54 protein-coding genes (1 of these 54 only partly in view) are annotated in these 56613 nt (G+C 60.6%); 22 read left to right on the top strand and 32 right to left on the bottom strand.

Features of this window, described 5'->3' with window-relative positions; translation table 11 throughout:
* The 5 genes from RYH70_RS00275 to RYH70_RS00255 all read right to left on the bottom strand — a co-directional run.
* A protein-coding gene (locus tag RYH70_RS00275) for a DUF6691 family protein (RefSeq protein ID WP_022997447.1) crosses the window boundary here: on the bottom strand, positions 1–246 show its 5' portion. It extends 174 nt beyond the left edge of the window; the window shows 246 of its 420 coding nt (coding positions 1–246); the start codon lies at positions 244–246; its stop codon lies beyond the left edge, outside the window.
* Positions 243–707 (bottom strand): YeeE/YedE family protein, encoded by a 465-nt coding sequence (locus RYH70_RS00270; RefSeq protein ID WP_022997446.1) that lies wholly within the window; start codon positions 705–707, stop codon positions 243–245. The genes RYH70_RS00275 and RYH70_RS00270 overlap by 4 nt, the downstream gene beginning before the upstream one ends.
* Positions 704–1030 carry an ArsR/SmtB family transcription factor gene (locus tag RYH70_RS00265; RefSeq protein WP_022997445.1) on the bottom strand — a complete coding sequence of 109 codons (327 nt, stop codon included), beginning with the start codon at positions 1028–1030 and terminating at the stop codon, positions 704–706. Before RYH70_RS00265 ends, RYH70_RS00270 begins: the two co-directional genes overlap by 4 nt.
* Before the next feature lie 164 nt (positions 1031–1194).
* Positions 1195–2868 (bottom strand): amidase family protein, encoded by a 1674-nt coding sequence (locus RYH70_RS00260; RefSeq protein WP_317009609.1) that lies wholly within the window; start codon positions 2866–2868, stop codon positions 1195–1197.
* Positions 2869–3153: 285 nt separating this feature from the next.
* Complete coding sequence (locus RYH70_RS00255; RefSeq protein WP_022997443.1) at positions 3154–3879, bottom strand: 16S rRNA (uracil(1498)-N(3))-methyltransferase; 726 nt, start codon at positions 3877–3879, stop codon at positions 3154–3156.
* Positions 3880–3995: 116 nt separating this feature from the next.
* Between RYH70_RS00255 and RYH70_RS00250 the strand changes: the two genes are divergently transcribed.
* From RYH70_RS00250 to RYH70_RS00240, 3 genes are read left to right on the top strand one after another with little or no spacing between them, the layout of a single operon-like run.
* Positions 3996–4457, top strand: a complete 462-nt coding sequence (locus RYH70_RS00250) for an NfeD family protein (RefSeq protein WP_022997442.1) — start codon at positions 3996–3998, stop codon at positions 4455–4457.
* 10 nt (positions 4458–4467) lie between these two features.
* A complete protein-coding gene (locus tag RYH70_RS00245) occupies positions 4468–5427 on the top strand; it encodes an SPFH domain-containing protein (protein WP_022997441.1) in 960 nt (319 codons plus the stop codon).
* A 2-nt stretch (positions 5428–5429) separates the two neighbouring features.
* Entirely contained in the window at positions 5430–6440 is a 1011-nt protein-coding gene (locus RYH70_RS00240) for a YheT family hydrolase (protein ID WP_022997440.1), read from the top strand.
* Between the two features lie 26 nt (positions 6441–6466).
* Here the strand turns inward: RYH70_RS00240 and RYH70_RS00235 are convergent, their stop codons facing one another.
* The 7 genes from RYH70_RS00235 to RYH70_RS00205 all read right to left on the bottom strand — a co-directional run bounded on the left by RYH70_RS00235 (position 6467) and on the right by RYH70_RS00205 (position 14131).
* Positions 6467–7750, bottom strand: a complete 1284-nt coding sequence (locus RYH70_RS00235; RefSeq protein ID WP_317009608.1) for a hypothetical protein — start codon at positions 7748–7750, stop codon at positions 6467–6469.
* A gap of 37 nt (positions 7751–7787) precedes the next feature.
* On the bottom strand, positions 7788–8432 hold the full coding sequence (locus RYH70_RS00230) for a 3-oxoacid CoA-transferase subunit B (protein ID WP_022997438.1): 645 nt from the start codon (positions 8430–8432) through the stop codon (positions 7788–7790).
* On the bottom strand, positions 8419–9102 hold the full coding sequence (locus tag RYH70_RS00225) for a 3-oxoacid CoA-transferase subunit A (RefSeq protein WP_022997437.1): 684 nt from the start codon (positions 9100–9102) through the stop codon (positions 8419–8421). The genes RYH70_RS00230 and RYH70_RS00225 overlap by 14 nt, the downstream gene beginning before the upstream one ends.
* 12 nt (positions 9103–9114) lie before the next feature.
* Positions 9115–11064, bottom strand: coding sequence for a TRAP transporter permease (locus tag RYH70_RS00220; RefSeq protein ID WP_022997436.1), 1950 nt, complete (start codon positions 11062–11064; stop codon positions 9115–9117).
* Between the two features lie 71 nt (positions 11065–11135).
* Positions 11136–12275 (bottom strand): TAXI family TRAP transporter solute-binding subunit, encoded by a 1140-nt coding sequence (locus RYH70_RS00215; RefSeq protein WP_022997435.1) that lies wholly within the window; start codon positions 12273–12275, stop codon positions 11136–11138.
* Positions 12276–12551: 276 nt separating this feature from the next.
* Entirely contained in the window at positions 12552–13343 is a 792-nt protein-coding gene (locus tag RYH70_RS00210; RefSeq protein ID WP_026948818.1) for an IclR family transcriptional regulator, read from the bottom strand.
* Positions 13344–13426: 83 nt separating this feature from the next.
* The gene (locus tag RYH70_RS00205; RefSeq protein WP_022997433.1) at positions 13427–14131 is read right to left on the bottom strand and encodes a TetR/AcrR family transcriptional regulator; all 705 of its coding nucleotides are present in this window, start codon (positions 14129–14131) and stop codon (positions 13427–13429) included.
* Between the two features lie 98 nt (positions 14132–14229).
* On the opposite strand from RYH70_RS00205, the gene RYH70_RS00200 reads away from it, so the two are divergent.
* The 3 genes from RYH70_RS00200 to RYH70_RS00190 all read left to right on the top strand — a co-directional run bounded on the left by RYH70_RS00200 (position 14230) and on the right by RYH70_RS00190 (position 17939).
* Positions 14230–15672 carry a coniferyl aldehyde dehydrogenase gene (locus tag RYH70_RS00200; protein WP_022997432.1) on the top strand — a complete coding sequence of 481 codons (1443 nt, stop codon included), beginning with the start codon at positions 14230–14232 and terminating at the stop codon, positions 15670–15672.
* Between the two features lie 84 nt (positions 15673–15756).
* Positions 15757–16278: a twin-arginine translocation signal domain-containing protein gene (locus RYH70_RS00195; RefSeq protein WP_022997431.1), complete on the top strand. Its 522-nt coding sequence runs from the start codon at positions 15757–15759 to the stop codon at positions 16276–16278.
* A 44-nt stretch (positions 16279–16322) separates the two neighbouring features.
* Complete coding sequence (locus RYH70_RS00190; protein WP_317009607.1) at positions 16323–17939, top strand: GMC family oxidoreductase; 1617 nt, start codon at positions 16323–16325, stop codon at positions 17937–17939.
* A gap of 21 nt (positions 17940–17960) precedes the next feature.
* Here the strand turns inward: RYH70_RS00190 and RYH70_RS00185 are convergent, their stop codons facing one another.
* The gene (locus tag RYH70_RS00185; protein ID WP_022997429.1) at positions 17961–18329 is read right to left on the bottom strand and encodes a MerR family transcriptional regulator; all 369 of its coding nucleotides are present in this window, start codon (positions 18327–18329) and stop codon (positions 17961–17963) included.
* Between the two features lie 78 nt (positions 18330–18407).
* Here RYH70_RS00185 and RYH70_RS00180 point away from each other — a divergent pair, with 78 nt between their 5' ends.
* The 6 genes from RYH70_RS00180 to RYH70_RS00155 all read left to right on the top strand — a co-directional run bounded on the left by RYH70_RS00180 (position 18408) and on the right by RYH70_RS00155 (position 23915).
* On the top strand, positions 18408–19472 hold the full coding sequence (locus tag RYH70_RS00180; RefSeq protein WP_022997428.1) for an SDR family oxidoreductase: 1065 nt from the start codon (positions 18408–18410) through the stop codon (positions 19470–19472).
* A 64-nt stretch (positions 19473–19536) separates the two neighbouring features.
* Positions 19537–20031 (top strand): pantetheine-phosphate adenylyltransferase, encoded by a 495-nt coding sequence (gene coaD, locus RYH70_RS00175; RefSeq protein ID WP_026948814.1) that lies wholly within the window; start codon positions 19537–19539, stop codon positions 20029–20031.
* Between the two features lie 79 nt (positions 20032–20110).
* On the top strand, positions 20111–21802 hold the full coding sequence (ggt, locus tag RYH70_RS00170; protein ID WP_317009606.1) for a gamma-glutamyltransferase: 1692 nt from the start codon (positions 20111–20113) through the stop codon (positions 21800–21802).
* Between the two features lie 88 nt (positions 21803–21890).
* Positions 21891–22637: a helix-turn-helix domain-containing protein gene (locus tag RYH70_RS00165; RefSeq protein WP_317009605.1), complete on the top strand. Its 747-nt coding sequence runs from the start codon at positions 21891–21893 to the stop codon at positions 22635–22637.
* 52 nt (positions 22638–22689) lie between these two features.
* Positions 22690–23049, top strand: coding sequence for a VOC family protein (locus RYH70_RS00160; protein WP_022997424.1), 360 nt, complete (start codon positions 22690–22692; stop codon positions 23047–23049).
* A 59-nt stretch (positions 23050–23108) separates the two neighbouring features.
* A complete protein-coding gene (locus tag RYH70_RS00155; RefSeq protein WP_022997423.1) occupies positions 23109–23915 on the top strand; it encodes a hypothetical protein in 807 nt (268 codons plus the stop codon).
* Positions 23916–23935: 20 nt separating this feature from the next.
* On the opposite strand, the gene RYH70_RS00150 is transcribed toward RYH70_RS00155, so the two are convergent.
* The 6 genes from RYH70_RS00150 to serA are packed head-to-tail and all read right to left on the bottom strand — an operon-like array spanning position 23936 to position 30740.
* Positions 23936–25699 (bottom strand): monovalent cation:proton antiporter-2 (CPA2) family protein, encoded by a 1764-nt coding sequence (locus tag RYH70_RS00150; protein WP_022997422.1) that lies wholly within the window; start codon positions 25697–25699, stop codon positions 23936–23938.
* A gap of 33 nt (positions 25700–25732) precedes the next feature.
* Positions 25733–27031 (bottom strand): CsgG/HfaB family protein, encoded by a 1299-nt coding sequence (locus RYH70_RS00145; RefSeq protein WP_063141373.1) that lies wholly within the window; start codon positions 27029–27031, stop codon positions 25733–25735.
* Positions 27032–27061: 30 nt separating this feature from the next.
* On the bottom strand, positions 27062–27652 hold the full coding sequence (gene lpoB, locus RYH70_RS00140) for a penicillin-binding protein activator LpoB (RefSeq protein ID WP_022997420.1): 591 nt from the start codon (positions 27650–27652) through the stop codon (positions 27062–27064).
* Positions 27653–27691: 39 nt separating this feature from the next.
* The gene (locus RYH70_RS00135) at positions 27692–28090 is read right to left on the bottom strand and encodes a YcfL family protein (RefSeq protein WP_022997419.1); all 399 of its coding nucleotides are present in this window, start codon (positions 28088–28090) and stop codon (positions 27692–27694) included.
* Positions 28087–29457: a COG3014 family protein gene (locus tag RYH70_RS00130; protein WP_063141371.1), complete on the bottom strand. Its 1371-nt coding sequence runs from the start codon at positions 29455–29457 to the stop codon at positions 28087–28089. Before RYH70_RS00130 ends, RYH70_RS00135 begins: the two co-directional genes overlap by 4 nt.
* A 53-nt stretch (positions 29458–29510) precedes the next feature.
* On the bottom strand, positions 29511–30740 hold the full coding sequence (serA, locus tag RYH70_RS00125; RefSeq protein WP_022997417.1) for a phosphoglycerate dehydrogenase: 1230 nt from the start codon (positions 30738–30740) through the stop codon (positions 29511–29513).
* Between the two features lie 115 nt (positions 30741–30855).
* Here serA and RYH70_RS00120 point away from each other — a divergent pair, with 115 nt between their 5' ends.
* Positions 30856–32250 (top strand): FAD-binding oxidoreductase, encoded by a 1395-nt coding sequence (locus tag RYH70_RS00120; protein WP_022997416.1) that lies wholly within the window; start codon positions 30856–30858, stop codon positions 32248–32250.
* Between the two features lie 37 nt (positions 32251–32287).
* Positions 32288–32959, top strand: coding sequence for a fumarylacetoacetate hydrolase family protein (locus tag RYH70_RS00115; RefSeq protein ID WP_022997415.1), 672 nt, complete (start codon positions 32288–32290; stop codon positions 32957–32959).
* A 43-nt stretch (positions 32960–33002) separates the two neighbouring features.
* Here RYH70_RS00115 and rloA3 read toward each other — a convergent pair whose 3' ends face one another.
* The 6 genes from rloA3 to RYH70_RS00085 form a co-directional block, all read right to left on the bottom strand.
* Entirely contained in the window at positions 33003–33569 is a 567-nt protein-coding gene (rloA3, locus tag RYH70_RS00110) for a retropepsin-like aspartic peptidase RloA3 (RefSeq protein ID WP_316309170.1), read from the bottom strand.
* A 68-nt stretch (positions 33570–33637) separates the two neighbouring features.
* A complete protein-coding gene (locus tag RYH70_RS00105; protein ID WP_055100267.1) occupies positions 33638–35509 on the bottom strand; it encodes an MFS transporter in 1872 nt (623 codons plus the stop codon).
* Positions 35510–36118 carry a TetR/AcrR family transcriptional regulator gene (locus RYH70_RS00100; RefSeq protein WP_317009604.1) on the bottom strand — a complete coding sequence of 203 codons (609 nt, stop codon included), beginning with the start codon at positions 36116–36118 and terminating at the stop codon, positions 35510–35512.
* A gap of 78 nt (positions 36119–36196) precedes the next feature.
* A complete protein-coding gene (locus tag RYH70_RS00095) occupies positions 36197–36829 on the bottom strand; it encodes an acyltransferase (RefSeq protein ID WP_022997411.1) in 633 nt (210 codons plus the stop codon).
* A gap of 68 nt (positions 36830–36897) precedes the next feature.
* On the bottom strand, positions 36898–37623 hold the full coding sequence (locus RYH70_RS00090) for a glutamine amidotransferase (protein WP_233917170.1): 726 nt from the start codon (positions 37621–37623) through the stop codon (positions 36898–36900).
* Between the two features lie 165 nt (positions 37624–37788).
* Positions 37789–38355 (bottom strand): DNA-3-methyladenine glycosylase I, encoded by a 567-nt coding sequence (locus RYH70_RS00085; protein WP_022997409.1) that lies wholly within the window; start codon positions 38353–38355, stop codon positions 37789–37791.
* A gap of 204 nt (positions 38356–38559) precedes the next feature.
* Between RYH70_RS00085 and glyQ the strand changes: the two genes are divergently transcribed.
* Both glyQ and glyS read left to right on the top strand, forming a co-directional pair.
* A complete protein-coding gene (gene glyQ / locus RYH70_RS00080; RefSeq protein WP_022997408.1) occupies positions 38560–39567 on the top strand; it encodes a glycine--tRNA ligase subunit alpha in 1008 nt (335 codons plus the stop codon).
* Positions 39567–41639: a glycine--tRNA ligase subunit beta gene (gene glyS / locus RYH70_RS00075; RefSeq protein ID WP_063141350.1), complete on the top strand. Its 2073-nt coding sequence runs from the start codon at positions 39567–39569 to the stop codon at positions 41637–41639. The genes glyQ and glyS overlap by 1 nt, the downstream gene beginning before the upstream one ends.
* Here glyS and RYH70_RS20945 read toward each other — a convergent pair.
* From RYH70_RS20945 to RYH70_RS00055, 3 genes are read right to left on the bottom strand one after another with little or no spacing between them, the layout of a single operon-like run.
* The gene (locus RYH70_RS20945; protein ID WP_055100271.1) at positions 41620–44118 is read right to left on the bottom strand and encodes a branched-chain amino acid ABC transporter ATP-binding protein/permease; all 2499 of its coding nucleotides are present in this window, start codon (positions 44116–44118) and stop codon (positions 41620–41622) included. The genes glyS and RYH70_RS20945 overlap by 20 nt on opposite strands.
* Complete coding sequence (locus tag RYH70_RS00060) at positions 44115–44999, bottom strand: branched-chain amino acid ABC transporter permease (protein WP_317009603.1); 885 nt, start codon at positions 44997–44999, stop codon at positions 44115–44117. Before RYH70_RS00060 ends, RYH70_RS20945 begins: the two co-directional genes overlap by 4 nt.
* A 13-nt stretch (positions 45000–45012) precedes the next feature.
* Positions 45013–46182: an ABC transporter substrate-binding protein gene (locus tag RYH70_RS00055; RefSeq protein ID WP_022997404.1), complete on the bottom strand. Its 1170-nt coding sequence runs from the start codon at positions 46180–46182 to the stop codon at positions 45013–45015.
* A 258-nt stretch (positions 46183–46440) separates the two neighbouring features.
* On the opposite strand from RYH70_RS00055, the gene RYH70_RS00050 reads away from it, so the two are divergent.
* The 6 genes from RYH70_RS00050 to RYH70_RS00025 all read left to right on the top strand — a co-directional run bounded on the left by RYH70_RS00050 (position 46441) and on the right by RYH70_RS00025 (position 50399).
* Positions 46441–46884, top strand: a complete 444-nt coding sequence (locus RYH70_RS00050; RefSeq protein WP_022997403.1) for a nuclear transport factor 2-like protein — start codon at positions 46441–46443, stop codon at positions 46882–46884.
* 14 nt (positions 46885–46898) lie between these two features.
* Complete coding sequence (locus RYH70_RS00045; RefSeq protein ID WP_063141345.1) at positions 46899–47822, top strand: polysaccharide deacetylase family protein; 924 nt, start codon at positions 46899–46901, stop codon at positions 47820–47822.
* Positions 47819–48586, top strand: coding sequence for a GntR family transcriptional regulator (locus tag RYH70_RS00040; protein ID WP_022997401.1), 768 nt, complete (start codon positions 47819–47821; stop codon positions 48584–48586). The genes RYH70_RS00045 and RYH70_RS00040 overlap by 4 nt, the downstream gene beginning before the upstream one ends.
* A gap of 70 nt (positions 48587–48656) precedes the next feature.
* A complete protein-coding gene (gene gmhB, locus RYH70_RS00035) occupies positions 48657–49208 on the top strand; it encodes a D-glycero-beta-D-manno-heptose 1,7-bisphosphate 7-phosphatase (RefSeq protein ID WP_022997400.1) in 552 nt (183 codons plus the stop codon).
* Between the two features lie 50 nt (positions 49209–49258).
* On the top strand, positions 49259–49966 hold the full coding sequence (locus tag RYH70_RS00030; protein ID WP_258954058.1) for a lysophospholipid acyltransferase family protein: 708 nt from the start codon (positions 49259–49261) through the stop codon (positions 49964–49966).
* A 67-nt stretch (positions 49967–50033) separates the two neighbouring features.
* Positions 50034–50399: an H-NS histone family protein gene (locus tag RYH70_RS00025; RefSeq protein ID WP_022997398.1), complete on the top strand. Its 366-nt coding sequence runs from the start codon at positions 50034–50036 to the stop codon at positions 50397–50399.
* Positions 50400–50494: 95 nt separating this feature from the next.
* Here RYH70_RS00025 and gyrB read toward each other — a convergent pair whose 3' ends face one another.
* Genes gyrB through dnaA form a run of 4 tightly spaced genes read right to left on the bottom strand, consistent with a single transcriptional unit; the run spans position 50495 to position 56613 of the window.
* Entirely contained in the window at positions 50495–52909 is a 2415-nt protein-coding gene (gene gyrB, locus RYH70_RS00020; protein ID WP_026948803.1) for a DNA topoisomerase (ATP-hydrolyzing) subunit B, read from the bottom strand.
* A gap of 9 nt (positions 52910–52918) precedes the next feature.
* Positions 52919–54022, bottom strand: a complete 1104-nt coding sequence (recF, locus tag RYH70_RS00015) for a DNA replication/repair protein RecF (protein WP_055100276.1) — start codon at positions 54020–54022, stop codon at positions 52919–52921.
* Between the two features lie 51 nt (positions 54023–54073).
* Positions 54074–55174, bottom strand: a complete 1101-nt coding sequence (gene dnaN, locus RYH70_RS00010) for a DNA polymerase III subunit beta (protein WP_022997395.1) — start codon at positions 55172–55174, stop codon at positions 54074–54076.
* Between the two features lie 38 nt (positions 55175–55212).
* Positions 55213–56613, bottom strand: a complete 1401-nt coding sequence (gene dnaA / locus RYH70_RS00005; protein ID WP_026948801.1) for a chromosomal replication initiator protein DnaA — start codon at positions 56611–56613, stop codon at positions 55213–55215.

The following is a 56613-nucleotide window of genomic DNA, read 5'->3' as shown; positions in this document are numbered from 1 at the left end:
GCGGTCAAGGTCGCGCCGCGTGGGCAGCCGCATGGCACCGCCCAGCCAGGCCCGGGAGCGGCGGCGGGCCAGGGCCATCGGCGCCATGGCCGCGGCGATGGCACCTACCATCACCAGCGCCAGGGAAGGATCCCAGGCACCGGTCAGGTCAAGAAAGCCCAGCACCTTGGCCGGATCGGTCATACCGGACAGAATCAGCCCGACACCGAACAGCAGGCCCGCAAGTAGCGCCGTCAGCTTGTTCATACCGCGACTCCCAACAGATGGCGGACGACATAGACGGTGACGAAACCCGCCCCCATGAAGCACAACGTGGCCACCAGGGAACGCGGTGACAGCCGGGACAGGCCGCAGACACCATGACCGCTGGTACAACCGGAGCCGTAGCGGGTTCCCAGGCCCACCAGCAGCCCCGCCACGATCAGCATCGCCGGCGAGCCGCTGAAATGGCTTTCCGGTACCGCCGCGAACAGGCTCCAGAGCAGCGGCGCGGCCAGCAACCCGAGTAAAAACAGCGCCGCTTCACCACGCCCTTCCTGGCCGGACCGCGCCGACCCGCCAAACAATCCGTCCAGCAACCCACCGAGCAACCCGCTGATACCGGCAATGCGGCCGTTGGCCAGAATCAGCAAAGACGCGGCCAGACCGATCAACACACCTCCGGCCAGAGCACTCCAGGGGGTGAACAGGCTCCACTCCACGTTCATCGACGAGCCTCCTCGCAAAACAATCGATACAAGGTTTCGATCACCGCCAGCGCTTCGTCGCTGGCGATGCGGTAGTAAATCTGCTTGCCCTCACGCCGGGTCGCCACCAGCCCCTCCCGCCGTAACACGCCGAGCTGCTGGGACAGAGTGGGCTGCGGTACCCCCACGGCTCCTTCCAGCTCACCCACATTGCGCTCACCCTGGCAAAGCTGGCAAAGCAGCAACAAACGGTCCGGATTGGCCAGCGCCTTCAACAGGCGTCCCGCCGCGGCGGCATTGTCGCGCAACTGATCCATATCCAGGTCGGGAACGGGGTGCTTCATGGTGCCTCTCACTTTCATTTTGTTTAATTTATATTTTTATATATTGTATGGCAAGAAATCATCACAACACGAGCCTGCCGGCCGCCACGGGAAGCAACCGCGAGGATCATAAAAAAGGGCACCCGAAGGTGCCCCTGTCCCGGAAACCCCGGGAAAAGTCATCGTCAAAGCTCTGGCGTGAACGTCGGCGGTTGGCGGGGGTGTACCTGCTCCTGGTAACCGTAGGCGATTTTGATCAGGGTCGGCTCGGCGTATTCCCGCCCCAGCATCTCCATGCCAATGGGTTGTGCCGGATCCAGATTGGTGGCCATGCCGGCGGGCAGCGTCAGCGCCGGGAACTGGGAGAACGGGCTCAACCGGTTGTTGCTGCCAGCGCTGGGGCTGCCCCCGAGATCACCGGCCAGACCGGTCATGGTCGGGTATAACAGCACATCGTAAGGCTGGCCCAGGCTGTTGCCGGCGGCATCCACGTTATCCAGCGCCCGCATCAGCCGCTCGCGCACGAACACCGGGCGTTCCACTGTATTCTTGCTGTACACCTCCTGCTGTTCCGGTGTGAGGTTGTCCAGATCGATGGTGCCGCGATATTCCAGGCTGCTCTGGTAGTTGGGCAGGTAGCCGCCGCTGTCCAGGAGCCCCTGGTAGGTCTGGATGTGACCGTCCATGACGTTGACCCAGCTGTTCAGGTAAGCGACCAGATCATGCTGGAACTCATAGCTGGACATGGAAGAGTAGTCGCCAAGGATGGTGCTCAGATCATCGACGGTAACATCTTCCACCGTGGCGCCGGCGGCTTCCATGGCGGCCAGCGCGTCTTCCATTACCGCGTTGACGGTTTCATTGTCGCCGAACAGCTCGCGCACCACACCGATACGGGCGCCATTGAGACCATCGGCATCCAGATAATCCGTGTAGGTGTCCGGCACTCCGGTAAGGGTCTTGTACTCGGCCTCGCTGCTCATCGCCGGCGCGTCGATTTCAAAACTGGTGCGCTGGTTGGCATGGGGGGAATCATCGAAACCGACCATGGCATCCATCATCAGCGCACAGTCTTCCACGGTACGGCACATGGGACCGCCGGTATCCTGCCAGGACGCCAGCGGCATGATGCCGTCCTGGCTCACCAGCTTCAGCGAAGGCCGTATCCCGACCAAACCACCCAGACTGGAAGGCACCCGGATGGAACCACCGGTGTCGCTGCCGGTCCCCACCATGGCCAGGCTGGCGGCAATGGCGGTGCCGGTACCGCTGGAAGACCCCCCCGCGCCTTTGCTCTGGTCGTAGGCGTTCTTCACCAGACCACGCAGGGAACTGGCTCCAGTGAAGCCGAAGACGAATTCATCCATGTTGGCCTTGCCAATGATGATGGCGCCGGCTTCGCGCAGACGGCGGATGGTGTAGGCATCCTCCAGAGGCCGGTTGTACTGGAATGCAATCGCGCCACCGGTGGTCGGCATCTGTTTGGTGTTGAAGTTGTCCTTCGGCAGCACCGGCACACAATAGAGAGGGCCATCGATGCCGGTTACCTCGAAGTTCAGATCTTTTTCCCGGGCTTCGAACAACGCATCCGGGTTAATGTTGACGACACTGCGCAACTCGGTTTCGGTACCGTCGTCGTCATAAGCATGGATACGATCGATATAGCCCTGGATGACTTCTTCACAGGTAACACCGCCAGTCTCCAACGAGGTGTGCAGACTGCTTACCGTGGCTTCAACATAGGAAAACGGTACCGGCTCCACTACCGGCGGAGCGGAATCACTGCTGGAGGAGCCGCCACAGCCGGCGAGTACGGCAAGCGATAAGGCGGTAACCGCGAACAATCTGGTTTTGATCATGGCGTCCCCATTTCCCTCTGTACGGTTCAACACATATCCCTGAATAAAAAGGCCCGGGGCCTGCAACCGGCCCCGGGCAAACTCCTGTCGCGTTGCCTGTCCAGGAATCAAGAGCCGTGCCAGATTTTCCAATGTTCACGGAAATACCCGCGAGAATGCGGAAATAGTGGATGCTCACGTACTGCAAAGTACGAGCACACTGATCATGAGGTACACCACCTATGGAAGAGCGCACAAAAATGGGAGGGGCGGCGCACTAACTTCGAGCGGGGGGAGCCGGGGTGGTCAGGATAACCAGGCCCACAAGGCGGCCAACAGCGCCACCGGCGCGGTTTCCGCGCGTAATACCCGGCTGCCGAGGGCAAAGGCGGAAAAGCCGGCGTCGAAAGCACTTTCGAGTTCGTCGTCATCGAACCCGCCTTCCGGGCCGGTGAGCAAGGTCAGCTCGCTCTGCGCGGTCAGGCGGTGGCGGGAAAAAGGCTCACTGCCCGGATGAGCAATCAGTTTAAGCCCGGGCAGCGGTCCGGCCAGCCAGCTGTTCAAGGGCATCGCGGTGAGAATCTCGGGCGGCCGGTTAAGGCCGCACTGCTCGCAGGCGCTGATCGCCACCTGCCGCCAATGCTCACGCTTTTTCTCCTGACGTTCGCCTTTCAGGCGGACTTCGCAACGGGCGGTATCCAGAATCTGGATACGGGCAACGCCCAACTCGGTGGCTTTCTGGATGGCGTAATCCATGCGCTCGCCTTTGATCATCGGCAACCCCAGGGTCACCGCCAGCGGTGGCGTGCGTTCCACCGGATCGTGGGCCAGGGGCAACACCTCCACGGTTTTCTTGTCCACCGCGACGAGGCGGGCCCGCCATTCGCCTCCCCGACCGTTGAACAGCACCACCTCCTCTCCCTTGCTCATGCGCAACACCCGGGCGATATGCTGGCTGGGGCTGGCGCCCAGCTGGCAGGGCCGGTCGAGGTGAAAGTCCTGATCATCGAAGAATCGGCGCATTGAGGGCATCGGCGGATCCGTTAAAACGAGGGCGGTTTTTGCGGTGCGCCTAGGCTACCATAGGGCACTTGTCAGGGGCGTCATTTCGCCGCCAAAAGCACACCGATTACAAGGGATTGAAACCTATGCCGGAATACAGTTACTGGATCATTCTCGGGTTGATTCTGATCATCGCGGAGTTTTTGATCTCCGGGCTGCTGACCATTTTTCTCGGTCTGGCGGCGGTAATCGTCGGCATCCTGGTGTTTTTCGGTGTTCTCAATGACCTGACCTGGGAGATCACCACCTTCGCCGTCATCAGCCTGCTGTTGCTGGTGGGGGCGCGGCGCTATTTGCGCGCCTGGCTGTTCGGACGCGAGGCCCAGTCCAAATCCATCGAGGACAGCGCTGGCCTGATCGGCTCCCGCGCTACCGTGGAGCAGGATTTCGTGGACGGTATCGGCGCGGTACGGTACCGCGGTGCCCGCTGGCAAGCGCAATCGCCAGTGGCCTTGAAAGCCGGGGAAATGGTGCGAATCACCAAACATGATGGCCTCTGGCTCACGGTCGAGCCCTGGTCCAGCACTTCAACCGACAAGCAACCGTAAGGATTACATTATGCAAGGATTGATTATTTCCGCACTGATCGCCCTCGGCGTCATCGTGCTGCTGGGAATGACCATTCGTATCGTTCCGCAACGGAACGTCTACGTGGTGGAACGGCTCGGCAAGTACCGCACCTCTCTGGAAGCAGGCATGCATATTCTCATGCCGTTCATCGATAAAGTGGCCTACAAACATTCCCTGAAGGAAATCGTGCGCGACGTGCCACGCCAGAGCTGTATCACCAAGGACAACATCGAAGTCTCCATCGATGGCGTCATGTACCTGCAGGTGGTCGATCCCAAATCCGCCAGTTACGGCGTGGACGACTATGTCATGGCTGCCCAGCAGCTGGCGCAAACCACGCTGCGTTCGGTGATCGGTAAGATCGACCTGGACAAGACCTTCGAGGAACGCTCCGAAATCAATATGGAAGTGGTCCAGGCGGTGGACGAAGCGGCCCAGCCCTGGGGCGTGAAGGTTCTGCGTTACGAGGTGGCGGACATCAATCTGCCGGCCTCGATCAAGGACGCCATGGAGAAACAGGTCCGCGCCGAGCGGGAACGCCGTGCGGTGGTGGCGGAGTCCGAAGGGGATCGTCAGGCCGCGATCAACCGTTCCGAGGGTGACCGCCAGGCGGCGATCAACCGCTCCGAGGGTGAGAAGCAGGAGATGATCAACATCTCCGAAGGTGAAAAGATGAAGCAAATCAACGAGGCGGAAGGTCGCGCCCGGCAGATCGAACTGATCGCCCAGGCCACCGCCACCGGTTTGCGTGAGGTGGCCACGGCGGTGAAGGAAGACGGTGGCGAGGAAGCCGTCAGCCTGCGCATCGCCGAACAGTACGTGAGCGCCTTCGAGAAACTGGCGAAGGAGTCCACCACACTGCTGCTGCCGTCCAATCTGAGCGATGTCGGCGGCACCGTCGCCGGTCTGCAAAAAGTACTGAAGACCATCGACAGAACCCAGCCCTGAGCATGACTTCCGCCGCTTTTCGGGCCCCCTGGTGGGCCCGTTCCCCTCATCTGCAAACTCTGTGGGGGCCGCTGTTGCGCCGTACCGGAGCACCGGCACGGCGGCGGGAGACGCTGCCGCTGGCGGATGGCGATTATCTGCTGCTGGACTGGTGCGGACCGGCACCGGACGGCCAGCTTCCGGTCTTACTGCTCCAGCACGGCCTGTCCGGTTCCAGTGATTCGCACTACATCATCGGTATCCAACGGCGTCTGCTCGCTCTCGGCCTGCCTTCAGTGGCGGCCAATGGCCGTGGCGCCCTGGTTCCCAATGACACCGCCAGGTCTTACCACGCCGGGGAGATCGATGATCTCAACGCCGTGATCGAGCACGTCCATGCACGCGCCAAGGGGGCACCGGTACTGGCGCTCGGCGTTTCCCTGGGAGCCTCACGCCTGCTCAACTGGCTGGCCCTGGCGGATTCCGGCAAGCTGGCCGGCGCCCTGGCGATCTGCGCGCCGTTGCAACTGGCGAACAGTGCCGACCACATGGATCAGGGCTTCTCGCGCATCTATCGCAATCATCTGATCAAAGCCCTGCTCGCTACCCTGGATGCCCAGGAACGGCATCTGCACAAGGTAAACCCCGAGCAAGCGGCGATCCTGGCGGGCCTCGACCGCACCGGCATCCGCTCTTTCTGGGACTTTGACGGGCGGATCGTCGCGCCTTTGTACGGCTTTCGCGATGCCGCCGACTACTACGCTCAGTGCTCCGCCGGGACACGCCTCGGCGCCATTGACACTCCCACCTGGTTACTCCAGGCCCGGGACGATCCCTTCATGACCGAGGCCAGCCTGCCCCGGCAACAGGATCTCAGTGACGCGGTGACGTTGGAAGTGGCCGAACACGGCGGCCATGTGGGGTTTGTTCAAGGTTCGATCCGGCGCCCTCATTATTGGCTGGAGCAACGGGCCGAGGTGTTCGTCCGCGCGTTTTCATCTGATCATCAAAGCGTATCGGCCGCTGCCGGCTGAACGCCATTAACGGCGAAGAGATGACCTCACGGCATCAGCACCACGGTAAGCAAAGCGGCCAGCCCGCCGCTCAAGACCAGCCAGCAGGCGGACAACCCCAGGTTCCAGCGGAACGCGGCGACCCGGGCGTCGTAGCCGGTGAGCCGTTCCATCAATAGCGAATTGGCGGAATAGGGTGTCCCCGTGGCGCACTGGGCCCAGCCACTGACAATCGCCAGCCCCAGACCGACATACGCTTCCGGCGGCCATACCGGCCCCATCACGCCGCCGGCCAAAGTACCCATTATGATCGGGTTGAGTCCGAGCTGGCCGCCACCAAAGAACAGAAACGGCACCACGAAGGCCACCAGAGGGTAGCCCCAGTCCGGTAGCGAGAACGCCTCCCCCAGAGAATGCAGCACCAGCAAACTGATCAGCGCGCCCAGAAACGATGAGCCGCCCATGATCACCACTTCGTTGGCCAGCGGCGCCATGGTCGGCAGCGATACCCGTTCCCCGCGCCAGCGCTCGCGCACCATCAGCAGGATGACCGCGATCAGGCAGCTCAGAGTGACCGCTTTCGAGTAACGCAAATCCAGCAGACCGTTGAACAGCAGCGTCACCATCCAGATCGCGGTGACCACCGCGCCGAAGCGCAGCCAAGGCATCAGCATACTGTCTTTACGGTCGTCGCCGCCGACCGGTTTTTCCGCCTCCCGGAACAAAGCGCCGCTGGCCAGATAGACCATCGCCAGCGGCACGCTGATCGCCAGCAACTCCCAGGAATGCAGGCCCACGAGGTAGGTCAGGGTGGTGACCACGGAGATCGACAGCGGGGAGAACATTGGCGAGGCACCATAGCCACGCAGCACACCGCGGGCGGCGTTGCGCGCCATGGCCGAATCGCCATGGCTCCGCACCTGTTGGTCGACCATCGAGCCGATCAGCCCCACCGAACCGAAGTTGAGCGGCACGGAAAGGAAGGCCGTGCCAAAAGTGATGCTGTAATAGCGGGGCAGGGGCCGGCCGCTGAACAGGCCGGCGGAAATCCGCTTCAGATCCGGCGAGCGGCCCAGTACCGCCGCCAACAGCATCATGATAACGATCAGGGCGGTCAGGCGAATCATGGCGGTGGCGGCCAGCACCAAGGAGTGCGGCGCCACCAACAGCGCCGCCAGCAATGACAGCAGCACCAGCGTCAACAGACCCCGCGCCACCATCCGCAGCTCACCCCAGGCCAGGGTCACCGCCACCAGCGCGGCGGCGGTGCCCGCCAGATTCACAGCCGGCCAGGCCGGCAGCAAACCTGCGACCAGGGCCGCGTAGGTCAACCCCGACCGCCAGCGAAGCCGTGCCGCCGTCGACACGTCAGCTCAGCGCCGGCAACAGCGTCGCGCCGGTCAGCGCCTGCACCTCATCGAAGGTGTTATCACCGTGCAATTGACGTACCCGCAGCCCTTGGTCGGTCACGTCCAGCACCGCCAGATCGGTGTAGATGCGTTTCACCACGGCGGCGCCGGTCAGCGGATAGTTACAGCTTTCCAGGATCTTCGGCTCACCGCTCTTGGTGGTGTGGCTCATGATCACGAACACCTGCTTCGCGCCCACCGCAAGATCCATGGCACCACCCACCGCCGGCGGGTAGGTGTCGTTATTGGTGGCCCAATTGGCCAGATCGCCTTTTTCCGACACCTGGAACGCGCCCAGTACCGCCAGATCCAAGTGACCGCCACGCATCATGGCGAAGGATTCAGCATTGTCGAAATAGGCGCCGCCGGGCAGCAGCGTGACGAACTGTTTGCCGGCGTTGATCAAATCCGGATCTTCCTCGCCCGGGGCCGGAGCCGGGCCAACACCGAGGATGCCGTTCTCGCTCTGGTAGATCACCTGCCGGTCGTCGCTGACGTAGTTCGCCACCATGGTGGGCATGCCAATGCCCAGATTCACATAGGCGCCATCGGGAATATCCTGGGCCACCCGCTCGGCGATCTCCGCCGGTTTAAGCCGCATCATTCCGCCACTCCTTCTGTGCCACTACCCGATCCACGAAGATACCCGGGGTCACGATGCATTCCGGGTCGAGATCGCCCACTGCGTCCACCCGCTCCACTTCCGCCACGGTCAACGCGGCGGCGGTGGCCATGGGCGGATTGAAGTTGCGGCCGGCGGTGTTATAAATCAGGTTGCCCCAGGCATCCGCCCGTTGCGCCTTGATCAGGGCCACGTCAGCGGGCAGAGCGGTTTCCAACACATAACCGCGCCCGTTGATCACCTTGGTTTCCTTGCCTTCGGCCAGCCGGGTGCCATAACCGGTGGGCGTATAGAAACCGCCAATGCCGGCGCCGGCGGCGCGGATCCGTTCCGCCAGAGTGCCCTGGGGCACCAGCTCCAGCTCGATGGCGCCTTCTTCATAGAGACGCTCGAACCACACCGAACCGGCGGAGCGCGGAAACGAACAAACGATCTTGCGCACCAGACGATCTTTCAGCAGGGAAGCGATGCCCTCATCGCCCACCCCGGCGTTATTGGAAATCACGGTCAGGTCCCGGGCGCCGTGTTGGCGCAAGGCCTCGATCAGCTGCAGGGGAAAACCGGAGCTGCCGAAGCCGCCGATCATCACCGAATCACCGTCCTTGACGTCGGCCACCGCCGACTCGAAGGAATCCCAAACTTTATTGATCACGTTCTTTCACCTTTACGATTCACGCGAGGACACCGCCGCCACCGGTTTGAACAATCGACGGCTCAGGTACACCAGCGCCAGCAACCCGAACCCGACCACGTCGCTGATGGGTTCCGGGTAAATCAGCAGTGCACCGGCCACGATCAGCACCACTCGCTGAATCATCGACAACAGGCCGGCGCGATAGAGATACCCCTCCATGGCCGAGGCCAGCAGCCAGATCGCGGTGATGGCGGTGATGGTGGACAGCAGGATTTTGCTCCACTCGCCCTGCAGGATCAGGGACGGGTTGAGCACGAACAGGAACGGCAGGACGAACAGAATCGCCCCCAGACGCATGGCGTATATACCGGTTTTGGTAGCGTTGGCATCGGCCACGCCCGCCGCGGTGATGGCGGCCAGAGCCACCGGCGGGGTGACATAGGACATCATGCCCCAGTACAGAATGAACAGATGACTGGCCAGCGGATTGAGGCCCGCATTGACCAGCGCCGGCGCCAGCAAAATGGACAGGAAGATATAGCAAGCGCTGACCGTCATTCCCATGCCAAGCACGAAGCTGGTAACGGCACCCGCCGCCAGCATCAAAGGCACACTGCCATCAGCGTACAGCAGCAGTTCGCGCGAGAAAGCGCCCGCCACGCCGGTGTAGGAAAGACCACCGACCACCAGGCCAATACCAGCCAGAATCGCCACCAGGTTGGAAACGCTCAGCGTCAGATCCTGGATCATTGTCTTTGCCCGGGTCCAGTTCATGCGGTGGTTGCGTTTGAACATGGAAATACCGACCAGTACCAGAGCGGCATAGTAGGGCGCGTAGGCCTCCAGCCGCATCACCAGCAACATGTAGATCAGGGCCACCAGGCTGAACAGGTACGGCCAGCCGTCCTTGAGCGTTTCCTTGAGGTCCGGAATCTCGGACTCTGGCATGCCTTTGAGACCACGTCTGGCGGCGTAGTTATCCACCTGGAAAATCAATGCCAGATAGAACAGCAGGGCCGGCAGAAAAGCGGCGATCATGATTTCGGAGTAGGGGACACCGAGAAACGACGCCATGATAAACGCCACCGCGCCCATGATCGGCGGCATCAGGGTACCGCCGGTGGAAGCACAGGCCTCCACGGCACCGGCATAGTGAGCCGGGTAGCCGGTTTTCTTCATGGTCGGAATGGTGATCGGACCGGTGGTGAGAATGTTGGAAATAACACTGCCGGACAAACTACCGAGAATGCCACTGGAGAGCACCGCCACTTTGGCCGGACCACCCCGGCTGCGGCCCATCAAGGCAGTGGCGAAGCGCATGAAGAATTCACCACCGCCGGTGGCGGTGAGCGCCGCGCCGAACACGACAAAGCCAATCACCAGTTGCGCCACCACCTGCATCGGGATACCGATGATGCTTTCCACACCGATCACATGGGAACGGATGGTTTCGGCGAAACCGTACTGGTTACCCCAGAGAAAACCGGGCATGTGGTCCGCGTAGAGGGGGAAGCTGCCAAACAGCAAAGCCACCGCCAACAGCGGCCAGCCGCCGCAGCGACGCACGCCTTCCAGCACCAGTACCAGCAGGATGCCGGAGAATACGGTGGCCTCGGTGGGCGCCATGAAATCCCAGCCCTGCTGAATCATGACCAGGCCGTGGTGCCCCAGATAGCCGCAGGACACCAACGCCGCCAGCGCCAGGATCCAGTCGTACCAGGACACCCGCTCACGAGCACCGGACCAGGCCGGGAAGGTAATGAAAGCCGCCGCCAGGAACAGGCCGATCAGGTAGTACAAATAAGCGTTACCCAACGGCTTGAAGCCAAGCAGCTCCAGATCAAAGGTTTGATTGATGGCCATCAACAGACCCAGGGTACCCAGGGTCATGACCAGCCAATAGGCCGGCCCGCGCAAACGGGAGGAAGGAGCGCCGGCCTCCTGGCTGTGCTCTTGGGAAGCATCCGCAGACGTCGTCATGGAGGGACTCCGGAAATAGCATGATGGAACCCGGGGCGGGCTCCCTTTCCGCCCCGGCTTTCAGAGAGGGATCAGAGGGAATTGAGTGCCTGTGTACGGATACGGTCCCAGATCGCGGCGAACTCTTCGTCGCTCTTGCCATCGCCTTCGGCCACGGCTTTCTTCCAGGCGTCACGCAAGACATTCAGGCGTTTGGTGCGAGCGTCATTCCAGGCCTGGGCCTCGTCGGTCCAGATGCCTTTTTCCTTCAGGTAACGGATGGCGCCTTCATGGAAGGGAGCGTCCGCCGCCGGCACACCAGCCTGCTTCAGATCCCAGCGCGGCATCACGGACGTGGCGTCCTTGTACATGTCATAGGTCTCGTCCAACGCCTTGGTGAAAGCATAGACCAGATCCGCGTCGGTATCGGAACGAACCACCAGCACCGGGTAACGGTAAGCCAGGATATCAACCGGGTTTTCCTCGCTGATGCCGGCGCCCACGGTTTCCGTGTACGGCTGGAAGAACGGCGCTACCGCGCGCAGGCGTTTCCAACCTTCCTCGTCGTCGGCGGGCACTTCCAGCCAACGGATACCACGGGGGGATTGCTCCAGCTCGTACACGTGGCTGGGCGTGGTGGTGGTACAGGAAGCGTCGGCCTCGTTGCGCGCCAGGGAACTCATGGCGTTGGCGTAGGTGGGGAACATCTTCGCGTCGACGTCATCCCGGGTCAGGCCGGCGAAGGCCAGGAAAGCATCGCATTTGACGTTGATGGACGGGTTACCCGCCACGTAGGCGAAGCGCTTGCCCTTGAGATCCTGGAGCGTATGAATGTCGGCGTCCGCGGCGGTGAAGATACCGAACGAGGAAGGACGTCCGGCCACCACGCGAAGATCCTGCGGTCCCCAGCGGCGAGTGGAGAAATCATGGATCCCTTCACTGGCGAAGAAGGTTTCCGTGGCCAGGAAGCCAATGTCGGCACGCTTGCTCAGCACCGGTTGCAGACGGCCAATGGAGGAACCGGAAGGCTGGATACGGATGCGGGTACCGAATTTCTTGCCGAACGCATCGGCAATGGCGGACGCTTCGGCGTAGCCGGCGGAACCCACATCATAGGAGGACCAGGTCATGGATTTGGGCAGTTCCGCGGCGCTGGCGCCAGCGGTAAGAGCCAAACCGCCACCGATCATGATAGAGGCGAAAAATCGACGCAGGCGAGTCGATGAAGTCATAAGCATCTCCGAGATTGTTTTTTTACCGCCGTCGTGGACGGCGTCAAAATCGTTCGTGACGATTCAGGGGCATCCCGCCCGGCTCAGGGAGGCCATCCTCATGCCGGAAAGAACTCCGGCATCGGCCCTTTGCGAAAACTAGTCGGTCACTCTGGTTGGAGTCAATAAATTTTCCCAAATCCAAATAAAAATTTCTCGCATTTCAAGAAAAAAAGCAAAAAGTGGCCATCAATGCAACAACAAATAAGCACTTATTTGTTTATCTGGCCCTCAGCGTCATTCCTGCAGACGGGAGATTTCATCCCGGATCACGTCGATCACCATGCGTCGGCGTTCTTCGTTCATCCGGGACACCACCGACGCCACACTGACCGCCACGTCCTGCCCGGAGCCAGGCACCCGGAATGCCATTCCCAAGGCCGCCACTTCCGGAATAATACGGCCATTATTGAAAGCGAAGCCGTCACGCCGGTATTCCAGCAGCCATTGGCGTACCTCCGACAAGGTGATGCCTGAGTAGCGCTCATAGCGGTCCTGATTGAGCAGCAGCATGCGGTCACCTTCCTCCACCGGCAGGGAAGCCAGCAGCGAACAGGAGCCGGCCCCGATCCCCAACGGTCGGCGGGCTCCGACCATCAGAGTGTTGGCGCTGATCGGATAGGTGCCTTCGGAAAGATCAATGCACACCGAATCCCGGTTGGAACGAATCGACAGGTAGGTGGATTCCTCGGTGCGCCGGGAGATGTTCTTGAGCATTGGCCTCAGCCGCTGCCGCAGTTGCAGATCCGGCGCCACCGCCTGGGCCGACTCGGCGATATCGAGCAATTCGAATCCCACGTGATAGGTCTTCACATAGGGGTCAAAGGTCAGCAAGCCTTCGTGGGCCAGAGCGGTCAGCAACCGGTGAGCGGTGGCGGTATTCATCCCCACCTCACGGGCAATGCGTGACAGAGTCCCTCCGGTGGGGAAAGTGCGCGCGACCGTGCGCAGCAACAGCGACGCCTTGGCCAGAGTGGTGCTGGTGACGGGCTTGGCCTTCTTGGCGGTGGGGGTTCGGACTGAGCTCATGGGACTCCGTGACGGCAAGTTTTCTCGTTATACGTGATTTTTATCTCGTATAACGATAGCCATTACCCCACGATCTGCCAAGCTCAGCCGTTCGACGACTCCCCGATGTGGGGGCCGGATGCCGTGAACAACAGGTTCACCGTGGTGTCGCCAACCCGGAATTCCGCCTTCATGGCATCCAGATGATCCAGAGCCTCCCCCCTCAGATAGGGCGCTTCCAGGCACACGATCTGATAAATACCCTGACGCAACAGGGCCCGATCCAGAGTCTCGTTCTCAGCGGCGGCGGGGTTGAGGCCGTGGGTCAGGCCCGGCCACGACATCGCCAATACCCAGGTATTCACCATCAGGGCACGCAGGTCCTCATCGCTGGCCTCGATCAGACCGCTGGCGCGCAATCCCTGATAAATCTGCAACCCGCGCTCCATGCCATCTTGCACGAACTGCGTGTATTCGGCGCGCAACTCCGGATCCTGGTGGAGAAAATGCGGCAAATCCCGATGTAGAAACCGGCCCTGCCACATCGACTCCAGAATCCCCTGCAGGTAGTGCATCTTGTCCTGCCAGGTCAACGCTCCCTTGGGCGGCGGCAGCCATTCCCAGATTTGTTGGCGGTAACGTTGGAACAGCGCCGCCACGATCGCCGTCTTGTTGCGGAAGTGATAATACAGGTTGCCGGGACTGATCCCGAGGGCTTCGGCGATGTGGTTGGTGGTGACATTGCGCTCGCCATGGCGATTAAACAAGTCCAGGGCGGTGTCCAGAATGCGCGTTTTGGTGCCAGTCATACGGGGCCAATCCAGTCAAAGGGGAAACAGAGGGTTGACCTCTAGAGTAATTACTCTAAAAATCCCAATCAGTCCAATAACAATCCAGGAGGCGCATTATGGTCGCCGAAATCAAGGAGCTCAAAACCGATCAGGCGCGGATCACGCGCATGAACACCTTGTTCGAAGCCCAGCGGGCCGCTTTCCGTCGTCAGCCTTACCCTTCCGTGGAGGAACGCCGGGAAGCCATCCTGCGCCTCAAACCCATGTTGCTGGATCACCAGGATGAGATCATCGAAGCGCTGCGCCAGGATTTCGGCAACCGCGCCGCCGATGAAACCAAGCTGGCCGAGCTGCTCACCAGCGTCGAAGGCATCAAATACCACGCCAAGAAAGTCGCCAAATGGATGAAACCCAGCCGTCGTAAGGTCGGCGCGCCGCAATGGCCGGGCAAGGCCTGGGTGGAATATCAGCCGGTGGGCGTGGTCGGTGTGATCGTGCCCTGGAACTATCCGGTGTACCTGGCCATCGGTCCGCTACTGGCGGCGCTGGCGGCGGGCAACCGGGTGATGATCAAGATGAGCGAATCCACCCCGGCCACCGGGGCTCTGCTGCAGCGTCTGATCGCGGATACTTTTCCGGAGGATCAGGTGGCGGTGGTCAACGGCGAAGTGGATGTGGCGGCGGCGTTCTCGGCGCTGCCGTTCGATCATCTGCTGTTCACCGGTTCCACTTCCGTGGGCCGCCATATCCTGCGCGCCGCGGCGGAAAATCTGACACCGGTGACGTTGGAGCTGGGCGGCAAGAGCCCCTGCATCATCGGCGAGGATTTCCCGATGAACGAAGCGGTGGAGCGTATCGCCTTTGGAAAATGCCTGAACAGCGGCCAGACCTGTGTGGCGCCGGATTATATTCTTTGCCCCGAACAGCGGGTGGAGGAATTCGTCGAACAGTGGCGCGCGCAAATCGGCAAGCTGTATCCGACCATGGCGGAAAACCCGGACTACACCAGCATCATCAACGATCGTCAGTACCAGCGTCTGCAGGGATACCTGCGCGACGCGGAAGAAAAAGGCGCCCGTATCATCAGCATCAATCCCGCCAATGAGGATCTCGGCGACAGCCGCAAGCTACCGCACACTCTGGTACTGAATGTCACCGACGACATGAAAATCGCCCAGGACGAAATCTTCGGCCCCTTGATGTTGGTGATTCCGTATAAAGGGCTCGATCAGGCCCTGGACTACGTCAATGACCGTCCCCGCCCGCTGGCGTTGTATTACTTCGACTGGAACAGCGGCAATGCGCAATACGTGCTGCGCAATACCCACGCCGGCGGCGTCTGCCTCAACGACACCGTCAGTCACGTGGGTGTGGATGACATGCCGTTCGGCGGTGTCGGCCCCTCGGGGATGGGCCATTACCACGGCCACGAAGGCTTCCTGACCTTCTCCAAGGCCAAAGGGGTCTACCGCAAGGGCAAGTTCAACGGCACCAAGCATATCCTGCCGCCCTACGGCCGGGGCATGCACCGTTTCATCTATAAGTATCTGCTCAAATAGCCGGCCCGGCGGGCGTGACTTTTCGGTGACGCCCGTCCGGTCGTGATAACAAGCACAACAACACAATCAGGATGGAAACCGGGAATGGATCGTCGCGACTTTCTCAAACTCAGCGCCGGCGCCAGTGTCATGCTGACGGCGGGATCAAGCCTGGCCCTGCTGACCGGCTGCAGCCGCAACGACGGACCGGCCCATGGCTATCGACACCTGCGTTCCCAGGACGTCACCTTGCTCAGGCCGCTGGCCCGGGTGCTGCTGGCCCCGGCCCTGGCCGCGGCGGACGCCACCGCCGACCAGGCGCTGCTGGCTTTCGATGACCTTCTTGACGGCGGCATGCCCGGCACCCGTGGCGCGGTATTCGAGTTGCTCGATCTGCTGCAACTGGCCCCAGGGCGCTGGTATCTCACCGGCACCTGGAAACATTTCGCCGAGCAAACCGAAGAACAGCTCAGCGCGACCCTGGATCACTGGTCACGCAGTGAAAGCGAGTTGCCGCGAGCCGCCTTCCGCGGCCTCACCCAGCCGTTTCACATGGCCTGGTACGTGAAACCGGATGCCGCCCGCACCACCGGTTATCCCGGCCCGCCGAACAAGATCATCGGTTGAACCACGCCAGCCCACCTGAAAACAAAAAGCGTAAGGGTATCGCCATGCAGGATTTATCCGCTTTGCCGATCAGCGGCATCAAGGATCTCTGGAAAACCGGTATCGCCGAAGGCTGGCAGGCCTTGAATGGCCAGACCATCACGGAAGACCGCACACTGGAAGCCGATGTAATCATTGTCGGCACCGGGGCCGGCGGCGGTGTCAGCGCGGAAGTGCTCACTGAGCACGGCCTCAAGGTCATTCTGCTGGAAGCCGGCCAGTTGCGCAGCTCCAACGATTTCATTCTTGATGAGGGCAAGGCCTACCACGACCTCTATCAAGAGGGGGCAATGCGTGCCACCAAGGACGCCGGCATGACCATCCTGCAAGGCCGCACCGTGGGCGGCACCACCGTGGTCAACTGGACCAGCAGTTTCCGCACACCACGCCAGACCCTGGATTACTGGCGTGACCGTTTCGGCGTCAGCGACCTGGACCGGGAAGCGCTCAACCCCTGGTTCGACCGAATGGAGCAGCGCCTTAACATCAGCAAATGGGCCATGCCACCAAACGCCAACAATGCCGTGATCAAGAAAGGGTGCGAGAAACTGGGGTGGCACTGGGGCATCATTCCACGCAACGTCAGCGGCTGCTGGAATATTGGCTATTGCGGCATGGGCTGTCCCACCGACGCCAAGCAATCCATGCTGGTCACCACACTGCCGGCGGCAATGAAGAAAGGCGCCACCTTGCTCTACAGCACCCGCGCCGAGCGACTGCTGATGGAAGGCGATCAGGTCGTAGGGGTGGAAGCGCGGCCTTTGAATCAGGCCAAGGAGCCCACCGGCGCCACCCTGACCCTGAAAGCGCGGGCCGTGGTGGTTTCCGGCGGCGGCATTCAGAGCCCGGCGTTGCTGCTGCGCTCGGAGGCGCCGGATCCGGAAAAACGGATAGGCAAACGCACCTTCCTGCACCCCACCAGTTTCACTTTTGGTCGGTACCAAGAGGAAGTGGCCCCCTACTATGGCGCGCCCCAGTCCTTGTATTCCGACGAGTTCATCTTCAAATACGGCGTGGACGGCCCCGGCGGCTACAAGCTGGAGATGATGCCGCTGCATCCGGGGCTGGCCAGCGCGCTCATCGGTGGCATCGGCGAACAGGCACGGCAGCAGATCACCGGTTTGCCGCATCTGGCGGCCTCCATCGCGCTGGTCCGCGACGGCTTCCATGACAATAGCGAAGGCGGCTCGGTGGAATTACGTGACAACGGCGAGCCCGTTCTGGACTACCCGGTGAATGGGTATCTGCTGGAAGCGGTGAAACGATCCCATCTGACCCAGGTGGAAATGCAGTTCGCCGCCGGTGCCAAGGCAGTGCGGCCCGGTCATTCCCATGCTCCGTACTACCGCAACTGGGATGAGGCCCGGCAAGGCATCGAAACCCTGGAATACGCGCCTTTTATTACCTCGCTGGGCAGTGCTCATGTGATGGGCGGGTGCGCCATGGGCGACGACGAAAAACACTGTCTGGTAAACCACGACGGCAGCTACAAATATCTGGACAATCTCTACGTCATTGATGGCTCGGTGTTTCCCACCAGTCTCGGGGTCAATCCGCAATTAAGCATCTATGCAATCAGCGCGCGCAACGCCACCGCTCTGGCGGAAAAGCTCAGCGCCTGAAGGAGCCAACCACAAACGCGCTCAGGTGCCGCGTGATCGCGCGGCACTTTCCTCCAGCTTTCGCTGCTCCCGCGCCAGCAGATCACGCACCTCGGACAGCTCCGCCATACGCCGCTCCACCGCTTCCCGTTTTTCCGCCATCAACGCCGCCCCCCGGGCACAATCAATACGATCGTCACGTAGCGCGTCCAGCACCTCGCGGATTTCCCTGAGGGAGAACCCCAGCCCTTTCAGTTGCCTCACCATGGCTACCCGCTCCACCGCCGGTTCCGGGTAATCACGGTAATTGTTACCACGGCGGTCCACTTCCCGCAGCAGCCCCTGTTTCTCGTAATAACGCAGCGTGTGGCGACTCACTCCGGTTCTTTGTTCCAGTTCCGCGATGCGCACCTTTCTCTCCGATCAATATTGACCTTAGAGCATACTCTACACTTTACAGTGGCGGGCCACTCATCAGGGAGAACCGTCATGACGCTACTGATCACCGGCGCCACCGGCTTTATCGGCCGTCACCTGTGCGCCCGGCTCACCGCCGGGGAGCAGCCCGTTCTGGCGCTGATGCGCCACCCGCAAGCCCTCGCCAAGCTCCGCGCCACCGTGGACCGGCTCGGAGGAAACAGCCACTACCTCGATGCTCTGCCCGGAGACCTGGATGCCCCCGATCTCGGCCTTACCGGCAGCCCGCCGCCACTGGACGCGGTGGTGCATCTGGGCGCCCGCTTCGGTTGGCGGTTACCAGCGGAAGCCGCACGCCGGACCAACGTTTCCGGCAGTCTGGCGGTGGCGCGACTGGCGCGGCATCAGCATTGCCGGCTGGTCTTCATCAGCGGCTTCATGCTGGAAAACCAGCGCCACCTGAAACGCCTGGGAATTGACGGAGAGGATCCGGCGGCCATCGACTGGCAACGGGTGTACCGTCGTGCCGGAGCCTATGAAGCCAGCAAAATGGAAGCGGCAATCACCGTGCGCTGGCGGCTGCGCAACGAGGACTGGGTGGAAGTACAGCCCGCCACGGTGGCGGGCCACAGCCTCAATGGCGATCTGGATCCGGCGCAACCCCTGCACGCTCTGATCGACAATCTGGCCCGGGGGCGGCTGGCGGTGGTCCCCGGCGGGCCCGAACATTGGCTGCCGTTGATTCCGGTGGATACCCTGGCCGCGATCATCGATCACGCCATCCGGGATCCGGCGCCGCCACGGCGAATCCTTGGGCTGGACCCGGGCACGCCAAACCTGAAGCCGATGCTGAACCTGATCGCCGAAACCCTGGGATGCCGCGCCCCCGGACTCCATTTCCCCATTCCGCTGCTCGCTCACTTGCTGCGGTTGCCCGCCCTGGCTCGATTCGCCAACACCGAACCGGAAGCGCTCCATTTCATCCAGCCGGAGCGGTTCGATCTGAGTGCCACCACGCCCTTCCTGGAACGCACCGGCGTGCGCCTCCCGCCCATGCCGCAAGTGCTTCGGGCCAGCGCCCGCCACTATCTGGAAAGTCACGGCCGGACATCGGAAAAACGGCAAGGTTCCCGGTAATGTGCGTGCGCGCATGGATCGCGTTATGCTTGGCGCCCCATTTCAAGGACAAAGCGAGCCGAACATGACCAATCGCGTTGTTTACCCGGGCACCTTCGATCCCATTACCAACGGCCATAAAGACCTTATCGAACGGGCCGCCGACATGTTCGATGAAGTGATCGTGGCGGTGGCCGCCAGTGAAAAGAAACGCCCCCTGTTCACGCTGGAGGAGCGCGTCGGGCTGGTGGAAGAATGCATTCAGGAACGCGATAACGTCCGTGTGGTAGGGTTTTCCCAGCTGCTGGCGCACTTCTGCCAGGACCAGGAAGCCAACATCCTGCTGCGGGGCCTGCGAGCGGTCAGTGACTTCGAATACGAATTCCAGCTCGCCAACATGAATCGCAAGCTGGCGCCGGAACTGGAGACCGTGTTCCTCACACCGGCCGAGCATTTGTCCTTTATTTCCAGCTCCCTGGTTCGGGAAATCGCGCTGCTGGATGGCGATGTCAGAGAGTTCGTGCCGGACAACGTGGCCATCGCGCTGGAGCGCCGCAAGAAAGAACTGGCCGGCGAGTAACACCGCCGGCCTGCTCGTTGGTGAAGATGCTTGGTGAAGAGAAGAGCCCACCGGTACGGATTGAATCAGGAGCCTCCTTATGACACCGCGTGCCTTGCTGCTGTCCCTGCTCGCCGGCTTGGCCTTGCTGTGCGGCACCACCGCCGCCGTGGCCGGCACCCCCGATAAAGCGGCCATCGCCAGTGCCCACCCTCTCGCCACCGAGGCCGGTTTTGAGGTGCTGGATCAGGGGGGTAACGCTTTTGACGCCGCCATCGCCGTGGCCGCCGCCTTGGCGGTAGTGGAACCTTACTCCGCCGGCATGGGCGGTGGCGGTTTCTGGTTGCTGCATCGCCAGAAGGATGGCTATGAAACCATGGTGGACGCCCGGGAAACCGCGCCCGCCGCTGCCACCGAAACGCTGTTTCAGGATGACCAGGGCAAAGTCGTGCGCGACCGAGCCATCAATGGTCCCCTGGCCGCCGGCATCCCCGGCCAGGCCGCGGCCTTCGTCCACCTGAGCGAGCGCTACGGGCGTCTGCCGTTGGCCCGGACCCTGGCCCCGGCGATCCGTCTGGCCCGCGATGGCTTCCCAGTGGAAGACCACTATCGGACCCTGGCCGGCTACCGCGTTGACGTCCTCAATCGCTACCCGGAAGCGGCCTCCATCTTTCTGCGCGACGGCAAGATTCCCGAGGTCGGCACGACGATCCGTCAGCCGGATCTGGCCAAGGTTCTGCAGGCCATCGCCGACCAGGGCTTCGACGGTTTCTACCGTGGCCCGCTGGCCAAGAAGATGGTTTCAGGGGTTCGCGAAGCCGGGGGTATCTGGACCCTGGAAGACTTGGAAAACTATCGGGTGAAAGAGCGGCCCCCCATCATTGGCGAGTACCGGGGAGCCCGTATCGTTTCCGCGCCGCCGCCTTCCTCCGGCGGGCTGGTGATGATGGAGACGCTCAATATCCTCAGCAATTTCAATGGCGGCGAGATTAGTAAGGACTTACTTCCTCATCTTGCGGTGGAAGCCATGCGGCGCGGATATCAGGATCGCGCCCGCTATATGGGTGATCCGGATTTTGTGGATATGCCTGTGGATAAGTTGGTGAGTAAGTCCTACGCCAAAGCGCGCGCCGCTGGCATTGAACTGGACAAAGCCACACCCAGCGCCAGCCTCGGTGATCCGGTGACGGTGGAGGAGGGCTTCCATACCACCCACCTGTCCGTACTCGATGGCGAAGGTAACCGGGTCGCCGCCACGCTCAGCATCAATCTGCCCTTCGGCAGCGCTTTCGTGCCCCCCGGCACCGGAGTCCTGCTCAACAATGAGATGGACGATTTTTCCGCCAAACCGGGCAGCCCCAACGCCTATGGCCTGGTCGGCAGCAAGGCCAACGCCATCGCTCCCGGCAAGCGCCCCCTGTCCTCGATGACGCCGACCTTCGTGGAAATGAAGGACGGCGTCGCCATTCTCGGGACCCCTGGTGGCAGCCGCATTATCTCCATGGTACTGCTCGGCGTGCTGGAAGCGGTGGATGGCAAACCGGTGGAAGACTGGGTCTCACGGGTTCGTTTTCACCATCAATACCTGCCTGACGAAGTGGAAGTGGAGCCGGACTTCCTGGACACCGCTGAGGCCCGTGGGCTGGCGTTACGCGGCCATACCCTGAAATCCACCGGCCGCCGCTACGGCAACATGCAGGCGATTTATTGGAATAAGCGTACCGGCGAGGTCACCGCCGCCAGTGATCCACGAGGCATTGGCGCCGCCCGGGTGCGGGCGCCGGATTCCTGAGGCGGTCCGGCGCGTGACGGCACGGATCAACCGGGTAAGATAGGGTTGATCCGTCTCACAATGGGAGGCCTCGACGGTGGACCTGTTGATGCCGCTCGCACCGCATCCCCGGTTGCGGCGTTACATCAGCCATTACTGGCTTAGCCGGAACAGTAGCGCCGGTGACCACCGCATCCTGCCCGATGGCTGTGTGGATCTGGTCCTGGCCGCCGGTCACGACCTCACCGTCACCGCCTACGGTTCCACCACCGCCCCGGGAACCGCCCGCGTACAGGCCGGCCATCACTATCTCGGCATTCGTTTCCATCCGGGACAGCACCGTCATTTTCTGCCTCTGCCGGCGGCGGAACTGCGCGATCGCGCCCTCCCTTTGCCAGACAATCGAGGACTGATCGCGACATTAGGTTCCCAAGTTTTTACCCATCCGCACCCATGTCGGATCCTCGATCAGCTGCTACTGGACTGGCTGGGGCATTATCCGGCGGAGACCGACGCCCTGGATCATTGGCTGCTCCACGCGCCCTGGAAGAGCGGTATCGCCTCTGTTTGTCATGCCTTCGGAGTGAGCAAGCGCCAACTACAAAGGCAATTTCAGCAGCGCCTGGGTATCAGTCCCGGGACCTTTCTGACCATCCGCCGCTGCCAATGGCTGATCCGAACCCTGACCCAAGAAGGCGTGCCGCCCCTGGCGGCGCTGGCCCAGGACGCCGGCTTCAGTGACCAGAGCCATATGACCCGTACCCTGAAACGGGTGATGGGCGTGACCCCCGCCGCCGCCATCTTGCCCGATCACGATGTCGCTTTTATTCAAGACGCGATGCGCGCCGCCCCCTAATCTGACACCTCCCGGAGCCTGTTCAGGGGCTCCTATCTGACGGAGATCGACGATGAAACTATGGTCAGGTCTGGTGGTGAAGGATCCCACGGCGGCACGGGACTTTTACGTGAGCCACTTCGGCAGCGAGGTTCTGTTCGACAGCGACTGGTTCGTTTTGTTGACCCTGGGGGGCGGCGAGCTAGGCTTCCTGAAGCCCGATCAGGCGGCACAAGCCCCCATGTTCCGGCAAACGGTAACCAGCGGCGCCTGGGTCGCCGTGGATGTGGACGATGTGGATGCGCAGTACCAACGATTCCGCGACGCCGGGGTCGACATCGAGGTGCCACTGCGGGACGAACCCTGGGGCGACCGTCACTTCGTCGTCCGTGATCCCAACGGTATCCCGGTGGATGTCGTGCGCCATGGATGATGGCGCCACCGCCACGGCGGGGAGTATCCTTGAGCGGAAATCGATGGCACGGTTGGTTCATGAAGTCTTTTTTTCCTACCCTGGCGATAGGTTTGTGTTTGCTGCTGATCGCTTGCGATGAGGGCCCCTCCCGGCCCGCGCCGCCGCCGCCTTTCTCCCACCCTCCGGGACCACCGGCGGTGGCCGGTGTACCCGTGGAAACACATCAGAGCACGGTGCGGCTGTTTCTGGACCATCTGGCCCGGAGGGAATCCGAAGCCGGCTGGGATCTACTCAGCCGGGAAAGTCGGGCGCTTTACCCCGACATCATGGCCTTCGCCCGTCAGACTTCGGAACTGGCGGAACTGGCCGCGGACCTGCTCGCCGACCCCGCCCTGACCTGGACCACCCGGGCCGTGGCGCCGGGAGCCCAGGTCGGGGTGACCACGGTGTCCGGCGAGACCCGGCGTGAGGGGATGACGGATAATGTGGCGTTCAGTTGGATCACCCGTTTCCAGCAAGGACGTCTGGCCATCGAGCTGCCGCCCCAGGCGGATGACACCCTCTACCGTTGGGAAAATCCCAGCGGCACCGGACCCGGCGGTCTTTACCAAAGCGACACCCCCCTAACCATTGCCTTTCCGGCAAACGAGGAGGGAGACGATAATGGCGTGGAAAGGGTGCACATCAGCCTGGACCAGCGTCTAAGCGTGGCGCCGATGACCGCGATGGAAAAAGAAGACGACACCATCCGCTACACTTTCGCTCCGGAATCCCTGGCGCCTGGCCCTCATGTGGCCACCGTGACCTGGTGCGATAGCGAACTGAAGATCTGGTACCAGAGCACCGCGGTCTTCGTCGTCACCGCCGCCCCGTCTCCAAGCTGACACGCTGCTGGAAATCGTGTCTATTCCTGCTCCCGATCCGCGCTGAGCAAGGACTGCAGCTCCTCGCGTCCACGAGCGGACAGCTCGATCAGTTTCTCCAACTCATCGCGGTGGGCCACCTGTTCGCGCAGCAGCCGCTCGTCCACTTCGCGGAAGGTGCGCACCAGATCGATGGCGGTGGTCTCCGGCAGACCCAGCTGCGTCAGTACCGCCTGGCTGGCGCGCAGACTGGATTCCAGCGTTTCCCGCACCACATGCTGCACCCCCAGCGCCAGCAGGGAATAGGCATGATGGCGGTCCCGCGCCCGGGCAATCAGCGTTACCTTGGGAAAATGCTCGAGAATCAAATGAGCGGCGCGCAGTGAGTCCTCCACGCCATCCACCGCCAGCACCACCACCCGGGCGTGCCCGATACCGGCATGATGGAGCAGATCCAGCCGGGTAACGTCGCCGAAATACACTTGGTTGCCGTAGCGCCGCACCGTATCGATGTGCTCCGGATTGGTATCCAGCGCGGTGAACGGAATGTTCCGGCTCAGCAGAATACGGCCAATGATCTGGCCAAAGCGGCCAAATCCGGCCACCACCACCTGTGGCTCTTGATTGTCGGGCATCGGCTCCTCGGGCAACGCGGCACTGGGCCGCTGTTCCGGCCAGAGCCGGGTAACCAGTTTCAACAGCAAGGGGGTGGCGGCCATGGACAGCGCCACCACCAGGTTCAAACGGCCGATGTCGTCGCTGCCCAATAACCCCAGAGCACCGGCCTGAGTGAACAGCACGAAGGCGAATTCACCGCCTTGACTGAGTAGCAACCCGAACAGCAGCGCGCCACGCCAGCTGTTGCCGGAGACTTTGGCGATCACCATCAACACCAGGGTTTTCAGCGCCAGCAGCGCCACACCCCAGGCCAGGATGTCCAAGGGTGCCCGCACCAGCAGGCGCAGGTCCATGGTCATGCCGATGGCCATGAAGAACAGCCCCAGCAGCAGTCCCTTGAACGGCTGAATATCGGTATCGAGCTGCTCCCGATAGGGCGAGTTGGCCAGCAACATACCGGCCACGAAAGCCCCCAGCCCCATGGACAGGTGCAGCATTTCCATCAAGGCGGCGGCGCTCAGAACCAGCAGCAAAGCCGTGGCGGTCATCAGTTCCCGGTTATGCAGCTTGGCCAGCCAGCCAAGCCAGGGATTCAGCAGATAACGCCCGGCCAGGACCATGCCGGCCAACGCCAGGAACCCGATCAGCAGGTTGGGTTTATCCGCGCCCTCGGCACCGCCGGCCAGGGCCGGCAGCAGCAGCAGCAGCGGGATCACCGCCAGATCCTGAAATAACAGAATGGAAAAAGCACCCCGCCCCTGGGGAGTGCCCAATTGCCGGGTCTCCACCAGCATTTGCACGGCAAAGGCGGTGGAGGACAACGCCAAGGTGGCGCCAATGGCGATAGCCGCGTTGGTGGGTTCACCCCACCACAGGAAAAAGCCGGTCAGCAGGGCGGCGCTGAACACCACCTGGCTCACCCCCATGCCCATCAGCTGGCGGCGCCGCGCCCAAAGCTGTTGTGGTGCCAGTTCGAGGCCTACCACGAACAGCATCAACACCACGCCCAGTTCGGCGAAATGCAGTACCTGATCCGCGCCCTGGATAGCGGCCAGGCCCATCGGCCCCACGATCACGCCGGCCACCAGATAACCGAGGATACTGCCCAGTCCCAGGCGCTGAAACAACGGCAACAGCAGCACCGCTGCGCCCAACAGCACTAACGCTTGTACGAAAAAACCTTCCATCGGCGGCTCCTCGGAATTGGCTATCGCGGCTCGTCAGTCCCAGCGGATCGGCGCTTCCGAGGAGCCGGGGGAGGGCGGCTGCCCGGCTGGCCCTTGCTCCCCCGATGCCACGACCCCCAACACCCGCACCCGGTCACCGGCCTGCACCGCGGCGGCGGCCCGGGTCACTCGCGCCAGCGCGTACCCTTCACGGGTCTCGATTACCCGCGCCCGGGTCAGCTCCGCCCCGGCCAGTTGAATCGGCAAACCGGTGTCCGGGTCCTTGATCTGCTCCCCTGGCCGGTACACCGACACCATCGCATCGGTTTCCAGCCGTCCCGCGCCCTGGCTCAGGTAGAGCATATCGCCGCTGACTTTCAGGACCCGCACCGGATACAGCACGTCCGTGGCGGCGCCACTCAAGGCACGGGCGATGCTGGGGTAAAGCCGGTCGGCCAGACGCTCGGGATGGCGGCGATCCTCGATGTTCTGTAGACGCGCCCAGGCCCGCACCGTGGCCTCGTCCTGCCGCCAGTCGAACAAGTCACTCCACAGCACTTCACCGGTGGCGGTATCCAGCATCCGGTAACGGATCCGCACACGGGGCTCGAACCCCTGGAAGTCGGCACCGTAAAAGCGACGTTGACGGTCGCCGATGCTGAAATCCTCAATGCGCCCCACCAGCAACACATCGGCGCCCTGCACCCGGCCCAGACGGGCCCATTCCGCCGGCTCCACGCTGCCACCGGACACCGTTACTCTTTCCTGTTCCAACACCGCCTGGTGGGCCCGATCAAGCACCCGGAACCGGCTTGCCTGCGTGAACGCATCGACCAGATCGTCCCGCAGCCGGCCTTGCACCTCGGCGGCGCCGATGGTCACTTCACCCAATTGATATTCATTGGCACGGGTTTCGAAAGGCATCACCGCGATGGCGGGAAGGTGTCCACGCCCCGGACGCAAGGACTGATAACGCAGCACCCGGGCTTCCACGCTCGCTTTCCACAAGGCGTCGTCGACCCGATCTACCGACAGCACTTGATAGCTCCGCAAGCTGCCCAGGGTAGGCAACTGTGGATCCGCTACCGAGGTCTGGCTGCCGATCCAGGTGCTGACGTCGCCCTGACGCTGAATCAACCACTGGCCGACCTTGCGCCGAAACGACGGGTCCACCGCCAGCGCCACGCCACCGGCCTGACGCACCGCGCCGACCAGCGCTTCGGAGACCGCATGTTGCGGTGTTTCACCATAGCCCTCGGCGGTCACCTTGACGGTTTCGGTGGCACTCCAGACCAGGCTGCTCAATAACAGACCGAGCGTCACCAGGAGGATTCTATAAGACCGGATCACCATAACTGCCTCCGTGCCCATTGGGGCAGCCGGTTATAAACCAAACAGGCTGCGGCTGCGGGTCTTGCGGATTTCCTTCTCGCCGGACCATTCGATGATGCCGCTCTGGATGTTCAGCAGTTTGAGCGTGAATTTGTAATACACGTCCTTGGTGCTGTTATCCCGTTTAACGATGGAGGACAGATTACCGTAGAGCATGAACTCGGCGCCGATCTGCCGCCCCATCTGGGCGGCGGTGGACTGATCCACCATGCCGGAGTCCTGTTGGTACTCCAGTTGCTGACGCACGCGGTCCACCACGGTCATGTCGACGAAACGGAACTTGCCGGAGTTGATCAGCCTGGACTGAATGGTGTCCGTGATGGATTCGGTGTCCACGTGCTCGCTGGTCTTATTCTTGACCCGGTCCACGAACAGCACCGGGCGACGGTTGCGGGTGAGTTCCACCACCGGTGGGAACACCATCATGTCATCCACCATCTTGGTGGCGATCATCTGCAGGTCGGAGGAGCCGAAATCCGGAGTCACGGTCTCCCGCGCCTGGGGGTCGCCGTACTCCACTTTCGAGGCACAACCGCTCGCCAGCAGCGCCACTCCCAGCATTATCGCCATCACTACGCGCATCTTCGCTTCTCCTCGCGGACATCCATTGGGGTCGGGGCGTTATTCACGCACCCAGATTTCAAAGCGCACGGCACTGGGGTTGGGCGCCACCGCCTGCACATTGGCCTGACTGCGGCCGGCCATCACCAACTGGCGCCAGGGTTGGGATTGCGGCGCCAGTTCAAAGCCTTGCTGGTCGAACCATTTGATCTTGTACTGGAAATCCAGTTCAAACTTCCAGCCGTTTTCCAGCGTGGCCTGCATGTACAGCAGGTCATTGACCCGCTTGCGCCGCACTTCCTCCACCGACAAGCGGCTGGCCAGCAGGCTGTTATTGGAGTACAGCTGCAAATGCTCGCCGTCATCCGCCACTTCCAGGCGCGACATATTACTGGCCGAACATGCCGTCAGCAGCAGCACTGCCAGCATCGGCGCGACGCGGCAAAGAAAACGGGTCATAAGGGTCCCTCCTGAACGGGTAGCACTCGGGCGACCAGACGCCCAGCGCGTTCGGTCACGTGAATCAAGGTTAAACCGCGCTCCATCACCGGTACGGTCACGCTAGCATCGCCCCCCGGGCTGCTCAACAGAACCTGCTGCTCCCCCACGGGCACGCTGATACGGCCAGCCTGGACGTAGGCCGGCAAGCCCAGCCAGCTGCGCCGGTCAGCCTGCTCGCTGATCAGGTTGAACAGCTGTGTGAGAAAGGCGCCGGCGCCGCCAAAGTCGTCGTTGGCTTTCTTCTGCAGATTATACTTGCCGGTGGCGCGCAGCACCTGACGAATCAGCATTCCCGGCGCCTGCTCCCGCAGATTTCGTGCCGCCAGGGCGCCGACATCCGCCAGCACCCGGGTTTGCGCGCTTTGCTCTCCAACGTGAAACGTCAGCGGCCGGGCCGCGGACCAGGACGTCACTGAGTAAGAAGGAAACGCCACCAGGAACAATCCATGCGGGGTGGGAATGGGCAGGCTCACTTCCTGCCGCGCCGGCACCTCGCCTTGTTCGTAGAGCACCGCCACGGTGCCAATGCCGCGCTCGCGATAGCCGTCCAGGGCCCGGGAAACCCGCTGCACGTCGGCCTTGAGCCAATCCGCCCGGGGATGCAGCTCCAGCGCCTTCTTATAGTCCACCAAGGCGTCGTTGTATTCTCCGTGGGCTTCCCAGAACAGCGCCGAGAGATAGAAGGTCCAGGCGTTCTGGAAGCTGCTTTTCACCGCGCCGGCGGCGAGATCCAGACCTTCGAAGTAACCTTGGTACTGGGACAGATCCAGGACGCTGGCAGCGTCCTCATCGGCCTTGGCCAGCTCTTTCTCACGGCGCTGTTCGGCCATGCGTTGCGCTTGCGCGGCCCGGCGCAATTCCACCGCGGTGCCGGTGACATCGCCGGCGGCCCAGTAGTTCAGCGCCTGATAGCTGTAAGTGAAAATACGCTCGTAATCCGGCGCCCGATAGGGCAGAGCGTTGTCGTTGATCAGCAGAGCGCCGGTCTGCGATGCCAGGCCGGTCACGCGGATCAGCGCCTGGGCATCGGTGTGCTCATAGTGGTTGATGACATCGGCGAACACCGTCCGGCTGGCGGCGTCGTTGCCCAGACGCTGCTGCAATAGCCCAAGTTCCTGCAAATAAAGCACCCCGTCCCGGCCCTTGCCGGCGCGTTCGAGGTGTTGAACGATGGAGGCGTTGCGGCCAGGAGCGGGATGGACCCAGGATTGGGCCTGGCTCGGATAAGGCTGGAACAAGGACCCCATGGCACAGCCGGCGAGCCAGAACGGCAACACCAGCATCAAGCAGAGTGTTTTGCTTTCCCAACCACGGCCTGCTTCCATGACAGCCCTGAAAGCCAGAGGACCCGCCACCGGACATGGCGGGCCCGATCGGTTTAGAACAGCACCCGGGTGCGGATGGTGCCTTCGATGGTCCGCAGCTTCTCCAGGGCCAACTGGCTGTAGCCCTTGTTCACGTCGATCACGACGTAACCGATATCTTCGTTGGTCTGCAGGTACTGGCCACAGATGTTGATATCGTTCTCGGAGAAAATGGTATTGATCTGGCTGAGAATGCCCGGGATATTCTGGTGAATATGCAGCAAGCGATGCATATCCGGGTGGGCCGGCAGGGCCACTTCCGGGAAGTTCACCGCGCTCAGGGTGGAGCCGTTATCCGAGTAACGGATCAGTTTCTCGGACACCTCGGTGCCAATGTTTTCCTGGGCTTCATGGGTGGAACCGCCGATGTGCGGCGTGAGGATGACGTTATCGAAATCCCGCAGCGGGCTGATGAATTCGTCATCGTTGCCCTTCGGTTCCTCCGGGAAAACGTCGATGGCCGCCCCCAGCAGGTGACCGTCCCTGAGGGCGGCGGTCAGCGCTTCGATGTCCACTACCTTGCCGCGAGCATAGTTGATCAGATAGCTCTTCGGCTTCATCGCCCGGATCTGCTCTTCCTTGATCATCCAGCGGGTAGCCGGGGTGTCCGGCACGTGCAGGCTGGTCACGTCACACATGCCCAGCAGGTCGTGGAGGCTCTGCACCTGGGTGGCGTTACCCAGCGGCAGCTTCGGCACCACGTCGTAGAAGTACACTTTCATACCCATGGATTCGGCCAGCACCGACACCTGGGCACCGATGTTGCCGTAGCCGACGATCCCCAGCTTCTTGCCGCGGATCTCATAGCTGTCCTTGGCGGATTTCAGCCAGCCGCCACGGTGAGCCACCGCGTTCTTCTCCGGAATGCCCCGCATCAGGTTGATGGTGTGGGCGATCACCAGCTCCGCCACCGAGCGGGTATTGGAGTAGGGCGCGTTGAACACCGGAATGCCGCGTTTCAGCGCCGCCTTGAGATCCACCTGGTTGGTGCCGATACAGAAACAGCCCACGCCGATCAGCTTCTCCGCCGCCGCGAACACCTCTTCGGTGAGCTGGGTGCGGGAGCGGATCCCCACGAAATGGGCGTCCTTGATAGCGTCGGTCAAATCGCTGCCGGTCAGGGCCTTGGGCAGTAGCTCCACGTTGTGGTAGCCGTTCGCCTTCAGATTATCCACCGCGTTCTGGTGGATGCCCTCGAGCAGGAGGATACGGATCTTGTCCTTCTCAAGAGAGGTATGGGCCATGGGTGGTCTCTATAGCGGGCTAAATGGGCGCGTATGGTATCATAGCGCGCCCCGGATGAGAGCCACCCGGACCGGTTGCCTTTTTCAAGTTGAGTTGAGGACTGTTGGAGTCGCCATGACCGCTTTAGCCCATGCCGCCCTGGAACACCTGACCGAACTGCTCGGTGCCCGCTGCCTGACCGACCAGGACAGCGCTCAGCGCTACGGGGTGGACTGGACCAAAGTCTGGGCCCCGGCCCCCAGCGCCGTACTGCTGCCGGAAACCATTGACGAAGTGCAGCAGATCGTCGAAATCGCCAATGAGCACGGTCTGCACCTGGTGCCCTCCGGCGGCCGTACCGGCCTTTCCGCTGGCGCCGTGGCGGCGTCCGGCGAGCTGGTGGTGGCCTTTGACCGGATGAACAAGGTGCTGGACTTCAACGCTTATGATCGTTCCGTCACGGTCCAGCCCGGTGTGATCACCCAGCAGCTTCAGGAGTACGCCGAGCAGCAGGGCCTGTTCTATCCGGTGGATTTCGCCTCCGCCGGCTCCAGCCAGATCGGCGGCAACATCAATACCAATGCCGGCGGTATCAAGGTGATCCGCTACGGCATGACCCGGGACTGGATCACCGGCCTGAAGGTGGTCACCGGCAAAGGCGAGCTGCTGGAGCTCAATAAAGGACTGATCAAGAACGCCACCGGTTATGACTTCCGCCACTTGTTCATCGGCTCGGAAGGCACCTTGGGCTTCGTCGTGGAAGCCACCGTGAAGCTGGCCCGCCAGCCCAAAAATCTGACCGCCCTGGTACTGGGCGTACCCGGCTTCCAGGAAGTGATGAAGGTGTTGCACGCCTTCCAGTCCGAACTGGACCTCACCGCCTTCGAGTTCTTCTCCGACAAGGCCATGGCTCATGTGCTGGCGCACGGCGTCTCCCGCCCCTTCGATACCGATTGCCCGTTTTATTGCCTGCTGGAATTCGAGCAGGTCTCCGAACAAACCGCCGACCAGGCAATGGCGGTGTTCGAGCGCTGTGTGGAACAGGGTTGGGTGCTGGATGGCGTGATGAGCCAGTCGCTGCAGCAGCTGGATCAGCTGTGGCAGTTGCGCGAACGGATTTCCGAATCCATCGCGCCGCACACCCCGTACAAGAACGACATCTCGGTAACCATCGACAAGGTGCCGGAGTTCGTCGAGGCGGTGGACAAGGTGGTCCAGGACGCCTATCCGGATTTCGAGATCGTCTGGTTCGGCCACATCGGTGACGGCAACATGCACCTGAATATCCTGAAACCGGAGGCGCTGCCGAAGGAAGATTTCTTCGAGAAATGTAACAACGTCTCCAAGTGGGTGTTTGAAATCGTGGAGCGCTACAACGGCTCCATTTCCGCGGAGCATGGTGTCGGCATGACCAAGAAGCCCTACCTGGGCTACTCCCGCGGCCCCGAGGAAATCGCTTATATGAAGGCGGTGAAACAGGTCTTCGATCCGAACAACGTGATGAACCCAGGCAAGCTGTTCGACCTCTAACCGGTCGATCGTCAGCCCTTTTTTCAGGATTATCGTGATGACGCCAAACTATCTTCACCGTTGGATCGACGGCTCGACCATGGATATGCCGGTGGGCAAAGTGGTGTGCGTGGGCCGTAACTACGCCGAACACGCCCGCGAACTGGGTAACGAGGTACCGGAACAACCCTTGCTGTTCATGAAACCCGCCTCCGCCCTGGTGAGCCTGCATGAACCGGTGGTGCTGCCCAAAGGGCAGGGGGAAGTCCATCATGAAGTGGAAATGGTGGTCATGGTCGGCGAGACACTCAGTGGCGAGACCGATCCCGACCGGGTCCGCTACGCCATCGCCGCCTATGGCGTGGGTCTTGATCTGACCTTGCGGGACCTGCAAAACACGCTGAAGGCCAAAGGGCATCCCTGGGAACGCGCCAAGGCCTTCGACGGCGCCGCTCCGGTGTCCGGCTTCGTCGATGCCCGTGGTATCTCCGTGCGCCAGAATCTGGAAGTATCACTGGAAATCAACGGCGAGACCCGTCAGCACGGCCACACCGGACAAATGCTGTTTCCCACCTTTGAGCTGATCGCCCACATCAGCCAGACCTTCCGGCTGGATCCTGGTGACCTCATTTTTACCGGCACCCCCAGCGGCGTGGCGGCACTGAATACCGGCGACAAGCTGACCGCTCGGCTGGGCAATATCATTCAGGTGTTCTCGGAAATCGCTTAGCGCGCCAAGGCTGGCCGGCGCCAGGCGCCGGCCGGCCGGATCATTAGTCGCCGATATCCTCGTCGTCCTTTTGATCCTTGTTGTGCTTCACTTCGGACCCATCGTCGCAGGTAGGTGGATTCTGGAAAGTGCTGGTGACGTCCAGCAGGCCAAGATGCTGAATGGTGCGGCGTCCGAGAAGCACCGGATACAGCATCTCGCTACGGTCACGAAGACTGAACTGCTCTTCGTACACGGTATCACCCATACAGATTTTCATCAGTACCACCGGACGCTCATCCTTGCCGCCGGCGCCACGTACGGTGAGATCCCGGAACAGTGGCTTTTCGTATCGGCGCTCCACCTTCTTGCCGCTGTCCGCGTCTTCCACATCCACCGTGAACCGCACCCAATCCTCACCGTCCTTGGTGAAATTTTCGATATCGGTGGCCTGCATGGAGGACGTCAAAGCGCCACTGTCCAGTTTGGCTTTCATCTCCACATCCCAGGACTCAATGGTGGCTTTCTCCACCCATCCAAACACCTTTTTCCCATCCTGGTCCGCCTGTGCCGTGACGGTGAAAACCAAAGCCACCGTCATGATCAGGGCAGCGCTGGAAATTCGTCTCATTGATCGGCTCCTTTTGGATCTCTATGGCGTTGTCGGGAAATAGACCCGTGATGAATCACTTCGTTCCCTCATGGCCGTTCGCGCAATGCCACCACCGCGTTTCTCATGGCCTCGGCATCAACGGCCTCCGGCGCCACCGGTTCGCCGACGGCAAGTTTGACCCGTGACCAGAAGCGCCGCGGCATGCGAGTGAGGGCCGCGCCACCTTTATGACTGAAGAAACTGCCCCACAAACCGGATAATGCCATGGGCACCACCGGTACCGGGGTTTCCTTAACGATTTTTTCCATTCCGCTCTTGAATTCACCCACTTCGCCATCCGGTGTCAAGCGGCCTTCCGGGAAAATGCACACTACCTGACCATCCGCCAGTTCTTCACGTACCCGGCGGAAGGCCTGCTCATAAATGTCCGGATGTTTTTCCTTGGAAGCAATGGGAATGGTCTTGCCAGTGCGGAAAATATAATTCAGCAAAGGCATGTCGTAGATCGGCTTCGCCATCACGAAACGGATCGGCCGGCGAACCGCTCCGGCCAGCAACAGCGCATCCGTATAACTGATGTGATTGCATACCAGCAAACAAGGCCCTTCCTCGGGAATGTTTTCCAGCCCCTTGTGTTTCACCCGGTAGATGGTGTTGGTCAGCATCCATACCAGAAGACGGATAAGGAACTCGGGCACCACGGTATAAATGTAGAGCGCCACCACCACATTGGCCAAGGCCAGCGCCAGGAAAAACTGCGGCACGGTCAGATCCAGAACTCCGACCAGAAGGATACCCGCCGCGGCCGACGCCACCATGAGCAAGGCATTAAGAATGTTATTGGCGGCGATAATACGAGCCAGATGCTTCGGATTGGAACGGTGCTGCACGAAGGCAAACAAGGGCACAATATAGAAACCGCCAAAGATACCGACGCCAAGCAAATCAGCCATGATTCGATAGCCACCGGGCTGTTGCAAAAATTCCGCGATGGATAGCTGGCCGCTCAGATTCAATGAGGCATAAGAGAAAAACAAATCAATGCCGAACACGCTGATACCAATGGAGCCCAACGGAACCAGCCCCAGCTCCACCCGCTTTCCGGATGCTTTCTCACAGAAAAATGAGCCCAGGCCAATGCCGATGGAAAAGGTGGCCAACAACAACGCGTACAGCCCCTCGGTCCCCATCAGGTAGTCATCCACATACACCTTCAACTGCGTGGTGTAGGCGGCACCAAGGAACCAGAACCAGGAAATACCCAGCACCGACATCCATACCGATTTCACCTCCCGGGCGTAACCGACGATGTGCCAGGTTTCCTTCCACAAATTCCAGTTCAGACGCAGGCCCGGGTCCGCCGCCGGCGCTTTGGGAATACCCAGGGAGCAAAGAAAACCCAGCACCGCCAGACCGATCACCGCGGTGCTGATCACCAGCGGCGTATTACCGCCCATTTTCAGCATCACACCGGATACCGAGCCCAGCAGAATCGCCAGAAAGGTGCCCATTTCCACCAGTGCGTTACCTCTCACCAGCTCTTCGTTGGGCAGATGCTGAGGGATGATCGAGTACTTGATCGGCCCGAAAAAAGTGGATTGCAACCCCATGAAGAACAGCAGCACCAACAGGCCGTAAACCGCGTCGAAGTAAAACCCCAGCGCGGCGCAGCTCATGATCACGATCTCCGCGAATTTGATCCAGCGGATCAGACGGGCGCGATCAAACTTGTCGGCGATCTGACCGGCCAGGGCGGAGAACAGAAAGAACGGGACGATGAACAACGCCAGCGCCACATTATTCAGAGTATTGACTTCCGCTCCCACGACCACGCCGGAGGCGATCAGAAGTATCAGCCCCTGACGAAAGACATTGTCGTTGAAAGCGCCAAGAAACTGGGTACCGAAAAAAGGCCCGAACCGGCGTTTGAACAATAAGGAAAACACGCTCTTTCCCATTTATTTTTCTCCTTCCCTGGCGCATGACGACAGATAGTGGTCGAGCAGCGACTCCAGCATCGCTTCCGGTGCCACGTCGCCGGCCACATTCAGTTTGTTTTCCACATGCAGCAAACAAATTCCGTGCACGCTTCCCCACAGTGTTCTTGCCATTACCTGCCTTTGCCGTTGATCCGCCGCCGGCACCCAGTCCTTCAACTGAACTTCCACTTGCTCGAACATGTGCCGGGTACGATCGACATACCAGTCCGGCACCGGGGCCTGGTTCGCCATGCGATGGCTGAACACCAACTGCCACAGGGCGGTGTGCTCCCGGGCCAGGCGCAAGTATTCAAACGCCATGGCTTTCAGTACCGCCATCGGATCACCATGGCCGGTGGCCCGGTCAATACGGGCATTCAGCGCATCCAGAGTCTGGGCATTCAGATGCAGAATCAGATCATCCAGATTGACGAACAGGTGGTAAAGCATGCCAGGGGTATAGCCGAGCTTCCCGGCGATCTGGCGAACACTGAAATTATCCACCCCTTCCCGTTCCACCAGATCCGCCAGCGCCTCGATGGCCATGGCCCTGAGTTCTTCCTTGCTGTGCTGATTACGCCTCGCCATTTCACCACTTCCCCTTAAACGCCGTTCAGTTGGACCAGGATGCAACATTAATGAACGGCGTTCAATACCGTGGTGCGATTACCTCTCCCCGCCTTCTTCTGGTGGCGCCCCCGGCCGACGGCCTATGGGGCGCGCCGGGTTGCCCGCCACCACGCTCCAGGGGGGCACATCCCGGGTTACCACCGCCCCCATCGCTACCACCGCGTGGTCACCAACGGTAACACCATCGACGATGCCGCAGCGGGCACCCAGCCAAACATCCCTGCCAATACGAATCCCCCGGGATGTCACCGGCTGCTCACGGATCAGGCCGCCGGCTTCCCTGCCATGATTGAAGGCATAAAGAGTGGCGTAGGCGGCAATGCGGGAGTGATCGCCGATTTCGATACCGGCGGCCCCGCCTTCCAGGGTGGCATGATGGTTAATGCTGACATGGGCCCCGAGCCGGATCGGTCCATGCAGCACGGTGTCGGCGGCGATGTGGCTGTGATCGCCGACACGAATATCGCGGCCCGGCTCGGCGAACAGGCGCGCCTGCGGTGCGACAAAACAGTGCTCCCCGAAGCGCACCGTTTCGAGGCGCTCCAGTTCCTCTTGCACCTTTTTCTGCCAGGGCTCCGCCCAAGCCCGGTGCCGCGGCTTGAGCCGGGGATACAGCCAGGGCATATACGCCAGGCGCAGTTTGTGTTGTTCGCGGTAGGAATCGCTCATGGCCTTGGTGAAGAAGCACGGAGTACCGGCATCCTACACCAAGCGCCCGCCGCTGACCGCCAGCTTGCCTAGGCGGCGCAAAGATCCTGTACCAGTTGTCCGAATCGGCTCAGTACTTCATTGGCACCAGGGCATTCCCGGACTTCGGACATGGCGTCCGCGGCACGCTGGTCACTGATACTCCGTCCACGCAAGGCTTGCAGGTAGGCCCTGGTAATATCGGCGTTGAATTCCGGATGAAACTGACAACCCCACACCCGTTGCCGATAGCGGAACGCTTGGCAGGCGTCATGGCCATTACTGGCCAGCACCGACACTTCCGGCGGCGCCACCAGCACCGATTGCTGATGCACCATCTGCCCCCAGGGCTGCTCGCAAAGTCCGGCGAACAGGGGATCCCTGGCCGCTTCCGATGCCATTCTCAACGCCACCGTGCCCACCTCCATGCCCTGTGGGTGATCTCCCACCTCACCACCGAGCAGTTTCGCCAGCAGCTGATGGCCAAAACAGATCCCCAACACCGGCAGCGCCGCCGGATAGGTGATGACGTCATCCAGCCAATCGGTCAGGCGCACCATCCAGGGCGCCTGCTCCGTGACCATGGCATGGGAGCCGGTAATAACCACCGCCGCGATACGGTCCGGCGACGGTAACGGCACCGGCTCGCGCACATCGCATACCTGCACGGCACAGCGATCACCGAGACCCCGCGCGATCCAGTCCTCGAAGTCCCCGTAATGCTCGATCAATTCGGGGTAGGTGCTGCCGGCCTTTATAATCAACACCGGTTTCATGGGAGCCTCCTTCACCAGTCCCTGGGTTGCGTTCCCCAGTGCCTCAGCAAAGCTCATACCAGCTCTGACGCCGCCGTTGTAAAAGTTTTCAATTTAGGGCCTGTTCCCCTATTTGCATCCCGCCTGCTGGATGCAAATAGGGGGAACAGGCCCTAGGCCGGATTTTCACCCGTCCGCCAGCTGCCGGTGACGCGGACAGCTGATCAGATGGTCGTTCACCAGGCCGGCGGCCTGCATGAAGGCGTACATAATGGTGGGGCCGACGAAACGAAAGCCTTTTTTCTTCAGTTCCCGGCTCATGGCTTCGGCGGTGGGGGTAACCGCCGGCACGTCGGACAGCGACCGGTGGCGGTTTACCCGGGGTGTGCCATCAACAAAGCCCCACAGCAGGGCATCCAGGGTCTGGCCTGCCTCACGCAGGTCCAGATACGCCTGGGCATTACTCACCGCCGCCTTCATTTTCAACCGGTTGCGGATCAGTCCCGCATCCTGCAGCAGTTGTTCCAGCTTACGGTCGTCATAGCGGGCGATCTTTTCCGGGTCGAAGTCATCCAGGGCGCGCCGGTAGTTCTCGCGCTTGCGCAACACCGTGATCCAACTGAGGCCGGCCTGCGCGCCTTCCAGAAGCAGGAATTCAAACAATCGGCGATCATCGTGTTCCGGTACCCCCCACTCCTGATCGTGGTAGGCCACGTACAGGGGGTCGGTACCGCACCAGGGGCATCGTTCCATGGGCGATCTCGGTGAAAGACGGGAATGTCGGGTTCCGGGCCACGGTATCACCGGCCCCTGGGGAACGCTATACTTGCGGTCTTCGTTTCACGAGCCCGTCTCTCTCCCTCCCGAACACGGGGCCAGCGCCACCGTGGAGGGCATGGCATCGCCGCCAGGAGCACGGGCTCGCACCGGTGCATCAGCGGAATAACAGGAAGCGACATGGCGGATCAACCGCAAGCGGACGTGATGACCTTTCAGGGCCTGATCCTGGCCCTGCAACAGTATTGGGCCGAGCAAGGCTGCGTGGTCGTGCAGCCTTTGGATATGGAAGTGGGCGCGGGGACTTTCCACCCCTCCACCTTCCTGCGCGCCATCGGCCCGGAAAACTGGAACAGCGCCTATGTGCAGCCGTCCCGGCGGCCCACCGACGGCCGTTACGGGGAAAACCCCAATCGGCTGCAGCACTATTACCAGTTCCAGGTGGTCCTCAAACCGTCCCCGGACAACATCCAGGAATTGTATCTGGGCTCCCTGCGCCTGCTCGGCTTCGATCCGCTGGTGCATGATATCCGCTTCGTCGAGGACAACTGGGAATCCCCCACGCTTGGCGCCTGGGGGTTGGGCTGGGAAGTGTGGCTCAATGGCATGGAAGTGACTCAGTTCACCTACTTCCAGCAGGTCGGTGGCATCGACTGCTACCCGGTCACCGGTGAGATCACCTATGGCCTGGAGCGCCTGGCCATGTACATTCAGGGCGTGGATTCGGTGTACGACCTGGTCTGGTCCGATGGTCCTTTCGGCAAGGTCAGTTACGGCGACGTTTATCTGCAAAACGAAGTGGAGATGTCCACCTTCAACTTCGAGCACGCCAACGTCGAGGAACTGTTCAAGCAGTTCGACCTGTTTGAAGCCGAATCCACCAAGCTGATCGGCGCGGGCCTGCCGCTGCCCGCCTACGAGTACGCTCTCAAGGCTTCTCATACTTTTAACCTGCTGGACGCGCGCAAGGCCATCTCGGTGACCGAACGTCAGCGCTTCATTCTGCGTGTACGCACCCTGGCCCGGGCCGTGGCCCAGGCCTACTTCGACGCCCGCCGTAAACTGGGCTTCCCCATGGCCGATCCAGCCATCCGTGAGGAAGTGGAAGCGGAGCTGGCAAAGCAGGATGAGAAGGCGGCAGGAAACGCGGCCGCCGGGAAAGGCAATAAAAAGAAGGGGAAGAAATAATGTCCCGGGATTTACTGATCGAGCTGGGCACCGAGGAACTGCCCCCGAAGGCGCTGCCGACCCTGAGCGCGGCGCTCACCGAGGAGTTCGTACGGCAACTGGATGAGGCCGGGCTGCAACACGGTGAGGTGGAAAGCTTCGCCGCGCCACGCCGGCTGGCGGTGCTGGTCCGTGACCTGGACGAAAAACAGGCCGACCGTGATATCGAGCGTCAGGGCCCGGCGGTACAGGCGGCATTCGATGCCGAAGGCAATCCGACCAAGGCCGCCCAGGGCTTCGCCGCTTCCCTGGGGCTGACCGTGGACCAGTTGGACCGCCAGGACACCGGCAAAGGGGAACGCCTGATTGCCCGTATCACCGAAGAGGGCAAGGCCACCACCGAGCTGGTTCCGGCATTCTTCGCCCAGGCGATCCAGAAGCTGCCGATTCCCAAGCGCATGCGCTGGGGCAGCCGCAAAGTACAGTTCGTGCGCCCGGCACATTGGCTGGTGGCATTGTTCGGCGACGAGGTCGTACCGTTCGAACTGCTGGATCTGCAATCCGGCCGCACCAGCTATGGCCACCGCTTCCACGCGCCGGGAGCCATTGAGCTGAGCCAGGCCGGTGAATACGCCGGGCGCCTGGAAAATGAAGGGCATGTGATCGCCGATTTCGACCGCCGCAAGGCGATGATCGAAGAGCAGACGATCACCGCGGGCAAGCAGGCCGGCGGTACCGCGCGGATCAATCCCGATTTGCTTGACGAAGTAACCGCCCTGGTGGAATGGCCGGTGGCGCTGACCGGCGGCTTTGATGAGGACTTCCTGCGCGTGCCCCAGGAAGCGCTGATCAGCGCCATGGAAGAGCACCAGAAATATTTTTCCGTGCTCGACGCCGATGGCAAGCTGATGCCGAAATTCATCACCATCAGCAATATCGAGTCCAAGGACCCGGCCCAGGTGATCGCCGGTAACGAGAAGGTGATTCGGCCGCGGCTGGCCGACGCCGCCTTCTTCTATGATAACGACTGCAAGAAGACCCTGGCGCAACACGCCGAGGGACTGGCCCAGGTGGTGTTCCAGCAGCAGCTGGGGACGGTGGCCGACAAGTGCCAGCGTATCGGGGCCCTGGCGGCCGTGATCGCCGAACAAACCGGCGGCGACAGCGCGCACGCCAGACTGGCGGGGGAACTCAGCAAGGCCGACCTCAATAGCGAAATGGTGTACGAGTTCGACACCATGCAGGGCATCATGGGCTATTACCTTGCCCAGCGTGAAGGCCAGCCCGAGGATGTGGCCGAAGCGCTGTACGAGCAATACCTGCCCCGTTTCGCCGGCGACAAGCTGCCACAAAGCAAGACCGGCATGGCGGTTTCCCTGGCCGACAAGATCGATACGCTGGTGGGGATCTTCGGTATCGGCCAGAAGCCCAGCGGTACCAAGGACCCCTATGCACTGCGGCGGGCCACTCTCGGTGTGCTGCGCATCATCATCGAAAACCAGCTGGAATTGGATCTGCGCGACCTGCTGGATCAGGCCGCCACCCAGCTTGGTGATCGCATCGACGCCGCTCAGGTCGACGAAGCCTTCGATTTTATTAAGGGCCGTTACCGCGCCATGTATCAGGAACAGGGCATCGCCACACCGGTGATCCTGTCGGTGCTGGCCATCGAGGACGCCTGCCGCAAACCGCTGGATTTCGATCGCCGGGTGAAAGCCGTGGCCGCGTTCCAGCAGCGGGAGGAAGCTCAGGCTCTGGCCGCGGCCAACAAGCGGGTCTCCAATATTCTGGCCAAGCTGGAACAAGCCCCGCCGGAAGAAATCGATGGCGCACTGTTGGAAGACGAAGCGGAACAGGAACTCACCAATCTGGTGGTGGCCGCCTACGAACAGTCCGAGCCGCTGCTGGAGCAGGGCGACTACCAGGCGGTGCTGGAATTGCTGGCGGAGCTGCGTGCCCCGGTGGACGCCTTCTTCGAAAGCGTGATGGTGATGGCCGAGGACCCGGCGGTTCGTGACAACCGCCTGGCCCTGCTGAGTTTCCTGCGCGATCTGTTCCTTAACGTGGCCGATATCAGCCTGTTGCAGGAGTAGGCGCGGCGTTGCCCAGATAGGCGTTGGCGAGATCCACGTTCGCGCGGATCTCGTCCGCCGTCCCTTGCGCCACCACACGTCCACCTTCGATCACGTAGGCGCGATCCGCCAAAGCCAATGCCAGTGCCGCCATCTGATCCACCAGCAAGATGGTCATGTCCTCCCGGCGCAGCTGATCCAGCACCTCGAACAACTCGGCGATGATTTTCGGCGCCAGTCCGAGGGACGGCTCATCCAATAGCAACACCCTTGGCTTTGCCATCAAACCCCGGGCCAGCGCCAGCATTTGCTGCTCCCCTCCGGAGAGCAGCCCGGCACGCTGATGTTGGCGCTCGCGCAGACGAGGGAACCGCTCCAGCATACCTTGCACGCGGGCTTCACGGTCCTCAGCGTGAAGAAAGCCGCCAAGGCGAATGTTATCCAGCACCGACAACTCGGGGAAAACCTGTCGGCCTTCTGGCACCAACACCACCCCCCGGCCGGCAATTTTCTCCGCCGGCATGGTGTTGAGCACCTCGCCACTGAGATGCACGCCGCCGCTCTGGGCAGGATGCAAACCGCTGAGCACCCGCATCAAGGTGGATTTGCCGGCGCCGTTGGCCCCCAACAACGCCACCATTTCACCCTGGCGGATTTTGAGATTGATGCCGTGTAACACCGGCTCGGCGCCGTATCCCGCTACCAGACGGCTGACGCCGAGCAGCTCGGGACCTTGTGGAGGATGGCGGCTTGCCGAGGCCGGCAGATCCCCGCTGTCACCGAGATAGGCTTTGCGGACTTCCGGATTGGCCTGCACCTCGGCGGCGGCGCCCGCGGCCAATAAGGTACCGGTATCCAGAACAATGATCTGGTCGGATACCGACATCACCAGCTCCATGTCGTGCTCCACCACCAGGACCGCGATACCGGCGGCCGCGACCGCTTTGAGCAGGTCCCCCAACCGGTCGGTATCTTCCCGCGACAAACCGGCGGCGGGCTCATCCAGTAACAGCACTTCCGGATCCAGCGCCAATGCCCGGGCGATTTCCACCAGGCGCCGGTCCACATGCGGCAGTTGTGAAGCGGGCAGGGCGGGATCGCCGAGATAGCCACAGAACGACAGCAGGGCGCGTGCCCGCTGGCGTACCGTCCGGGAACGGAAAGGCCCGCCAGCGAGCACCGTTCCCAAATGACCCCGGCAGGCTGCCAAAGCAACGTTGTCCTCCACGGAGAGTGAATCGAACAGCTGCGACGTTTGGTAGGTTCTTGCCACCCCACGGCGGGCGATGCGCCACGCCCCCTCGGTTTGCAGAGCGGCATCGGTCAGAGAAAAGCCACCGTCCGTGGGCCGGTAAAACCCGCTGAGCATATTCAACACCGTGGTTTTGCCGGCGCCATTGGGGCCAATCAGACTGCTCACCGCCGCCGCCGGCAAATCCATATTCAGGCCGCTGACCGCTTTGACGCCGCCGAAGGTCATGCTCAGCCCCCGCACTTTCAAACCATGACGAGGGCGCGCATCCAGCACGGGGGCGGCATCATCACTGGGAAGCGGGCTGGTGGCGCCGTTCCCGGCACGCCGGCCCATCCAGGCCGTCAGCCAGCCCATCAAACCATTGGGCGCCACCAACAAGACCACCAGCAACAGGCCACCAAAGAACAGCAAGCGATGGGACTCCAGGGACGCCAGCAGTTCCGGCAGCACCCCGAGAATAATGGCGCCAATCACCGGCCCGGCGATGAACCCCGCGCCACCAATGATCACCACCAGTACGAACAGAATGGATTGCATGAAACTGAAAGTATCCGGCGTTACAAAGCCGGACAGAGGCGCGAACAGCCCTCCGGCCAACCCGGCCATCAGCGCCGACAGCGCGAAGGCCATGGTTTTTGCCGCCAGTGGATTGATACCGACGGATTCCGCCGCCACCTCGCTGTCCTTGACCGCCCGCATGGCCGCGCCCCAGGTGCCGCGGGCAATCAGAGCATAAACCAGCAACATCGCCGCCGCCGTCAGCACGGCGAGCACAGCAATGTTCTGCTCGGGGCTCCAGGCCTGATGAAGCGAGGGCGCCATAACCCCCATGATGCCGTTCTGACCACCGGTGACATGTTCCATTTCAATGACGGCGTGCTGAACGATAAAGCTGAAGGCGATGGTGATCATCGCCAGATAAGGCCCCTTGGCCCGTAATGCCGGCAACGCCACCAGAGCCCCGGCAATGCCGGAAAACAGCGCTCCCGCCAGCCAGGCCGGCCAGAACGACCAGCCCGCCTGTGTGGTGAGCACCGCCACTGTGTAGGCGCCAATGGCGTAGAACCCCACGTGACCAAAGGAAATCTGTCCACTCAAACCCAACAGAATGTTCAGGCCGACGCCGACAATGGTGATCAGCGCCACATTGGCCAATACGAACACGTAATAGCTGTTCAAGGAGAAAGTGCACACCAGGGCCACCGCCACCAGGGCAGCCAGCATAATCAAGTGCGGGTACTTCATACTTTCTTCACCGCGGCGCGCCCGAACAAGCCGTTGGGACGCAGCGCCAACGCCACGATCACCAAGGCAAAGGTAATGATGTGGGTGTAGCCGGATCCCAGCGTCACCGTGATCAGGCTCTCCGCCACACCGAACAACAGCCCGGCCATCACCACGCCCCAAGGGCTGGTGATGCCGCCGAGAATGGCCACTGAAAAGGCCTTCAACCCGAACAAGGTGCCCATGTCGGAATTCACATTGGCAAGGGGCGCGATCAGCATACCCGCCACCCCCGCCAGCAAGGTGGACAGGGCGAACGCGCCGGCAATAGCCCGGCCAATGGGAATCCCCATCAGACGCGCCGCATCCTTGTTCTGTTCAGTGGCCAGCAGCGCCGTGCCCCAACGGGTATGGCGCGCCACCCAGTGCAGCACCAGCGCCAGCGACAGTCCCACCACTGGAATGATCAATTGCAACGGATACACCGCCAGATTCACCCCCGCCACCTCCAGCGGCGTAATCGCCAGTGAGGAGGGCAGGCTGCGCGGTTCACGACCGAAGGTGTGCATGACTAGGTTATCCAGCACGATGCCCAAAGCCACGGTGGACATCAGCCAGGCATCGGAGCCGCGCCGGGTAAACGGCCGTACCGCGAGAAACTCCACCACCAGACCGTAGAGCGCGCAGCACAGCAGCGCCATTGCCACCGCCGGCACCAGCGGCCATTGCAGGGTCTGGGAAAAAGTGAAGCACAACACCGCGCCGAGCATCATGGAGCTGCCCTGAGCGAAGTTGATCGTCCCCGATACCGCATAGGTGATGTAAAAACCCAGCGCCATAAGGCCATACATGCTGCCCATGCCAAGGCCGCTGATCAGAGCCGATACCAGCTGAATATCCATGTTCGTTCCTTGCTTACCGCGACAACGCCACCGGAACGATCCGGTTGTCGATGAACCGGGCCCAGACGTAGTCATCAGCGCTCAAGGCATCGTGCACTTCAGGGGAGAAAGGTTGCTGGTAGTTCTTGATCAGGCCTTGGTATTGCTTGATCTTGAAGAAACCTTCCCGGATCGCTTCCCCTTCGGTGGAACCGGCCTCATTGATGGCCAGAGCGGCCAAATGCAGGGCGTCGTAGGCATTGGCCACCCCCACCGCCGGAGTAATGTCTTCCGGGCCACTGATATCCGGATACTTCGCTTTCAGAGCGGCGATGACTTTTTCTCCCACTGGGGATTGCTCGCCGAAGAAACTGTAGGTCTGGATGAAATGCACTTCCTCTGAACCCGGCCCCGCCAGTTCGGTGAAGCGGCCACCGGCGGGCCCCCAGTGAGACACCACCGGCACTTCCCAGCCCATGCGGCGCAGGGATTTTACCACCTGAGCGGAAGGTCCGACGTTGCCGACCAGGCAGATAGTATCGACACCGGCGTCACGCAGACGGGTCAGCTGTGGCACCAGATCCACTTGATCGCCATCGAATTTCTCGCTGGCCGCCGGTTCCAGACCTTTATCCTTGAGCGCGGCCACCAGCCCTTTTTGATTGGACTCTCCCCAGGGATTGTTCACCATCATCAGGCCGAATTTCCGCGCGCCGAAATTTTTCTGCGCGTACTCCACCATGGCGATGTCAACGATCTCGTCCATCGCCGAAACCCGGAACACAAAATTGGGATTCGCACCGTTTTTGGTGATAGGCGTACCCGCGGCCCAGGGTCCTACAAAGGGCATTTTGGCCTGGTTGACCAAGGGCACGATGGCCATGGATACCGGGGTGTCCAGGCCACCGAACAAGACCGCCACCTTCTCCTTATGAATCAGTTCACGCGCCGCCACCACGCCTTTGGCGGGATTGGCCTCATCATCCCGGCGCACCAACATCAACGGTCGGCCATCGAGCACACCACCGGCGGCATTGATCTCATCAATCGCCACCTGCAAACCACGGGTGATCGATTCACCGGCCTGGGCGGACTGTCCGGACAAAGCGGTGATCAACCCGATCTTTACCGGCTCACTCGCCAAAGTACCACCGGCCATCAGGCACAGTACCAATGCGGCCCATTTCTTTACTGCACGAAGCATGGCTTCCCCCTTTTGCTGAGTTAGGGCTGTTCCGCCCGACACCGGTAACAACGCAAAGGGCATGCCATTTTACTCGCCGCTCATGTTGGGCATGCATATTGCTTTATTTTTTGTCGTCACCTAAGTCATTAATTGACGACAAAAAACAAGAAAGAATGGCGACGATACATGAGGCCCGAAGCGGCCGACATCGTGTCATTCAAGCCGTCGAATTACCGCTGAACACAGGCCATGCCTGCGCAAAAAGAGGGAGAAAATATGACCGACGCACCAAACTGGGACAAAGAGATTCAGCATCTCGATCTTTCCGATCCTGCCGGGCTCGTAGACGCCTACCTGATTATCCTGATGAAACCGGATCCGGACAGCGCCCGACGCTTCGTTTCCCCGGAACTGAGCATTCGCTTCACCGGCAACCGCCCGATGACCGACCCAATGGACACCACCGCCTTCAACAAAGGACGTTATGCCTGGGTAAAAAAACGCTTTGAAGCCACCGAGGTGATGAGCGGCGGTACGTTACAGTACGCGGTGGTTTACAACCGGGGCACGCTCTATGGGGAATGGCCGGATGGCACCCCGTTCGAAAATAATCGCTACGTGGACCGGTATGTGATTCGCGATGGGCTGATTACCGAGATGGATGTCTGGAACGACAGCGCCGAATGGCTGCTGGTACGTGCCGGCCTGGCGGAACTTTAGAACGGGACACCACCATGGATTCTGTCTTCGCTCCGCTGTCCCACCATGGTCGCTTTCCTTATTCGGCCATCACCCAACGCTGTGATTTCCACTGGCCCGCAGGAAAACGGCTGGCCGTGTACATCGGGTTCAATGTCGAGCATTTCGCTTTCGGAGAAGGGCTCGGCGCCAAACTCGGGGCAGCTTTCAACGAGCCGGACGTGCTCAACTACTCCTGGCGCGAGTACGGCAACCGGGTGGGTGCCTGGCGCTGCCTGGAGCTGTTCGATCAGTTGGAAATGCCCACCGGCCTGATCGCCAACACTGCCCTGTACGATCATTGCCCCGAGCTGCTGCAGGCTTTCCAGCGTCGGGGCGATGAGGTCATCGCCCACGGCCACAGTAACGCCTATCACCAAGGCACCTTGAATGAACAGCAGGAAGCGGCACTGTTGTTGCATTGCCGGCGGCGCATCGGGAAAGAATCCGGCCAGCTCCCCACGGGCTGGCTGTCGCCGTGGATCGGGGAGTCGCATCTAACGCCGGATCTGTTGAGGGAAACCGGGTACCGCTACACCCTGAATTGGAGTCACGATGATCAGCCCGTGGCGATGCGCACCCGTAACGGCGGGCGCCTTTGGGCGGTGCCGTATCCGCAAGAGGTCAATGACATTCCAATGATCATCGCCCGCAAACTGGACGGCAGCGCGTTCGCTCAAATGATCATCGACCAGTTCGACGAGATGCTTCGGCAGTCCGACCATCAACCACTGGTAATGGGTATCGCACTGCACCCTTATTTGGTCGGGCAGCCCTACCGACTGCGCCATCTGCGCCGGGCCCTGGAACATATACAGTGCCATCGCGAGGCGATCTGGATGACCACGCCGGGGCGAATCTGCGATCATATGGACACGATCATGCCCCCGGACCAGGAAAGGGATCAGGAAAGGGAATGAGTTCGACCTCCACCAAATCAAACGGCCGCGGGCGTCCCAAGGTACGGCCGCCGGTACTCGGTGACCGCAAGCCAACGGCTCGGGCCTCCGCGGCGGAAAAGGAACAGGACATCTACGACGCCATCGTCGCCAGTGTCATGGGGCAAAGATTGAAACCCGGCACCAAGCTGCCGGAACTGGCACTGTGCGAACTATTCGGAGTCGGCCGGTCACTGGTGCAGAAGGTACTGCAAAGGCTGGCCCACGACCACGTGGTACAGCTTCGCCCCAATCGTGGCGCCATTGTTGCCATGCCGTCACCGGAAGAAGTAGGCCAGTTGTTCGAGGCCCGCCGTGCCCTGGAAGCCTCGGTGCTACCATTAGTGGCTGAGCGCGCGACCCGTACCGACTATGCCTCTCTGCGGCGGCAACTGCGTGAAGAGCACAAGGCCATGCATCGTTACGCACAGACCCAATGGGCGGGTCTTGCCAGTGCCTTCCATCTACGCCTGGGGGAACTGTCCGGCAACCCGATCCTCTATCGCTATCTCTCGGAGATCATTTCCCGCTGTTCGCTGGTAGTGGCGTTATTTCAGCCTCCGGGCAACGCCACCTGCGAGCATGAGGAGCATGTGCGGGTAGTGGATTACCTGGAACAGGGCAATGTCCGCGCCGCACAAAGGGAAATGAAGCGACATCTCATCGATCTGGAACACCATATTCGTCTGGTGGAAGAAAGCACGGATCAGAGTCTGGCGGACATACTCGGCCTGGCCACGGAGTAATCCTCCTTCACATACCTTGTCGCTACGCCGGGAGCTTTCTACACTGGGGCCCTTTTATGGGTAGGCCTCAATGACCAACAAGTTAATCATTCTCGACCGGGACGGCGTTATCAATGAAGATTCCGACGCCTACATCAAAGCTCCCGGAGAGTGGATTCCGATCGCCGGCAGTGCCGAGGCCATTGCTCGTCTGAATCGCGCCGGCTATCGCGTGGTGGTCGCCACCAACCAATCCGGGGTAGCGCGAGGCTATTACGATTTGATCACCCTGGAGGCCATTCATCAGCGCATGACGGCCTATCTGGCCGGCCTCGGCGCCCATTTGGACGGCATCTACTTTTGTCCCCATGGTCCCAATGACGGCTGCGATTGCCGCAAGCCGCTTCCCGGCCTGATCGACCAAATTGTTGCCGATTATGGCGATGTCACCTCGGTGCCTCTGGTCGGTGATAGCCTTAGGGACCTGCAGGCCGGAGTGACCCGTGGCTGCCAACCGGTACTGGTGCTCACCGGCAAGGGGCGCAGCACCCAGACAAAAGGCCTGCCTCCAGAGCTGGGCAAAGTGGAGGTTTACGACTCACTGGCCCACTTCGTCGACCATTTTCTCAAGGACACCGAATGAGCGGATTTCCGCGTAATGCCCGGGTAACCTGGAATATCCGGGTACGCAGCTTGTTGTTTTTCCTGCTCTATAACCTCGCCGGTATTATTCACAGCGTTATCTGTGTATTGATCGGCCCGTTCCTGTCTTTCAAGAAAAGGCATGTCCTGGTTAACCTCTGGACCCGATTCGCCATGTGGCTGCTGCAGTGGCTCAACGGCGTACGCTTCAAGGTTGAGGGACGGGAGCATCTGCAAGGCCAGGCAGCGGTAATTATCAGCAACCACCAGAGCAGCTGGGAAACGTTTTACCTGCAACTGTTGGTGGGGCCCCAGGCCACGGTATTGAAAAGAGAGCTGCTGTGGCTTCCCTTTTTTGGCTGGGCTCTGGCATTGCTAAAACCCATCAAAATAGATCGGGGAAAGGGCAGGGCGGCTCTGAAGGCGGTCGTGCAACAAGGAGAAGACCGTCTGCGCTCCAACATACCGGTGGTTATTTATCCCGAGGGGTCACGGCAGCCACCGGGACGGATCGGACATTTCAATAGTGGCGGCGCTCTTTTGGCCAGCCGCTCAGGTTTTCCGGTGATCGCGGTCAGCCATAATAGCGGTGATTGCTGGCCGGCCCGCTCCTGGCTGCGTTTACCCGGCACTATTACTCTGCGAGTGAGTCCGCCAATGGATACTCGCAATAAAGACGCTAAAACCGTTACCCGGGAGGTAAAACACTGGATTGTGACGAATTACCCGGGAGAATTGGACAAAATGGATAACGATTAATTGCGTTTCAATTGTAGAGTATTTAAAGTCCTGGCTGAGCTGATTTAACCAAGAAGGAACGCCAAGAATGACTATTAATATCGACGACCTTTCCGTCGCTGAATTGGAAAAGCTGATCAAGCAGGCGGAAAGAAAACTGGAAAAGAAACGCCGGGAAGCGGTGAAAAACGCTCAGGCGGAAATCGAGAAGATCGCCAAGGATCTCGGCGTTTCCGTTGAAGATCTTCTCGACGAGAAAACCACTGGTCGCAAGAAGGCCGCTCGCAAGACGACCACCCGCAAGAAAACCAAGGCGGCCGTTCGTAAGCCAGCCAAGATCAAATACCGTAACCCGGCGGACAGCTCTCAGACCTGGACTGGCCGCGGCAAGCGGCCTGTATGGCTACGAGAGGCGTTGGAAAAAGGCGGCAAGCTGGAAGACTACGAAGTCTGATTTATCACCAGCAGGCACCTTCTGACACGGCAAGGGCTCCCATTGGGAGCCCTTTTCGTTGCTGTACACGAACGAGGGGGCATCAGCCCCGCTGGTCAGATATCCAGGTTGGATACGTACAAAGCGTTGGACTCGATGAATTGACGCCGGGGGTCCACATCATCGCCCATCAGGGTAGTAAAGATCTGATCCGCCGCGATGGCATCTTCCACGGTTACCTGCAGCATGCGACGGGATTCCGGGTCCATGGTGGTTTCCCACAATTGATCAGCGTTCATTTCACCCAGACCTTTATAGCGCTGTACGTTAATACCGCGGCGGGCCTGTTGCATCAGCCATAGCATGGCCTCGGCGAAATCCCGGATCGGACGGCTCGCCTCGCCCCTGACCACCTTGGCATCATCGGCCAGCAAGCCCTCCAGTGTTTCCCCCAGCCGCGCGATGCTTTGATAGTCTGGCGACTCCAGAAAATCCAGAGTGACTTGATATTCGCGGACTATGCCGTGAGCGAGTACTCGCACACGTGGCAAAAACAGGCCCCGCTCCATATCTTTCTCGGCGCTGATAGTGAACTTCTGGATGTTATTTCCGAGATTGGCCAGGCGCTCCTGCAATTTAGCGCACCAGTCCACCATGAAAGCCTCATCTTCCAGCTTGCCCTCATCGATGCTGGGCAGATAAATCATCTCCTCCAGCACCTGAGCCGGGAATACCCGTGATTGACGCTCGACGAGCTTCATGACTTTCCGGTATTCGCCAATCAGGTTGGACAGAGGCTCCCCACTGATCGGCGGTGCCTCGTTACCGGGGTAGAGCGCGGCCTTATCCAGAGCCAGAGTAGTCAGATACTCATCCAGGGCGGGGTCGTCCTTGATATAGGTTTCTTGCTTACCCTTTTTCACCTTATACAGAGGAGGCTGAGCAATATAAATGTGGCCGCGGACAATCAGTTCCGGCATTTGACGGAAGAAGAACGTCAAAAGCAGGGTACGGATGTGAGAACCGTCCACGTCCGCATCCGTCATGATGATAATGCGATGATAGCGAAGTTTATCCGCATCATACTCATCCCGGCCGATACCACAGCCCAATGCCGTAATCAGCGTCGCCACCTCCTGGGAGGAGAGCATCTTATCAAAGCGGGCCTTCTCCACGTTCAGGATCTTACCCTTCAACGGCAAGATAGCCTGATACTTACGGTCCCGACCCTGTTTGGCGGATCCGCCCGCGGAATCACCCTCCACGATATACAGCTCCGACAGGGCAGGGTCTTTCTCTTGGCAATCCGCCAGTTTCCCAGGCAATCCGGCGATATCCAGCGCCCCTTTACGGCGGGTCATTTCCCGGGCCTTGCGTGCGGCATCCCGCGCCCGAGCCGCATCGATAATCTTTTGAACAATGTTCTTGGATTCGACCGGATGTTCCAGCAGAAAGTCCTGGAAACGCTCCGTCATGGTCTGCTCGACGGCGCTTTTCACCTCCGAGGACACCAGTTTGTCCTTGGTTTGGCTGGAAAATTTTGGATCTGGCACCTTCACCGAGATAATCGCGGTTAGTCCTTCCCGGGCATCGTCTCCGGACGGGTTGGCTTTCTCCCGCTTCAGGAAGCCTTCTTTCTCCATGTAGTTATTCAGAGTCCGGGTCAAAGCCGCCCGAAATCCGGCCAGGTGAGTACCGCCATCCCGCTGTGGAATATTGTTGGTATAGCAGAAGATGTTCTCCTGATAGGAGTCATTCCACTGCATTGCTACCTCTACGCTGATGCCGTCTTCACGATCCACCTGGAAGTGGAACACCTGATTCAGCGAATTCTTGTTCTGGTTCAGATAGGTAACAAAGGCACTTAGTCCGCCTTCATACTCAAACACATCCTCATCACCACTGCGTTCATCCACAAGATGGATGCGGACACCGGAATTCAGGAAGCTCAGCTCCCTCAGGCGTTTGGCCAGGATATCGTAGTGGAATTGGATATTGTTGAAGGTGCCGGAAGATGGCCGAAAGCGGATAGCGGTCCCACTGCTTTCCGTGGTTCCAACGACTTCCAGAGGCTTCTCCGGAACTCCGTCATGGTAAACCTGCTCGTGAACCTTGCCGTGGCGGCGGATGGTCAGCTTAAGAGTTTCAGAAAGGGCATTGACTACCGAAACCCCCACGCCATGTAAGCCACCAGAAACCTTGTAGGAGTTATCGTCGAACTTCCCTCCGGCATGCAGCACCGTCATGATCACCTGCGCAGCACTGATTCCTTCTTCCGGGTGGAGATCCACGGGAATACCACGACCGTTATCTGTAACGGAAACGGATTCATCAGGATGGATGGTGACTTTGATCTCGCTACAGTAGCCCGCCAGGGCTTCATCGATGGAGTTATCCACGACCTCGAAGACCATATGATGCAAGCCGGTGCCGTCATCCGTATCGCCAATATACATGCCGGGCCGCTTGCGAACGGCATCCAGGCCCTTGAGAACCTTGATGCTGGATGAATCGTAGCTGTTTTCCGCCATTTTCTTCCCTTACGAGTCGTTCGATATCCGCTGAATCCGTCCATGTTCCACGTGGAACATTCGGGCGGCAGCACCGCTGTTTTCAACGGTGGCGCGCCCTAAATGGTCCGCGTCCACCGCCGTGATCAATGTCTGATGGTTCCCCATGGTCAAAAAGCGCAACAGGGTGTCCCTATGAGTCTGATCCAGCTCAGAGCCCAGATCATCCACAAGCAGAGTGCAGACCTTGTTTGCTTCAGAGATCATGGGGAGCTGAGAGAGTACCAGGGCATAAGACAAAATTTTTGCCTGCCCACGGGAGACACGATCCCGGGCCACCACACCATCTTTCGTGATTCTGACATCCGCCCGATGGAAGCCCGCGTGGGTAAAACCTCGACGTCGGTCTTCTTCCTCGGTCCGAATCAGCGCCTGGAGATAATCTTCACCAGGGCGCAAACCAGTATGCAGCTCCAAATTGACTTTGAGATCAGGAGATAACTTCTCCAGAATCTTTCGCCACTCTGCTTTCAGCCGAGCCAGATACGGTCTACGCAACCCTTCAATAGTAGCAGAACTGGCTGCCAGTTTCTGGTCCCAATAACGCAGCTCCCTTTGCGACGCTTGTCCTGTCCTAAGTAACGCATTGCGTTGTTTGAGTAAGGCATTCGCTTCTTTCCAGGCCGCGAGAAAAGAATGTTCCACGTGGAACATTCCCCAATCCAGAAAACGCCGGCGGATAGAAGAGGCGCCAAATATCAAATCCACGGACTGAGGGTGTAATGCCAGAACAGGAAGCAGGGTAGCTACATCACTCAAGGCGGAGGGTGTCTGGCCGTTGAGCTTTAAGGACTCAATGCCGGATAAGGCTCTTCTGACCCCCAATCTATCCTGCTTTCCAGATGGCTGATCAATCACAGCGAACAAGGTAGCCGCGGGCGCACCATCCCGAACCAGACGAGACAGTCTCCCCCCACGAAAAGACCGCCCCCCACTACCGATAAAATAGATGGCTTCCAGCAGGCTGGTCTTGCCGCTACCATTGGCGCCAAAAATGAGATTCAGCCCTGGAGAGGGCAAAAAATCCGCCTGATGATAATTTCGAAAGTCTGAGAGACGAAGTTCGGTGAGCATAAGGGGGAGGGGGAAGGGGGCCTCGACGTGCTCGAGGCCCTGCTGCCGGCGTCAGAGGCGCATCGGCATGACGACGTATACCGCCGCTTTATCTTCCGGATCGGTAATCAAGGCACTGCTATTGCTGTCTCCCAGCTCAAGATCCGCCTGAGGACCATTCAGAGTGGTCAACACATCCAGCAGATAGCTGACATTAAAACCGATCTCCAATGGGGAGCCATTGAAATCAACGGACACTTCCTCTTCCGCTTCTTCCTGCTCCGGGTTGTTCGCTACCACCCTCAAACTCCCCTCGGACAATTGCACCCGAACCCCACGATATTTTTCATTAGAGAGAATTGCCACACGGGCCAGGGCCTGCCGCAGAGTTTCGCGATCCGCGAGAATCCGGCGTTGACCGTCTTTCGGGATAACCCGCTCGTATTCAGGGAACTTACCGTCCACCAATTTGGACGTGAAAGTGATTGCGCCAGCGACAATACGAACATGATTGCGCCCGAGGGTCAGGCGCACCATCTCGCCAGCATCCGCCAGAATACGAGACAACTCCATAACCCCTTTACGCGGCAGAATCACGGAGGCTTCCTGATCCGGCCCCTCCAGCTCCGCGTCGCATAAGGCCAGACGATGGCCGTCGGTGGCTACCGCACGCAGTGCTCCTGGGCGCAACTCGAACAGCATACCATTCAGGTAATAACGCACATCCTGCTGTGCCATGGAAAAGGCGGTACGATCAATTAAGCCGCGCAAAACACCCGGCGCGATATCAAATCCGGACGCGGCCTTATCCTCTTCCTGACTGGGAAACTCGGAGGCGGGCAAAGTAGACAGAGAAAACCGGCTACGGCCGGATTTCACCAGCATTCGTTCGCCATCCACCTCAAAACGAATCTCCGCCTCCGCCGGCAAACTCTTGACAATATCAACCAATTTGCGAGCTGGGACCGTAGTCTCGCCGCCCTGGTTTTCCCCCTCCAGCGGCAGGCGAGCCACCAGCTCCAATTCCAGGTCGGTGCCCGTCAGCGCCAGCCAGCCATCGCTGACTTCCACCAGCACATTGGACAGCACGGGCAGCGTCTGCCGCTTCTCAACTACCGCCGCTACCTGCTGCAGCGGCTTAAGCACCTGTTCACGGTTGATCGAAAATTTCATGTCCCTTTCCCGTCATCGATGAGCCGACCCCAGCGCCGTCAAGACGTGAGAGTTCTCAGCAAATTTTGGTAATCTTCCTCAATTTCGGGACTAGTTTCCCGAAGTTCATTCACTTTTCGGCAGGCATGCAACACCGTGGTGTGATCACGCCCACCAAAACTGGCGCCAATCTCAGGTAAACTGTGGCTGGTCAATTCCTTCGACAATGCCATGGCGATCTGCCTCGGCCGCGCCACTGAACGAGTCCGGCGTGGTGAGTGCAGATCCGGAATCTTGATCTTGTAGTACTCAGCCACAGTACGCTGAATGTTATCGATACTGATCTGTCGCGCCTGCAGCGCAATCAGATCCTTCAAGGCTTCCTTGATCAAACCGATATCAATCTGCGCCCCGGTAAACCGCACATGGGCAATGACCCGGCGCAGGGCGCCTTCCAGTTCCCGTACATTGGAACGAATACGCTGGGCGATAAAGAAGGCCGCGTCATTAGGCAGCTCAATACGGGCCTCTTCCGCCTTCTTCTTCAAGATCGCCACCCGGGTTTCCAACTCCGGCGGCTCCAGCGGCTGAGATAACCCCCAGCCGAACCGGCTCTTGAGACGTTCCTCCAGACCATCCACTTCCTTGGGAAACTTGTCGCAAGTCAGGATGATCTGCTGCCCATTCTCCAACAGAGCGTTGAAGGTATGGAAGAACTCTTCCTGGGACTGCTCTTTTCCTGCAAAAAACTGAATATCATCAATCAGGAGCGCGTCCACGGATCGGTAGAACCGCTTGAATTCATTGATGGTCTTGTTTCGCAGCGCGGAAATCATATCCGCGACAAAGCGCTCGGAATGCAGATAAACCACCTTGGCGTTGGGATTACGCCGCAACAACTCGTTGCCCACCGCATGCATCAGGTGCGTCTTGCCCAGCCCCACGCCACCGTAGAGCAGCAAGGGGTTGTAACCATGGCTGGCCGGGTTCTCCGCCACCTGCTGGGCGGCGGCGCAGGCCATGCGATTGGACTTACCCTCAACGAAGGTCGGAAAGGTGAAGCCGGTATTGAGGTTGCTACGGTGCTTGGCCGCCAACCCCACATCAGAGGGGGGAGCCGGTGGCGGCGCCGGACGCGTTTCCGTCGTTTGAGCTACTGCCGCGGGGCGAGGCTCGGGCGCCTGGCGCTTGGGGATAATCTCGGTCACCCGGGAACTACCAACCTCAAGACGCAACTGGGGCAGGGGGCCTTGTTCCATCTCCCCCATGACCTCGCCGATACGCTCCATATACTTGTCGCGCACCCAATCCACCACGAAACGATTAGGCGCGAACAGCGTCATCTCCGCGCCATCGGCGGATACCGACACCTGCAAAGGGCGAATCCACATATTGAACTGCTGTGACGGCAACTCGTCCTCAAGTCGCGTCAAACAGCGATTCCAAAGCGTTTTGGACAC

The organism is Alloalcanivorax xenomutans, assembly GCF_032810065.1.
In the GTDB taxonomy this organism is placed as follows: domain Bacteria; phylum Pseudomonadota; class Gammaproteobacteria; order Pseudomonadales; family Alcanivoracaceae; genus Alloalcanivorax; species Alloalcanivorax xenomutans.
Note: the sequence above shows the minus strand (reverse complement) of the source record. Positions and strands in the feature narration are given on the sequence as shown.

Bases quoted from the DNA above. Each gene is read 5' to 3' on its own strand.
- recF (WP_055100276.1), bottom strand. From the start codon at position 54,022: ATGCTCACCGAACTTCGTCTCTCAGACTTTCGAAATTATCATCAGGCG.
- RYH70_RS00245 (WP_022997441.1), top strand. From the start codon at position 4,468: ATGCAAGGATTGATTATTTCCGCACTGATCGCCCTCGGCGTCATCGTG.
- RYH70_RS00195 (WP_022997431.1), top strand. From the start codon at position 15,757: ATGGATCGTCGCGACTTTCTCAAACTCAGCGCCGGCGCCAGTGTCATG.
- gmhB (WP_022997400.1), top strand. From the start codon at position 48,657: ATGACCAACAAGTTAATCATTCTCGACCGGGACGGCGTTATCAATGAA.
- RYH70_RS00150 (WP_022997422.1), bottom strand. From the start codon at position 25,699: ATGGAAGGTTTTTTCGTACAAGCGTTAGTGCTGTTGGGCGCAGCGGTG.
- RYH70_RS20945 (WP_055100271.1), bottom strand. From the start codon at position 44,118: ATGAAGTACCCGCACTTGATTATGCTGGCTGCCCTGGTGGCGGTGGCC.
- RYH70_RS00250 (WP_022997442.1), top strand. From the start codon at position 3,996: ATGCCGGAATACAGTTACTGGATCATTCTCGGGTTGATTCTGATCATC.
- RYH70_RS00200 (WP_022997432.1), top strand. From the start codon at position 14,230: ATGGTCGCCGAAATCAAGGAGCTCAAAACCGATCAGGCGCGGATCACG.
- RYH70_RS00120 (WP_022997416.1), top strand. From the start codon at position 30,856: ATGACCGCTTTAGCCCATGCCGCCCTGGAACACCTGACCGAACTGCTC.
- rloA3 (WP_316309170.1), bottom strand. From the start codon at position 33,569: ATGAGACGAATTTCCAGCGCTGCCCTGATCATGACGGTGGCTTTGGTT.
- RYH70_RS00025 (WP_022997398.1), top strand. From the start codon at position 50,034: ATGACTATTAATATCGACGACCTTTCCGTCGCTGAATTGGAAAAGCTG.
- RYH70_RS00230 (WP_022997438.1), bottom strand. From the start codon at position 8,432: ATGATGCGGCTTAAACCGGCGGAGATCGCCGAGCGGGTGGCCCAGGAT.
- RYH70_RS00155 (WP_022997423.1), top strand. From the start codon at position 23,109: ATGAAGTCTTTTTTTCCTACCCTGGCGATAGGTTTGTGTTTGCTGCTG.
- glyS (WP_063141350.1), top strand. From the start codon at position 39,567: ATGTCCCGGGATTTACTGATCGAGCTGGGCACCGAGGAACTGCCCCCG.
- RYH70_RS00130 (WP_063141371.1), bottom strand. From the start codon at position 29,457: ATGGAAGCAGGCCGTGGTTGGGAAAGCAAAACACTCTGCTTGATGCTG.
- RYH70_RS00210 (WP_026948818.1), bottom strand. From the start codon at position 13,343: ATGAGCTCAGTCCGAACCCCCACCGCCAAGAAGGCCAAGCCCGTCACC.
- serA (WP_022997417.1), bottom strand. From the start codon at position 30,740: ATGGCCCATACCTCTCTTGAGAAGGACAAGATCCGTATCCTCCTGCTC.
- RYH70_RS00265 (WP_022997445.1), bottom strand. From the start codon at position 1,030: ATGAAGCACCCCGTTCCCGACCTGGATATGGATCAGTTGCGCGACAAT.
- RYH70_RS00105 (WP_055100267.1), bottom strand. From the start codon at position 35,509: ATGGGAAAGAGCGTGTTTTCCTTATTGTTCAAACGCCGGTTCGGGCCT.
- RYH70_RS00045 (WP_063141345.1), top strand. From the start codon at position 46,899: ATGGATTCTGTCTTCGCTCCGCTGTCCCACCATGGTCGCTTTCCTTAT.
- RYH70_RS00190 (WP_317009607.1), top strand. From the start codon at position 16,323: ATGCAGGATTTATCCGCTTTGCCGATCAGCGGCATCAAGGATCTCTGG.
- RYH70_RS00145 (WP_063141373.1), bottom strand. From the start codon at position 27,031: ATGGTGATCCGGTCTTATAGAATCCTCCTGGTGACGCTCGGTCTGTTA.
- ggt (WP_317009606.1), top strand. From the start codon at position 20,111: ATGACACCGCGTGCCTTGCTGCTGTCCCTGCTCGCCGGCTTGGCCTTG.
- RYH70_RS00055 (WP_022997404.1), bottom strand. From the start codon at position 46,182: ATGCTTCGTGCAGTAAAGAAATGGGCCGCATTGGTACTGTGCCTGATG.
- RYH70_RS00205 (WP_022997433.1), bottom strand. From the start codon at position 14,131: ATGACTGGCACCAAAACGCGCATTCTGGACACCGCCCTGGACTTGTTT.
- RYH70_RS00165 (WP_317009605.1), top strand. From the start codon at position 21,891: ATGCCGCTCGCACCGCATCCCCGGTTGCGGCGTTACATCAGCCATTAC.
- dnaN (WP_022997395.1), bottom strand. From the start codon at position 55,174: ATGAAATTTTCGATCAACCGTGAACAGGTGCTTAAGCCGCTGCAGCAG.
- RYH70_RS00085 (WP_022997409.1), bottom strand. From the start codon at position 38,355: ATGGAACGATGCCCCTGGTGCGGTACCGACCCCCTGTACGTGGCCTAC.
- RYH70_RS00040 (WP_022997401.1), top strand. From the start codon at position 47,819: ATGAGTTCGACCTCCACCAAATCAAACGGCCGCGGGCGTCCCAAGGTA.
- RYH70_RS00270 (WP_022997446.1), bottom strand. From the start codon at position 707: ATGAACGTGGAGTGGAGCCTGTTCACCCCCTGGAGTGCTCTGGCCGGA.
- RYH70_RS00135 (WP_022997419.1), bottom strand. From the start codon at position 28,090: ATGACCCGTTTTCTTTGCCGCGTCGCGCCGATGCTGGCAGTGCTGCTG.
- RYH70_RS00255 (WP_022997443.1), bottom strand. From the start codon at position 3,879: ATGCCCTCAATGCGCCGATTCTTCGATGATCAGGACTTTCACCTCGAC.
- RYH70_RS00050 (WP_022997403.1), top strand. From the start codon at position 46,441: ATGACCGACGCACCAAACTGGGACAAAGAGATTCAGCATCTCGATCTT.
- RYH70_RS00090 (WP_233917170.1), bottom strand. From the start codon at position 37,623: ATGAAACCGGTGTTGATTATAAAGGCCGGCAGCACCTACCCCGAATTG.
- glyQ (WP_022997408.1), top strand. From the start codon at position 38,560: ATGGCGGATCAACCGCAAGCGGACGTGATGACCTTTCAGGGCCTGATC.
- RYH70_RS00215 (WP_022997435.1), bottom strand. From the start codon at position 12,275: ATGACTTCATCGACTCGCCTGCGTCGATTTTTCGCCTCTATCATGATC.
- coaD (WP_026948814.1), top strand. From the start codon at position 19,537: ATGACCAATCGCGTTGTTTACCCGGGCACCTTCGATCCCATTACCAAC.
- RYH70_RS00180 (WP_022997428.1), top strand. From the start codon at position 18,408: ATGACGCTACTGATCACCGGCGCCACCGGCTTTATCGGCCGTCACCTG.
- RYH70_RS00060 (WP_317009603.1), bottom strand. From the start codon at position 44,999: ATGGATATTCAGCTGGTATCGGCTCTGATCAGCGGCCTTGGCATGGGC.
- RYH70_RS00240 (WP_022997440.1), top strand. From the start codon at position 5,430: ATGACTTCCGCCGCTTTTCGGGCCCCCTGGTGGGCCCGTTCCCCTCAT.
- RYH70_RS00220 (WP_022997436.1), bottom strand. From the start codon at position 11,064: ATGACGACGTCTGCGGATGCTTCCCAAGAGCACAGCCAGGAGGCCGGC.
- gyrB (WP_026948803.1), bottom strand. From the start codon at position 52,909: ATGGCGGAAAACAGCTACGATTCATCCAGCATCAAGGTTCTCAAGGGC.
- RYH70_RS00160 (WP_022997424.1), top strand. From the start codon at position 22,690: ATGAAACTATGGTCAGGTCTGGTGGTGAAGGATCCCACGGCGGCACGG.
- RYH70_RS00095 (WP_022997411.1), bottom strand. From the start codon at position 36,829: ATGAGCGATTCCTACCGCGAACAACACAAACTGCGCCTGGCGTATATG.
- RYH70_RS00100 (WP_317009604.1), bottom strand. From the start codon at position 36,118: ATGGCGAGGCGTAATCAGCACAGCAAGGAAGAACTCAGGGCCATGGCC.
- RYH70_RS00115 (WP_022997415.1), top strand. From the start codon at position 32,288: ATGACGCCAAACTATCTTCACCGTTGGATCGACGGCTCGACCATGGAT.
- lpoB (WP_022997420.1), bottom strand. From the start codon at position 27,652: ATGCGCGTAGTGATGGCGATAATGCTGGGAGTGGCGCTGCTGGCGAGC.
- RYH70_RS00260 (WP_317009609.1), bottom strand. From the start codon at position 2,868: ATGATCAAAACCAGATTGTTCGCGGTTACCGCCTTATCGCTTGCCGTA.